Source organism: Pseudomonas sp. GW821-FHT09E12 (genome assembly GCF_059416085.1).
In genome coordinates this window covers 114,190-171,860 of sequence record NZ_JBWKOM010000007.1, presented here as the reverse complement: position 1 = coordinate 171,860, position 57,671 = coordinate 114,190, and the positions used below count along the sequence as shown (strand labels likewise).

Sequence of the window (57,671 nt, the reverse complement as noted above, 5' to 3'; positions counted from 1 at the left end):
TAAACCTGTGAGTCAATTTTGCGCAGGGCTGTTTATTCCATGCATCACTGTGGCGAGGGAGCTTGCTCCCTCGCCAAAGATTATCGCTGGACAACTTCCCTGGGTTAGAAGCGGAAGGTAAAGCCCGCGTTGATCCCGTTGTTGTTACCGCGGTTGGACAGCAAACCGCTATAGCTCAACGACACCAGCGTGTCCTGGGTCAGGGCCATTTCCGCACTGGCCTTGATCACCGCACCATCACGGGCCACCGGCACGCTGTTGACGGCAAAGGCGGTGTCACTGCCGGCAAACTTCAGCGAAGCTTCACGATCGGTATTACCGAACTGATGTTCCCAACCCAGCTCACCGCGCAACGTCACGGCCGAGGTCGAGCTGACCGGCAATTGGGTATGCGCGCGCAGGCCCAACGTCGAGAGCGTGGCATCCTGGCTTTGCTTACTGGCATGCAGGGCTGCGGCGCCGCCTTTTTCCTTGAACAAATCGCTCTGATGGTTCAGGTAGGTCAGGTTGGCGAAGGGTTCGAACAGGCTCCATTGGGTGTAACCGATTTCGCCGAACACCTGGTCAGTGCGAGCACTGTAGTCGGCCTTGTCGTAGTCCGACTGGTTGGCGTACGTCACACGCCGCGAGCTGTCGATACGGTGCCAGGTGGTGGTGGCGCCCAAGCGCAGGGCGACGGCGTCGAAGCGTTTACCGCCGTAGACCGACAGGTGATAGTTGTCGCTGTCAGCCGATGCCGAGGCGTCGCCATTGAGGTGACTCTGGGTGTAGCCGGTCGCTGCGCCCAAACGCCAGCCGTCGCCGACCTCGGTGTCAAGGCCCAGCAGCACACCGCTGGTGGACGAGGAGTAGCCACTGGCGTTGTTGTCACCGCTGACGTTATTGCGACCGCCCAGCAGTTGCACCCAGCCGCCGTTGTCGCTGGCCTGGATCTGCGCGCTGGAATCCAGTGCCTGAGCCTGTTGCAGGCGGCCGTTGACGGCTTCGCGAATGTAACGACTGTCGGCCATTTGCGCCGCCGCCACATCCGAGTGCAGTTGCCCCGAGAGTTGCTTGAACGCTTCCCGCGCCTGGGCCGCCGAATCTGACGCCAGCAGGCTTTCATACACCGGGCTGCCGGCGCCCAATGTCTCGGCCACCGTCGCCACTGCACGTTCGTTGCGCGTTTGCGCAACGCTGGCGAAGGTCGTCTGGTTGCGTGCTACCGCCAGGGTCAGTTGGTTAGGTTGGTAATTGAGCTGGGTACCGATGAACAGGTAGTTGGGCGAAATCGCCGCAAACTGGCCATTGATGCCTTGGCTGGCACTGAGGATGTTGAACTGCTGGCCCAGCAAGCTACGTGCCTCGGTGGCGGTCAACAGGTTGGGACTGTTTTCCAGGGAAACCGTCACCACACCATCGTTGAAGGTGGCGACACCGCTGCTCTGGATCTGGTCGCTGCGACCATTGGGCCCCACTTCCACGGCGTACACCGAGCCCGGGTTGAACGTCACATCGCCGGTATGCAGCGTGCCGATCGAATGACCTGGCGCCACACGGCCGCCAGTATTGACGGTCAAGGCCCCGACCGTGCCGTTGCCAGCCAGTGTGCCACCCAGGGTGGTTGTCACGCCGTTGTCCGCGTTCACGGTGCCTAAGGCGCTGCCATCCACGGTCACGGCAGAGGTCAGCGAGCCATCGACCGAAAGCTTGCCGCCGCGCACCCAAGTGCTGCCCGAGTAGGTGTTCTGGCCTTCCAGCACCAGTTCACCGTCCCCCGACTTGGCCAGGCTACCGACATAGGTCGTGCCGGTGAGCAGGTCCTTGGCACGCGCCAGCATAGCCAACTCCCGCGCGTTGCCGATTTCATATTGGAACTGATCGTCAGCCGAGGCATTGGCCGGCAGGCCGTTGAGCCAGCCTTTTTGCTGTTTGGTGGCCGCCCAGGTTGCCTGCTCGGCAGCGTCTTCTAGCCGACGGGCGCGGATCGCTTCATCGGAAATCGGGTTAGCCCAGATGTCACGAGTACCGGTGGGTAAGGCCACCGCCACCGAATCGAGGAACTGCCCCGGCCCCTGCATGGCTTTTTGCAGGTTGGGCAAGCCCCAGCCACTGACCACTCCCGGTACCTGCGGCGTACCCCGCGCAGCGTCGTGCACCGGTTGCAGTTCGCCGTAGGTGCGGCCGCCGTACAGGGTACCCACGGGCGTGTCCAGACCGTCCGGCGCTTGCAGGCTGGAGGTGGTCAGCAACACATCGCGGGCCTGACTGGCGGTCATGTAAGGGAAGCGCTGAATCACCAGCGCCAACGCCCCGGAGACGCTCGGCGCGGCGGCCGAGGTGCCGTTGGCATTTGGGATAATTTCGCCTTCCGGCCCCGTGGATGGAATCCCCGAAACGCCCATCACACACCACCACTTCGACGTGCCGCAACGGTTGTAGACCTGAGCGCTGGTCTCGTCGTAACCGGTGATCGAAAGGAATTTGGTTTCGATATCGGGTTTGAAAAACGGCAGGTTGGCGTTGGTATCCGGGTTGGCCCCGTGGCTGTCGTTACCCGCAGAAATGATCTGAATGAACGTGTTTTGCCGTGCTGCGTCGGCCATCGCGTCCATCCAGGTTTTCTTCCCGACGTGAGCCTTGTCCCAGAACGGGCGATAGGCGGCGGTCATGTCTCGCAGGTTGTCGGCCGCGCTGTCGCCGACGTTGCCGAAGTGGTTCTCCACGTCGTTGCGCGAGTTCTGCCCCCAGCTCTGGTTGACGATCGAGACATTCTTGGCGGCCAAGGCGTTGTAGCTGGCCATGAACGCGTTGTAGTCGAGGTCGTTGGAGCCCTGGAAGCGGTTGTCATCAGTGCCGCCGGTGTTGGCGACAAACAGGTTCGCGTCAAAGGCAATCCCGTGCATACCGGTGCCATTGCGACTGGCGCCCAGTACACCGGACATCTCCGTACCGTGGCCGTCGTTGATCACCGGGTCGTATTCGCCGGAAATACTGAAGCGCTCGCCCTTTTGAAATTCGCCGTCCGGGGTGTCGTGGATATAACGCGGGTGAGTGGCGTAGTACTCACCCGCGGACGTCACCGCCTGCACCCGGTCCTGGCCCTGGGCGTTCTTGCCCTGGAACTCGAAGTGCTCGGTGAGGATGCCCGAGTCCAGCACGCCGACATTGACGCCTTTGCCGGTCATGCCCAAGGCATAGGCGTAATACGCGTTGGTGCGGTCCAAACCGGAGTTGACCTGGGCTTCTGGGGTTTTCCAGGTTTGCGCGTTGGCGCTCCAGTCACGCGTCACGGCGGCCCAGGACTGGCCGGCGTTCAGTTGCCCGTTCAGGTTGCTGCTGACGCCCGGCTCTACATAGACATAGGGCTTGGCGGCGGGCAGATTGGCGATGATGGCCTTGGAGAAATCGAGAATACTGATGGTGTAGCGGCCACTGTTGCTGAAGAGCTGGCTGCGGTAGGAATCCCGCCACGAGGTATAGTCCAACGGCCGTTTGGTATCGCCGAGCATGGCGCCGATGGTCAGGTTTTCCGGTTGCAGCTCGTAGTTCTGCTTGAGTGCCGAATCGAACTTGCCGGACTGGGCCGCAAAGTCCTTGGCCGCAAGATCGACGATAGCCGAAGAGGCAAACCCCAGGTCCTTGAAGACATCGGTGTTGCGATCAAACGAGGCAACTGCTTTCCTGAACGCAGCTTCAAGCACCTGAGACGTATAGGGATTATTGGCTGCTGGCGCTTCTTGCGCAAAAGCCACGCCTGCCTGGCTCATCGACAAGGTAACAGCCCAAGTGATGGGTGTGAGCCTCCATTGTCGTGCTGTGAGTAGATGTTTTTTTATACGGCTTGAATCATGATCTGAAATACTCATTCTGCTCCCCTCGAACATGTAATTAGTTCTAAATGCGTGTCATCGGTTTTTTATTTTTTATAGGCAGAAAGTAACTTGATCATTTCGGGCTTCGAGCTCCGTATTAACATATTTATCACTGGTCAGCACTGCGACTTTTTTGTGCGGGCAACCAAGAAACGGGGCGCCACTTGGTAACTTCAATAGCGCTTTTGTCGCTGCAACAGGGTTTGGCTTGAAATAAAATTCTGTAGTTATAATTTCCTCATCAAAGTGGGTGCAGTAGGCCTTCTCAAGACAATACCGTGATACAAGTCGTTAAATATTTAGGAGTAGTCTGAAAAATGAAAAGCGAACGGATATTAGGGAGAGCACCTCAGCCGAAACCCTCTTCTTATTTGCAGTAAGGGGTGCCCTTCGAGGATCAGATTTAGGTCAACCTTGAACAGCTGCACTTTAGCCTTGCTGCCCACAGGACGGCAAAATACCGGGACTTCCAGCCAAAAGTTTTCACGCACGTAGTCCCTTCATAGGCGGTGCGATACTCACGACGTTTCCTAATGAAGCGCATGTAACTTTGATGCACATCTATATGGCACTGTCTGAAAAATTGGTTCAGCTAACCACGAACCAATCACCTACTCCCTCAAAGTCCTCCGTCAATCACTCCGTACGCTCACTGCCACAAACCCGCCACCCAGCAAGCGAACCAATTGCAATTGGCATCACGCTTGCACTCATCCCCCCATCGTAGATCGCTGACTCCCTCACCCCGGTATCCGTTTTTTGGCTAGCTGCTAAGTAGCATCCAAGATCCCGGCGTCACCAAAAACCGATGTGGCTCCGGAAAATGGTTGCCAGCAAGGGACACCTTGCCCCCCCCGAATCACGATTCCAGTACGACAAGAAATGCCAACACGTGCGGATACGGGAAATTGATCGCGGCGTTACCGATGATGTAGTGCTCGCGTGTAACCCGAGGCAGCGCGAGGTCGACCAATGGTTGAGCCAGCCCGGGGACGAGGCTAACGCGGGTCTCGGAAAACTCGGTCTATGAACATCAATCGATGAACAGTTGCGTTCATTTCGGGAACACTGAGCCAGTAATCTCGGCCTCATGAGCTGCCTATGAACATCTGACATCACCCACAAAAACCATATGCCATGAAGTCGAAGTGATTCGTCTCATTGCACTTTGCCAAAAGCACGCTATACAGAACCTGCATCCGTTTTTCTTTATTTGCCACTCACGATTTGCCACTCACGGACGAGTGCTCTTTTCCAGCATTAGGAGCAAAGAATCGGCAAGCACCAAGGAAGGTGAAATGATGCTGTTTACAACGGGTATTTCCGGCGGAGCGTTTGCCGACTTTTTTTTGCAGAATCCTGAGTTCGATCTCCGAAAACATGACTTTTTCAAAAAAACTCCTAGGTCCCAGGCACTACTCTCCAGTTTGTCTGCGGGTGACATAGAGTCCCTGAAAACCTATCAACGCTTGCAGCAGGTCACCGATGATCCGCATCTCGCTGATCGCCTGGTAAAAGCCGGGCTGGTTTCAGCGCATCATATCGCTCAACAGTCGGAGGATGAGTTTGTCGAGAAACAGGCAACTCGCCTCGACATCGACCCCGCACCGGCTCGCCTGCTCCACCGCGCCGCCGTTCAAGCAAAGTTACGCGCCCAACTGACAGCCTTTGCGTTGAAGGGATCGGCGGGGTCTGCGTTTTACCGTGCGGGAGTGATGAATACTGCCAATACTGATCTTACCGAGTTGATTGAGGCGATCCCGAGTTATCAGGATTTTTTCGGATCGCTGGACTACTGCAGTTGCGATCCTGACCAATCAATCTTCAGTCCTTCGGCCTACATGGTCGACATGCTCCGCATCGTTTATCAGTACATAGACAACACGACCTACAATGCTGGGATCCCAAGTGGTTGGCACTTGAGTGAACGGCGCCCGGATATTGAGAATATTCCTCTGACCCCGGAGATGACCCGCCAGCTTGTTCCCTATCTGCAAGTCATCAACGAAGTGCTGGAAGCATCCATTGCGGCTTCTACCGATTGGAATGACGTATTCAGGGCCTTGACCGAACAGCCCTACCCGTTTGTATTGCCTTTCATTCTGCCTCTGGTCCAGACCCGGATTTACTGTGCAGCCCTTGGCCCTTCTTTACTCAACATCTACCAAACGTTCCAGGCGCGAGCTTCAACCCCCGCGGCGTCCGAACTCCCCGGGCCGCTAGCCATAGGCCGTGAGGCCCTTGGCTTGAGTCCCACGACCACGCAGATAGTCACAACCACGCTGACTACTGCGGAGACGATTGGCCCTTACTATGGCATCGGTGACGGACGTTTACTCAAGAGGGTACTAAGCGGGACAGTTAGCGTCGCCAAAGGCGTAAACACGGTTACCGGTGATGGCACGGACTTCACCAACCAGGTGAAAGTGGGTGACTTCGTCCAGCTGGGGCCTCAACGCGCCCAGGTGCTCAGTGTCGATAGCGCGACTCGACTCACCACTGTCCAGCTCTGGAGTATTGATGCCGCCGCATCGATCATGACGGATAGCCCTTCCACCGATCTCGGCCTTTCTCTGGTTTTCACTCAGCGCACCGGTCTCGACTTTGAGCAACTGCAAGCGTTGCTGAACCAACAGCTGTCTGCGCAAGAGCGGGCTGCCGGGCTGGGCACCTCGTTGTTCATAAACAAGGGGCTCATGGCGGATAAGTGTCTTTCTGTCACGGTTGATCGTTCCGATTCGTCAATGCCTGTTTCCCGTATTGCCAATCTCGATCTGGCCGCTCTGGATAGACTCAATCGATTTATACGCCTGGCCAATGCAAGCGCACTCCCCTACGCCGATCTGGACTGGTTGATCCAGACCCTGGGACAAGGGAGTATCGACTCCGATGCGGTTTCCGCTGTTGGTAGAACCGTGGCCTTGGCACAGCGCCTGAATTGCTCTGTGGAGGAAACTCTCGGCCTGTTTCAACCGCTCAAGACGATAGGTGTCGACGATCCTGGTCGGCCCCTCGACATGTTTGACCAACTGTTCAATAGCTCATCAATACTCGGCTCTACGGCAGGTGCCCTGCCACCGTTCTCAGCCAAAGGAACTGTCTCGGTACAGGGCACCACAGTGACCGGCACCAACACGGCCTTCAAGCAACAAATCGAAGTGGGTATGCGGGTACGAGTCGCAGGAGAACTCAAAGTTGTCGCCACGGTTGCCAGTGATGTGGCGCTGACGGTGACAAGCGCATTCGCCCAGGCGACTCAACACGCGGCAATGGTGGTGATCCCGACGGCCAATACCCCTTCCGACGCACTCCCTGTTTACCACCCGATATATACGGGCAACATCCTCTATCAGGATATCGTCGCCGAGTGGGCTCCCGATGAGTCCACTGCTCCGAACTCGCAATTGGCGGAGCTGCGCAGCCGGCTTCGTGCAGGCCTGAATGTTGTCGACGATGATCTGACCGCAATTGGACAACGGGTTCTGGCATCGCTGAAGCAGTCAGGCGCCTTGCAGCAGAATGCAACACAGATCCCCCTCAGCGTGCCAAACCTGTCAGTACTCTATAGCTATGCGAAATTTGCGCGGCAGACCAAATTGACGGTCGGCGAGTATCTGATCCTGCTTGATCTGCTCGAGATCCCCGTGGTCGCCGATCTTGATGGCGCTATTGCCGTGGCGGACTGGGCAAGCTGGCTGAAAGAGTCGCACCTGAATGTCTACGCGCTGGATTATTCGCTGCGCGGCACCGTCAGCAAGCACTTCACGCCCATGTTCACCGTGGCGGCGTTGCCCGATATTCTTGCTGCGCTTTGGCAGACGGCACAGGACTGGCTGGTGCTTGGGACAGGTTTCATCAGTCAGGACATCACTGCCGAACAGTCACAGGTTTTCTTCGACCTGCTCTGCACACCACAGGCAGGCTTTCTCAGCGTGCATGGTGCCGTTCTCGAAAAGGCCGTGGACTTTACCAGTGTTGCTTTTGTCGATCCTCTTGATGTGTCGTCCTTCGTCTCCGTGCTGATTGACCCGCAGCAGTCCAAGGAGGCGTTCGACGAACTGGTCAGCCACAAAGTGCTGAGCAGCACAGGGGTGTTAACCGCAAGTTTTACCGCTGAAACCGATTTGTCATTTCTATTTGCCTCGCAGTCAGATCGTCAACCGATGATTGCCCAGGTACAGGCGAGGTTGCTGTTGGCCAAAGGCCGGATTGAGCATGTGGTCGCCGTGTTGCTGACCTATGGCGGTGCTCCCGACATCAATCACCCCAACCGTGGCGTACAGCGCTTTCAGCTGTCAGAGCAACTGGGCGTTGCGCTGGGGTCGGACACCGGCACGTTGCTGGCCCTTGGCCCGGATATCGCTGAGACGGTCGGCCTGCCTGACTATGTCGCTGCGTTCCTGCAGCCACCGGTAGGTCACCCAGGGCAGTGGGCCCCCCCCTCGATGGCGATACGTGACTTCATGGTGCTGATGGCCCGAATCGTTACGCTGAATCAGCAGTTGGGGTTCAACGCCAGTGACATAACCTTTGTGATCGACTGTCCTGCGCCCTTTGGGGTCGCCGCGTTGAATGCACTGACCTTGGACAATGTGCGGGCCATGTGGAATTACAAGCGCTTGCGCGAGGGCTGGGACGATACCAAAGAGCGCTTGTCCGAGTTTTTTTTCCTGCCTGCCGGGCAAGAGTGTCTGACCGACAAGAAAACCGAGGTCCTGTCAACCCTGAGCGGTTGGCCAGTGAGCCAGATCTGCCGATTGCGCTCGGCGCTATATGGTACCTCCGCGGACTACAACACCGTGCAGGGGCTTGTCGCAATGAAAGCCTGCTTCGACACGGCCACAGGTCTTGGGCTGGATATCGACGGAACCCTCTCGCTGGCACGGCTCAATGTCCAGCCGGCACAGGTTGATACTTCCACCTGGGCTGAGTACTCCGCGGCATCGACGGCGACGATTGGATCGCTAAAGGCGCGTTACGGTAACCAGCGTTGGGAGACCGTCTACCGTCCCATCGAGAACGCGGTGAATGAAGCCAAGCGTGATGTGCTGACGCCCTACGCGATTTATACGCTGAACCGCAAATTTGCCACCATCAGCAATGTTGACGAGCTCTATGCCTACCTGTTGATCGATACCCAAATGAGCGGATGCGCCGACATCTCCTACATCAAGCAAGCCCTTCTCTCGGTTCAGCTCTATATGCAACGCGCCCGAATGATGCTGGAGCCCGGTATTTCAAAACTGAGCATCCCGGAAACCTGGTGGAGCTGGATCGGGTCATACCCGTTGTGGGAGGCTAATCGCAAGGTTTTCCTCTACCCAGAGAACTACCTTGAGCCGCAGTTGCGCCTGGACAAAACCCCGCAGTTCCAGAACATTCAGGATAACCTCACTGCTAACGACATCACCCCGACAACGGTCAACGATGCCTATGTCGACTATTTCGAAACCTTTGAATCACTCGCCCAACTGAAGCCGGTCGGCTCTTACTATGGCATTGCACCGGATCCCTCTTCCCAGGGGGCGCTGACACCCATGCTGTACCTGTTGTCGCGCACGGCAACCGAGCCCTACACCTACTACCTGCAACGGCGGATTGATACCACTGGCTGGACCGCCTTCGATAAAATCGACTTGCTCATTCCCTCACCGATCGTTGCTCCGCTATACGCCTATGACCGACTGTTTCTGTTCTGGGTAGAACAGGACACGACTTCGGCCTCAATGGTCCAGGGAGGGAACGCGAACAACTCTGCCGACACCGGGGCAACACTGAAATACAGCTTCATCAATTTCAGCGGCAAGTGGACCAGCCCACAAACCCTTGACCACTTTGTCATCAATTTCGACCCCATGCAGGGAGGTTACAGCACACCGCAGATCAACCCGGCCGACTTCCACGTCAATCGCCCGGAATGGAGAACGGTGACGCCCATGTTGATCAAGGGTAAAAACGGTGTGCAGGACAGCATCATCGTCAACTATGGCTGGTTCTACGACCTGCCGGGCAGCGAACCCGTCCCGCCGAAGGCCCCTGATCCAACGGTCATCACCAATCCCGATGCCATGGCCTTGGCCCAGACGCTGTATAACTCCAGCAAGTACGCGGTGGCCGCCTCGAATCAAGGGGTGCGTGGTGCCACCTATGCCAACCAGTCGCGCCTGCTGCTGAGTGGACTTGATGTCTCTCCGACCTATCCGGTTCTCGGCGCCTATGACCTCGACTTCACAGCACCCAAACCTTACCTGCCACAGATTCCTCGAACGGTCGTCGCCTCCAATCAAGTGCCGTTGATGCGAATTACCGACTTCGACAACATCTTCCTGATCAATGCGGTCGGCCAGGGGGCCACCGATACCTGGGTGCCTTCAAATACCGTGGAGGTCTTGTTCAATGTCAGCGACCGGGCCGGTTTCACCAATCCGGTTATCAACCAACCACTATGGTTTCTGTGGGACAACGGAGACGAGTCGTTTCTCCTGCGCTCGACGGAGCCAGGCATCAAACGACTGGAGGAATATGTTTCAGTCCTCGCGGGCAGCGAAGTAAACCAGACAAAATTGGTCTCCGGGCACTACACCGATACCCCAACCCCCTTCAAGAGCATTGTCTGGTCTGTCGAACGGCTATCGACAGGTGCTATCGCTCGTCTGAGCCAGGCACTGTTTTCGGGGGGAGTACCCAAGCTGCTCTCGCCGTCCACCCAGGTCGAGCCCGCTACCCCGACGCTTCCATTCAGCCGGTTCTACAGTCAGGGGGGGCCCTCCCCCAGCATTAAGCCACCCCCGCTGCTTGATGGTGACGCCATTGACTACAAAGGGCCGTATGGCCTGTACTTCTGGGAAGTCTACTTCTATGGCCCCTGGATGATTGCCAGCCAATTGCAGGCCAACCAGCGTTTCGCCGAGGCCCGACAATGGTTTGAGTACATCTTCAACCCAACCATACCGGTCGGTTCAGATCCGACAGTGAAGGATCAGAACGATCGGTTCTGGCAACTGGTCGCCTTTCGCGGCCTATCGGTCGAGCACCTGAAAGATATCCTGACCGATCCATTGCAAATCCAGGCTTACAACAATCACCCTTTCGAGCCTCACGTCATCGCTCGCCTTCGTGGAACGGCCTACCCAAAAGCGATTGTCATGCGGTATGTCGGCCTGCTGCTGGACTGGGGCGATTTCGAGTACACCAAGGATACCTGGGAGTCGGTCAACCAGGCGACGTTGCTCTACATCGTCGCTCGTGAATTGCTGGGACCACGTCCAGTCGACGTCGGGAGCTGCGCGACTGAAGTACCGGCGACGTTCAAAGATATACAAACGAAGTACGGTACGGATATCCCGCAGTTTTTGATCGATATGGAAAACGTCTCGAGGCTCGCCGAAACGGCCGCCATGCCACTGGACAGCAGCGATCGTTACGTACCGTTCAATGATCTGGACTCCTATTTCTGTGTGCCTGAAAACAGTGACCTGATGAAATATTGGGACATGGTGGAACAACGCCTGTTCAAGATCCGTCATTGCATGAACATTCATGGCGTTGTGCGCCAACTGGCACTGTTCGAACCGCCAATCGACCCCATGGCGCTGGTTCGGGCCGCCGCCGCGGGGGCAGGTTCCAAGGTGGTTGATCAGTTGCAGGCAGGCGCCCCGCCCTATCGATTTACGACCATTTTCCGCATGGCCAAGGACTTCACCCAGCAGTTCAGCCAGATCGGCACCCTGCTGCTGGGCGCATTGGAGAAGAACGATGCTGAAGCACTTGCACGCCTGAGCGCTGGGCAACAGATCCAGATACTTAATCTCACTACCAAGTCGATGGACTTGCAGATTGCCGAGGCGAAAGAGCGCATCGCCGGGCTGCAGATCAGCAATCAAGCCGTTACTGCGCGGCAGGATTTCTACCAGGCATTGATCGATGAGGGACTGATCCCGGCCGAGCGACTGCAAGTGGCCATGGTTATTCTGTCAAATGTCCTGAGTACCACCAGTACGGTCATGAATGGTTTGTCATCAGGCGCGTTCCTGATACCCAATGCGGGCTCACCTTTTGCCATGACCTATGGTGGACGAGAGATAGGTAACAGTCTGAAAGCGGCGGCCTCAATCTTTGAAGTGATGGCACAGATCACCAAGGGGGTCGGTGATGTCAGCCAGATGGTCTCCGGCTTCGAACGACGCGAACAGGAATGGCAACAGGCACTGACTCAAGCCAAGTACGATGTTCAGGTGCTCGACAGTCAAATAGTCGCCTCCAACTTGCAACTGCAAACTCTGCAACAGCAGTTGGCGACTCATCGCCAAACCTTGGCTAATGCCGCGGAAGTGGATGACTTCTTGCGCAAGAAATTCACCAATGTCGAGCTGTATCAATGGATGGTTGCGCGTTTGAGCACCGTCTACGGGCAGGCTTACCGGATGGCCCTGGAGTTGGCGGTTTCAGCGCAACAGGCTTACCAGTTCGAGATCAATGCAATTGATCGGTTCATTACGTTCGACTACTGGGACGGGCTGCATAAAGGGTTGCTGGCCGGTGAACAGCTGATGATCAGCCTGAGCCAGATGGAGGCAGCTTATTATCGCAACAACACCCGCAGTTTCGAGATCGAAAAAACCATCTCCTTGCTGGCTCTGGACCCCGAAGCGTTTGTCCGCTTTCAAAATACCGGCGTGTGCGATGTTCTGCTCAGCGAGTACTTGTTTGACCTCGACTATCCAGGTCACTACGCCAGGCAGGTCAAGTCGATCTCCATCACTATTCCGGCGATCCTGGGGCCGAATCAGAACATCAAGGCCACGCTCACCCAGACCGGCAGCCAGATTCTGATCAAGCCCGATATCGACGGGATCGATTACTTGTTGGGCCTCAGCTCTCAGACCCCAGATACCAGTGTGCTCCGGGCAAACTGGAGGGCCAGCCAGAAGGTGGCTCTGTCAAGCGGTATTGATGATGCCGGTATGTTCCAGCTTGATCTCAACGATGAGCGCTACTTGCCATTCGAAGGCACAGGCGCCATAAGCGCATACCGACTGGAGATGCCCAAAGAGAATAACCGACTCGACTACGCCAGCCTGACTGATGTAGTGATCAGGCTGCGCTACACCGCGCTGGACGGTGGCACACCGTTTGCCAACGAAGTGCGCAGCAAGATCAATAACATTCCTTATCGTGCTCAGCGCGCCTTCAACCTTGGCGCTAACTTCCCCACTCAATGGTTCGGTTTTGCGCACCCACCCAGCGATGCCGTGCAACAAACCTTTTCCGTAGTCATGGCCCGTGGATGGTTCCCGGCCAATCTGGGCCTCAACCAAGTGGTAGAGATCGACGCCATGCTGCAATTGGCCGATGGCATCTCGTTGGGAGGCAATCTTGTAGCGTCCTTGGAAATAGGTTCCGGCGCCAACGTTAATAAGGTTCCTCTCACCTTCAATGCAGCCAATGGTGTTGCGATGGCCACTGGCCTTGGCATCACCGGTTGGGTCGATCAGCCCTGGTCCCTGATCGTCACCAAAAGCGGTGTGCCATCCGGCATCGCCGCCCCCGATACAGGGTGGATTGCCCCGACCAAGTTGATTTCTATCGGCCTTCTGGTGAGCTACACCGCCAATCGACCGTAGATAACACCCTGGCGTTCATTACAAGGAGAAACACCATGACGGATATGTGCAGTGCCCAACACTGTAGCGGTGTGTCGGCGCAAATCAATAACACGTGTAAAGCAAATGGATGGCCAGTTAACCATCTTGTCCTGGTCTGCGACTCAACGGGGGCATGCTGTAATTGCACCTGTTCCTGCCTGGCCTTCGATACCCCGGTACGTCAGTCGGCCACGCAGACTAAATCCATTCAGACCTTTGTGGTCGGTGATCCGGTGCTGGCGTACGACCCCAATGGTCAGTCTCAAGTGCGTGACGTTGCCTTTTCCAACGGGACGACTGTGACCAGTGTCCAACCGGAAATGGCCTATGTTTCATTCCTTGTTGGCAAAGAAGAGATCACCGTCACCGTCACAATGAATCACACCTTTCTGGGAGCGGACCGCAAACTGATCCAGGCGCAGATGCTACGGCCTGGCTATCAGGTGCTGTTGGCCAACGGCACGCCCACCGAGGTCACCAGGCTGGAAGTCAAAAGCTACACGGGCGGAGTGTGGAATATCTCGACCTCCATCGGGCAGCCTATCAATCTGGATGGGCACCTGATCGACACGGATGGCATTCTGTCTGGCGACTTTTCCGTGCAGTTGTTCTACGACGAATTGGCTGACCAAGGCTTGGCGGTTCAGCGTGGTACCGAGCCCGCCGTGACGACCCAAGCCCATGACGCAGCAGTCAATGCCCACGCTGCGAGCATCAAGGGTGTGACTCTTTCGGCGCGCCCGAAACAGGCTCTGGCTACGTTCCTGGCTTCTGCCAGCAAAAGCGCCGCCACCTCATTGCGCAGCGCAGGCGCAGGTGTTGGTGGAATTACCTTGCAGGGCGACCATGGGTTTACCCTGGAGATCCCGCCACAGGCCATAAACCAGGGTTTCCTGACCCAGATTCAAGCTGAGGAAGCGCAACACTCCCAACAGGCTTATTCGGTACGTGACCCGCAACGAGCCGGCTATTGTTTGTGGTTGTTCAAACTCTTCCAGGCCATCTACCCGAACATCCACTTCATCCTGGATGCGTCAAGTCGCGAGGCCAACGCTTTTTCGCTGCAACTCGATAAAAAAGAGTATGTCCTGGTGCAAGGTGGCCTGGTACGTGCCGAAGCATTGCAGTGGCAAGGACTGGCGTTGGTACTGGGGTATCTGGTGAGCCGTTTCTCGGATTCGCAACCGGTAGGGCCTACAGGCTTGCTGTGCAAATCAGTCGCGGACTACCTGGCACCCTCCGTTCTGCAAAGCGTATTCAACCCGCTTTATCCATCCGTTATCTTTGATGCGATCAACCAGGTAGAGGCATTCTTCGGCTATATCCCGACCAAGGCAGACCATCCTGAAACCGGTTGCCATGCTACGGATCTGGACTGCCGCATTGAAACGTACCGTCGGGCGATTTCTTTTGAACCCTCCCCTCCCTGCGCCGGCGGCCCCCAGCCGGCCACGCTCAAGCTGCTCTATGCCATTCCAGGGGCGGACATAAAGGCGCCAGTGACGCTGACCTTCAGCGACCCGCTGGATCAAGCCGAGGCACAAAAGGTCGCCAACTACTTCCTTCATCCGACGGCCAAGGTGCTCAGCGTGGTTTGCCCCCCAGGCAAACCGAATACCGTCAACCTGACTGCCGACCTGAAACCGGGGGTAACGTACACCGTGACGGTCTCTGACCTGCTCTCCGTGGATGGAAATGCCCTGAATCCTCAGTATGTCCGGGCTGCCTTCCAGTCCCCTTCCTGCTGACGCTGTCGACTCAGAACCAAAGGGGTATCCATCCGGGTGGATACCCCTGGTTAGAGACAGCTCATGTACCTCGGCATAAAGGTGTTCAACATGACAATCAGCGACAATCAAACAATGCCTCCTGACTTTCAGGCGTTTACCAGCCTCGACGATGGCTGTTTACAGACAGGTCGTTATCTCGGCCTGGATGGGCCGGTCAGTAGAGCAGTATTCATCGCCATTATCGATAACCCCACGTACGCCACCACGCTGTTTACCGCACGCACTGCCCCTGCCTTTCGTGACCATCTGCTGGCGCATCCACAACCAGCCCAACGACTCGAAAACAGTGGCGAAACCTACCCGCTCGTCAGCGATGAAAGTTCCCGATCGTCGAGCATCGAGCTGAGTAACAGTGCGCTGCTGACAAAGGCGGCACGCTCTTTCGTCGCCTGGGGACGGGGAGGATTCAAGACCACCGACAACGATCTCTTCGAGCGACGGCTTAGCGCTTGTGAGGCCTGCCCGCATCACACCGCGACACCAGACAAACTGGCCTACCGGGTGGGCGCAGCCCTGACTGGTGACAGCAATCGCAAAATCTGCGAACTCTGTGGTTGTGTCACTGGGAAAAAAGCCCGGTTACGCGATGAGCAATGTCCAGGGGCGCATCCTGATCGTCCCGGCTATAGCCGTTGGGGTGATCCCCTTACGCATGTTCAACACGCTGGAACGATAAAATGATATCTCCCGAAACCGACGCCGCTGAAGACCCTCCTGCAGTGCAAGAGCCGCGAATCAAACCATCGAACGTTGTCCTGCCAAAGGGCGGTGGTGCCATTCAAGGTCTCGGTGAAACGTTTTCAGCCAATGCGTTCACAGGGGCAGCGACGCTGGTGGTTCCAATAGCTCTGACCGCTTGCAAGGGCAGTGCTCCTGCGCTTTCACTGCAGTATCAGTCGGCAGCAGGCAATGGCATCTTCGGATTAGGCTTTAGCGTCGATATCCCGGCGATTGCCTGCCGTACTTCCACCGGGCAACCTCGTTATGACGGTACCGAGACTTATGTTCTGCCTGATGGAACGCCGCTTGTTGAAGATCGTTCGACCCCGTCCCGCGAGCAAGACGGCCACATTATCAAGTGCTATCTACCTTGCCGCGAAGGTGGTTTTGCCCTGATCGAACAATGGATCAACACGCAGACACAAAGCAGCTTCTGGAGAATCATCGACGCGGGCAACACTCAGACTCATTTCGGTCGAACGGCTGACGCACGTATCGCAGACCCTTCACAGCCTGAACACATTTTTTCCTGGTTGATCGAAGATCGAATCACCGCTCATGGCGATGCAACGCTGTACACCTATCAGGCTGAAAATACTGCCAATGTTGCCGCTGCCATTTACGAACAGGGACGCGTGCAGACAGCCAATCGATACCCTGAGCGTATTCTTTACGGGAATGACAAGCCGGTGTTTTCGTTTGATGATCTGGTCACCACCGAATGGCATTTCGAAGCCGTTTTCGATTACGGCCAATACACACTCGATCCACTGCCCCCACAGCCTTACTTTCCTGCAGAGCAAGCGCAATGGGCAGCCCGACAGGATCCATTTTCAACCTACACGGCCGGCTTTGAGATCCGGACTCACCGGTTGTGCCAACACATACTGATGTTTCATCGTTTCAAGGAGCTGGGCGACGAACCGGCGTTGGTCCGGCTGACTCGGTTCACCTACGATCAGAACCCGGTCACCTCGCGGCTGGTCATGGTCGAGGCTATGGGTTGTCAATCGACAGCGCAGGGTTACATCAGCCAAGCCTTACCACCGCTGGAGTTTGGCTACACTCAATTCGCCCCTCACAGTGGTCGCTTCGAGGCGTTGCTTCGGGACGATGAAGTGCCGGTTCCGTCAGTCGGAACCGCGCCTTGGTATCGTTTTGTCGATCTACAAGGGCAAGGACTCCCTGGCATTTTGTTTCAGTCGCAAAGTACCGTGCTGTACATGACCCCACAGGGACCTTGCAAGAGCGTTGAACCGGATGGCGGTAGCGATGAAGTCATTCTCTACACCCCTCCTGTTGCGCCCATGACCCTCCCGAGTCTGGGACTCAAGGGGAGCTCGACGCTGCTGGACATAACCGGTTGCGGTCGTCCGGCGTGGGTCGCCGCCAGTGCTGATGGTTCGCGCTATGCCCAGGCCCTGGCAGACGGCGGATGGGCACCTTTCGAGGTATTACCTGCGGTCCCTCGCGATCTGCTGTCGCCCGACAGCTTGCTGGCTGATCTGACCGGTGACGGTCTGAACGATGTCGTGTACCTGGACGATCAATCGGTGCGTGTCTACCCCTCGCTGGGTGCCCAAGGTTACGGGCCGGTGCTCGTGCGACCACGCGATAGTGACGTACCGCAGGCAACCCAGCAGTCGTCTTCGGTGGTATTGCAGATGACCGACATGTTTGGATCAGGCCGAGAGCATCTGGTGAGAATTGCCAACGGTTCGGTGGAGGTATGGCCCAATCTCGGGTTTGGACGTTTCGGCAGCAGGGTCCAGTTGGGCAACGCTCCGCAGTTCGGTTCGGACTTCTCCATCGAGCGCCTGTTCCTTGCCGATATCGACGGCTCCGGTACGATCGACTTGTTGTATGCCCGCGCCGATCACATCGACCTATACATGAACCACAGCGGCAATGCTTTTGCCGATGCTATTGCGATACCACTGCCAAACACTTGGGGGCCAGCCAGCAAGATCCAGTTCGCCGACGTTCGTGGTAACGGTAGCGGCTCGCTGGTGTTCAGCGATACCCATCTGCCGGGACCGCTAGCCTATGATTTTGGCTGTCGCACCAAACCCTACCTGCTGAATCGGGTAGATAACAACATGGGAGCGTCGACCCATATCGCCTACCAGCCTTCCACTACCTATGCACTGCGTGATCGGCGCAATGGGCGTCCCTGGGTAACCGAACTGCCCTTTCCGGTCCAAGTCGTGGACCGGATAGATGCCATAGACAGCGTCTCGCAGACGAGATTGGTATCAACCTTCAATTATCGTCATGGCTACTACGACCCTATAGAACGCCAGTTCTGTGGCTTTGGACAGGTCGACCATACCGACACGCAAAGCCGGGAAGAGTACCTCGCCAGTAGCGCCAACACCGCAGAAGTCCACACCCCGCCGTCTTTGACCCGCACCTGGTATCACACCGGGGCCTGGATGAACGATGGCAGCCTGTGTGACACGTTTGCGAGCGACTTTTTCGCGGCTGACGCCGCTGCACCCAAGGTTATGCCAGCCCGTTTCCAATGGCAGGGAGAGCCGGGTGCCGAGTCCGTCCGTCAGGCTCATCTGGCGCTCAAGGGCCTTCAGTTACGACAGGAAATCTATGGTCTGGATTCGACGGACGCGCAGAGCACGCCTTACCAGGTTGTGGAAAACAGCTATGACGTACGTCAAATCCAACTGCCAAACGGAAAGCAGCATGCGGTGTTTTTCGCTTATCCACTGCAAACGCTGAGCTTGCATTACGAACGTAATCCGGATGACCCGCGTACGACCCAGGATGTGACCTTGCAGGTCGATGACTACGGCAGTGTGCTGCGCCGCGCTAGCATCGCCTACCCGCGCCGCGCCGACATCGCCACTCGGTTGCCGGAGCAATCGCAACGTTACGTCACATGCAATGTCAACCGGTTCGTTGATTTGACGGGGATCGATGTGCGCTTACTGGGGCAGCCGGTGGAGTCATGCAACTGGTTACTGAGGTCTCCCCCGCCGGCCGCTTCAGGCCAGATCTATACGGTTGAGGAGCTTGCCCGCCTGGTCGACACAGCCCTGGCGGATCCTGAGGCCGACTTGACCTTGCTCGGCCGTTATCGCAGCTATTACTGGGACCCTGCGACACGAGCAGCACTGCCTTTGGGGCAGACGAGCGCACAGGGGCTGCTCTGTCAACAATGGACCGCACTGGCAACGCCAACTGATCTTCAAGCTGTCTATGACGGTGTCCTGAGTGCAGCCGACCTTACGCAGCTTTTGGCACAGAACGGAAAATACATCGAGAACGATGGCCTGTGGTGGAACCCGGGCCTGCTCCAGACCTTTCTGGACGCCAATAACTACTATCTGCCCAGCGACATTATCGATCCGTTTGGTGCGAGACAAGCCCTGGAATATGACCCTTATGACTTGATGCTTGTGCGCAGTGAAGATGCTTTGGGTAACGTGACCAGCGTTACCGGTATCGACTATCGAACGCTCACTCCGTGGGAAATTACCGACCCCAACCAAACGGTATCGCAGGCACTATGCGATTCGCTCGGTATGGTGTGGGCAACCTCGCTCAGGGGACTGCAAGGTAAACAACCAACAGGTTTCGAACCACTTGCCCTTGATCGCCAGGAACAGCCCTTTGACTTGGAGACGGCACTTGCTCAGCCACAAACCTACCTGCAAGGCGCTGCGACTTACACCACTTACGATCTATTCAGCTGGTGCGGGCGGATCGCACCTCAGGTACTGAACGGGCTTGGCGACACACTGTCCAGCGTGTGGGAGGCGCTCGTTGAGCAATGCTATATCAGCCGCAGTGGCGCCGTACTCAAGCGTTGGCGCGAACACCCCATCGGTATGCCATTGCAACTGCCAGGCTTGTCCTCTCAAGTCGCAGCAGGTGTTGAGGCACGGCTAGCGACGGTGCCCAGTCAAATCCCTGTCCACGCCACCACCCTGCAAGCTGAAACCTATGAGTTGACCGGCCGTGTCCAATACTCGATGCAGTACAGCGATGGCTTCAGCCGCCTTGTCCAGCGTCAGGCACTGGTCGATCCAGGGCCGAGCTGGCAAGTCAATGCCGACCACTCGGTCACCTCGACTCATGGCGCCGAGCGCTGGGTCGTTTCGGGGCGGACGATCTATGACAACAAGGGCAATCCGATCAAACAGTACGAGCCCTTCTTCAGTGCAGACCGAGGCTATGTCAGCAACGAAGAGCTTTCTAGCTTCGGGGTCAGCGCACTGATTCTGTACGATCCGCTCAACCGTAAGATCCGTGTCGACACCCCCAAGGGTTTTTTTACCAAGACCCTGTTTTGCCCGTGGTCCGAACACTTGTTCGACACCAACGATACGGTGCTCGACTCTGATTATTACCGTACCCACATCGACGACCCGACACTCGACCCTCGGGAGCGCGCAGCGCTGCAACAGGCTGCTGTTTTCTTCAACACCCCCACCGTTCGCCAGTTCAATGCTTTGGGTCAGGCAGTACGGGTTACCAAGTTGCTTACGCCCCTGGGCACGAACCAACGTCTGGAGGCTGCCGGGCTCACCTTATTCAACCACTTCGATGTCCAGGGACAGTTGCTGGACAGCGCAGACGACAGGATGCTTGCACAAGGTTTAAAAAACATCAGGGTGATCTTTACCCTTGATGGGCAGAAGGTCAAAAGTACCTGTGTCGACAGTGGCACTCGCTGGGTTATCAATAATGTATCCGGCAAGCCGATCTGGGGTAGAGATAGCCGGGGAGCAATCCAGACAAGCAGTTATGACCTCCTGGGACGCTTGCTGGAAGTTCAAGTTGCCGAAGCCCACGAGACAGTTCCTCGAACCGTACGCAAGATGCAATACGGCGAATCAGCTCCCGACGCCCAGGGACTTAACTTGCGCGGTCAGCTCTACACACTGTTCGACAGTGCCGGGGTGGAGGTCAATGCGGCCTATTCGATTCAAGGGCAGTTGTTGAGTCAGACCCGGCAATTGGCAATCGATTTCTCTCAGGAAGCCGATTGGCAGCAGCTGGACGACACGCAAAAATTCCAGACCGACTGGACCTACGATGCGCTGAACCGTGTAGAGACTCAGGCATTGCGCCGCGTGAACGATGCAACGGCAGATCGGGTGAGTTACTCCTATGCAAGAACCGGCCTGGTGTCCCAGGTCAGACTGACACCGGCAGACACCGATGTCACCCAAGTGTATGTCGACAGCATCACCTATGACGCCAAGGGGCAGCGCCAGCAGATCATCTACGCCAATGGCGTGGCAACGCGCTATACCTACGAGCCTAGGACGTTCAGGCTCCAGACGCTGGTGTCGCAGCATACCCTGGACGGTAGAACGCTCCAGGCGCTGAGTTACGTCTACGATCCTGCAGGCAACATTACCTCCATCGCCGACACGTCTCAGCAGGTGGTGTTCAACGCCAACCAGCAAGTCGACCCGCAGTCCAGCTACACCTATGACGCCGCCTACAGGCTGATCAGCGCAAGCGGTCGCGAGCACCCTGGGGTGGGTGAAGGTAGCAATGACTTTATCCCCACCCCTGCGTTGAATGACGGCCAGGCCTTGCAAAACTACACAAGGACCTACAGTTATGATCTCTCCGGAAACCTATTGCGCATACAGCATCAAGGAGCGATACCGACCACCCGGGAAGTGACGGTCTCGGCAACCAGCAATCACGGTGTAGACGCGACACTGACAATAGATCCTGCCCGGGTCGATGAATTCTTCGATGCCGCCGGCAATCAGATTCGATGGGCTGGAGTGCCGGGTGCACAGTGGTCCTGTACCGACCGCCTTGCCAACGTCACCCTGGTTGCGCGCGCAAACGCTACCGACGACACTGAGTTCTACGTTTATGATGCCAATGGCGCCCGGCTGCGCAAAGTCTCCCGCACGTTTGGCAATACCGGCACGACCGAGATGCTGGACGATACCGTCTATATCAATGGCCTGGAGATTCGTCGGCGCCTGGTCAATAACAAACTGACCAATGAGTACCGCACGATTCGCGTGATGGATGGCGAGCATTGCCTGGCGCAGCGTCTGGTCTGGACTGTGGGCTCTCCAGGCGATGGCGTTGCTTCGCCACAGTTGCGCTACCAATTACAGAACAATCTGGGCTCGGCCGTGATGGAGCTGGACTCATCCGGCAAGATCATTACTTATGAAGAGTACTTTCCCTACGGTGGGACAAGCTTCATGGCCGGCGACAATGCAACGGACGTCCAACTGAAGCGTTACCGATATGCCGGCAAGGAGCGTGACGAGGTCACGGGGTTGTACTACTACGGCGCACGTTACTACCAACCTTCCATTGGTCGCTGGCTCAGTGCCGACCCATCCGGCCCGGACGATGGCCTGAATCTGTACTGTTATGTTGGTGACAACCCGATCATTTTTTCCGACCCCAACGGGATGATGCGGATTCTAATTGCCGGCGAAGGCAAAGACTTCAGCTACTCCGTTGCCCTGGCGAAAAAACACCCAGACGCTACGATCATCGTCACACAATACGATCTCATCCCCCCACCGAAAAACATGCCCACCAACCTTCACTACTACCCCTCCCAACTGGATGTTACATCGAAGGAAAGCTGGGGAGCGCTCGCCGACTGGGCCAAGGAGAGTACCGGTAGCGACCGCTTCGATACTCTCGTATTCAACAACCCCCACGCTGGCTACGGACTTAGCAAGTTGCAAGTGATGGGCATCGATAAAGGCTTCAAAGTGCTCCCGACGGATGAAGCCTACCTATACTCAAGCGCCTTGATACCCCATGGCTCCGGGAGTAAAGACCCGCAGATAACCGATATGTCCAGTCTTACGACGCTCATGCTCAGTGAGGTTTTTTCACCGCAACATAAAGCCACCAAGAGTGTGATGGGCATGAATGAAAGTATTCTGAACGGTTTCTTTAATCTGGGTCGTAGCGTTACCGAGCCGACGGGAACACTGATAGCTTTCCTACCGTCCGGATCTCGTAATGAAGCGCTTGTGAACGATTTCAAACGACGCAAACGTGCGCCTGTTGGTGAGGGAAGTTTCAGTGCCGATAAATTCAGTGAGGATACGGCCTACCGCACCGAGGCCGGCTATCACAGCCTGGGAGTGGCCTACACGAGCAACCTGACAGCAACGAGCCACGACGATTCTTGGGGGGCAACTTTCCATCCCGGGAGACCGAACCTGGGCAACATGAAAACTCATCAGTATCGACGTAGCAACTCACCCACACCAGGGATCGTTCGAAGGACGAAGACCGATTCCATTTCTCCTGACGTTAGCTCCTCCTCCAGTTCAAGAAGTCGCAGTCCTGAACGGCATTAGAAGCAACTTGAGAGTACCGCTCAGTAACTGGGTGACAAATTGATCAGCGCTCAGCCTTCGGAGATAAACCGGTAGCCCCCAGGATCATGCCTGGCCTTGAGCTGGGCTCTAAACTCAGGCTCAGGTCCGTGCAAGGTAAGGTCGTCGACACCTTCTGGAATGAGCCGCGTCCAAGTGGCTTCGCCACTCCACGCCAATGTTGCTGAGCTTAATTGAGTTTGCTTCAAAGGTGAAAAACGGATCTCCGGCTTCCTTGGATCACTCTATGTGTAACAAATTACTTGCAACAGGGTGCGGACTTAGACGAGCAACATAGCTTTTTCATTGGAGGCGACGAATTAAACTCACAGGCCCAGGCGTCCACTCTCTCAACGGGCCATGTCCTTCGTGTTCATGACGAGTCCTTGAGTGCCGCTTCTCTTCCGGTCAGCGTGTACCGTTGCTCGTGCGAACTGGAGATGCGGCGCCGTTACCCATTCTCGTCCCGTTCATCTATGTTCAGCTCAAGCTCAGGCATCGCGCTTACAACACTACTGCGGCACATCTGCGGGCGATCCAGGCTTTCTATTCCTATGCCAAAAGCCGAAGCCTCAATTCAGATTGCTGCCTGAATGCTTGGATGACTTCGTTTGTTGAAAGATTATTTTGCAATAAGCACTCATGACAAGTATCAGCATGAAAGCATTATTAGCAATCAGAATGCTGGCCATAAGACTTCATCTAGATTTCGTTTCGCCTGCTTTTCGATTTCATGGGGGCGTCCAGCGAACTGCAATTTCGATACTTGCAAAACATTGAAATACATAAGAAAAAAAGAACAAAAAACAAAAGCATCTCTGCCCGGTCACGCTAAATTTGAAACACATACAAATTCCACACATTACATACCAACGGCTCATCGATAAATAATCGTTATATTCGGTTTCGTTGAAGTCAAACCTCGCCTTGAGCTACCGTTTCTCACTAATGGAAATCAATCACTGCAAATAACGGATTATTCAAAGTGAACACGCTGATCGATGACGCCCTTTATCGTTCAGTCAAATGCAAAGGATGTTTCGCCGCAAATTACCGGCGTTTGGCAGATTGGCTGACCCTCCCCATTGGTTCTCTCCGAAAGTTTCAAGTCCTTCCCGCACGCCGTGTGAAATGCCAACGAGCCCGTGATGTGCAGGCGCGTTCGAATGGAACCCAGGCGCTCGGCCCAGAAACCCGGCCGAGAACGTCCTCCCCTCGCTACCCCACCGGCACCAGTTCCCGCTGTCGGCGCCATGACGTGACCTCCCGCTCCCTCCGGGCGGAGCCCAATAAAAGGCGATCGACATGCTACCCACCCCCACTCCCCTGCCCTCCGAAACCTCCACGGAAGATCCCGTCGGGTCCCTGCGCGACCTGCTGGAACGCAGCCGGACACCGCCCCGGCAGGAACTGGAAGCCACGCCGAGTCCCATCAGCGAACGCCCCCGGTCCCTGCTCGGCGAAGTCATCGATACCCATCATCCCGAGCTGCCCGGCTACGTGTTCGTGCGCTGGTCGGCGGGCAGCGAACAGGTCGCACGATGGCTCGAGTGCGTCCGCACCGTGGTGCCGCAGCGGGGTGACCGCGTCCTGCTGGAGCAGCCCGCCAACTGGCCCGAAGCCCTGGTGGTCGCCACGCTGGAGCCACCCTATCCCGGCGCAATACAGCCGCCCCCGAGCGAAGCGAGCCAGACCATCACGGTGCCCTCCGGCCAGTGCGTGCGCATCGCCGATGCCCGCGGTAACCCGCTGATAGAGGTCCAGGCCTCCAGCCAGGGGCCGGTGGTTCGCCTGATCGGCGACGATGTCGACCTGCAGGTCGACGGCAAACTGCGGCTGCGGGCCGAGGCCATCGAGCTGCGTGGCGGGCGTGGCGGCGTCGATATCCGTACCGATGCCGAAACCGTGCTGCGAGGCCGCTTCATCCGGCTGAACTGACCGCGGGGGCTGATGCATGCAGCGTGAATTCGCCACGATGGAAGCCGGCTTGCAGGCGTTCATCGAACAACCCGACCAGCCCACGCTCATCCTCGACATGGCCGACTGCGACAGTGCCTTCCCGTTGGGCGTCCTGAAAAACTGGGACCGGCAATGGCCCAGCCATATCTTCCTGCTCTTTCCGTTCGACTGCTCGGACAGTGCCGCCTACCTGCAGTGCTGCATCGATTCGCTGGCCATGCAGATTCGCGCCGGCAACGAATTTCTCGTGGAGGACGAGCAAACACCGTGGCCGCCGCTGCCGCTGGCCTGCTCCGACCCTGCGGGCCAGCCGGCAGCGCGGCTGCAAGCCGCCATCGAGCACATTCGCCGCTGCGTGCCGGCGCACGCCTGTATCGTCTGGGGATTCGCGCCGGCTTCGATCGGCGACCCGAACGGCTACCTGGAACTGATCATCCGCCTGCTGGCGCTCGAGGATGTCGAGCCGTGGATGGAAGGCCAGCGCTTCATCGTCCGCGACGACCGAGCCGCGCCCTTCCTGCTGCCCCGGTTCGCCGACGCCCAGGCCCGCCACACCTGCGTCCTGAGCATCGATTTCTCCGTCGCCAGGGCAGCCGACGGTCTGGTCCGCAGCGTCAACGACCCCGCGCTGCCAGTGGTCGAGCGCATGCAGGCCCTGACCCAGCTCGCGGCCTTCGACCTGGCCCATGGCCGCCTCGATCAGGCGTCGCAGAAATACGCCCTGCTGCATACCTACCACCACCAGCAGAACGACAGCATCGGCCAGGCGCTGGCCCTCGGTGGCGCGGGTGACGTCGCGACCCGCCAGGGCAATCATGCCCTGGCCAGGCAGCGCTACCAGCAGGCGCTTGCGCAAGCCGCCGACGGTAATGACCTGAGCGTCACCCTGAATCTGCTGATGGCTGCAGGCGGTAGTTGCCTGCGCCTGGGGCGCTGCGACGAAGCGCAAGGCTATCTGGAACTGGCCGAGCGCTGCGCCGGCAAGCTGATGTTCCTCAACGCCAAGCTCGACGCGCTGGAGCAGCTCGGCGAAGCGCAACGGGGGGCCGGCAAGCTCACCGAAGCGGCGCGCACCTGGGTGACGGCCAAGGACCTGGCCCTGCAGTTCGGCTGCTTCGAACCCTGCCGCTCGATCCTCGACCGCCTGATCGCCCTTTGTGCCGACGCCGGTTTGCGTGAACAGGTACGCGGCTTCACGGCAGAAAAAGCCGCCCTGGACGATGGCACGCCTAAAACCGCTCCGGTCGAGTCGGTCCAATGAATTGGAACACCACCGCCAAGCTCCCCGAAGCGGGCGAACAACCGGCCGCGGAACCGTTGATCGCCCCCACCGGCGATACCAGCGTCGATGCCCTGGCCGAGGTGGTCAATAACACCGCCCAACCGTTCCAGGAAGCGCCGCCGCCCGAACAGGGCGAAGTCGGTGTGGTCAGCCACTGGGTCAACGCCGCCCTGGCCGTGGTCGGCGCCCCCTTCGAGCTGCTCAACACCGGCCTGACGCTGCTGGTTTCGCCGCTCGACCACCTCACGCCGGGCATGCCCGCCGCAGTGCTCGGCGTGCCGCACCGGGGTGTGCCGCACGCCCATCCGCACCCGCCCAGCCTCAACGCGCCACTGCCCAGCCTCGGCACCACCCTGGGCTCGTGCTGCGTCAACGTGCTGATCGGCGGCATCCCCGCCGCGCGGGCCGGCGACCTGGGCATCGCGCCCACCTGTGGCAGCTTCTTCCCCGGCTACGACATCTGGACCGGCTCCAGCAACACCTACATCGGCGGCTCGCGGGCCGCCCGCATGAGCCTGGACATCACCCGCCACTGCAACCCGGCCTCCGCCTTCGGCAAGTTCGGCATGGCCATGACCGCCGCCGGTGCGGCAGCGGGCGGCCTCTCGGCGGCGGCGCAGGCCGAGGGAGGCGAAGACGGCGAAGCGGCCATGACCGCCGCCCAGGCTGCCGCCGACGCCGCCACCATGGCCCTCGGCGCCTTGCTCGGCAAAGACCCCGGCGTCCCGCCGAGCACCGGCACCCTGGCGATGGGCAACCCCACCGTGCTGATCGGCGGCTTTCCCCTGCCCGACGCCATGGACGTGGCGGGCGGCCTGGCCAAGGCAGCGAAGAAGCTCCCCGAACTCGCCGCCCCCAAGAGCAAGAAAGCCAACCCCGATTGCGACCGCCCCGGCCACCCGGTAGACCCGGTTACCGGCGCCAGCGCGGACGAACTGGTCGATTATCAGGACCAGGGCCCCGGCCGCTTCACCTGGGAGCGCTACTACTACAGCCATTGGAGCGAGGAAGACGGCCCGCTGGGCTTCGGCTTCCGCCACAGCCTCCAGCACGAACTGCTCCTGCTGCGCACCCGCGCCCTGTACATCGACCCGCGCCGCCGGGAGTACGAATTCCCGCGCCAGGCGGACGGCCGTTACACCGGCACCTTCGGCGGCTATACGCTGAGCCAGTCCAGCCCGACCCGCTTCATCCTCCGCCACGAGCGCCACGGCATCCTCGGCTTCGAACGCAGCGGCCCGGCGGACATCCAGGCCCGTCTGGCCGGGATCGTCATCGACAACATCCGCCGCACCCCGCGCTACCACCCCGACGGCCGGCTCGAATGCCTCTGCGACATCGACGAAGCCGGCGAGCCCCTGCAAACCTGGTGGTTCCACTACGACACCCAGGGGCACATCACCGAGGTGCAGCGAGCCCGGCCCGACCACACCCTGAGCGTGGCGCGCTACGCATACGATGGCGCCGGCTGCCTCGCCACCTGGTACGACGCCCTCGGCCACAGCGGCTCCCACGGTTACGACGCCCAGCGCCGCATGACGCGGGTGACCGACCGCAACGGCTACTCCTTTTCCTACGCCTACGACGCCCAGGGCCGCTGCGTGCACAGCGAAGGCCAGGACCAGTTGTGGCGGGTGGACCTCGCCTACGAACCCGGTCTCACCCGCGTCACCGAGGCCGACGGTGGCGAATGGCTGTTCCTCTACAACGAGGCCGGCACCGTCGTGTGCGTCATCGACCCCTACGAAGGCGAACGGAATATCCTCACCCACGCCGACGGCCACATCGTCGAAGAAGAGGATTCTGGCGGCCGCGTGATGCGCTGGCTCTACGACCCGGATGGTCGCAACAGCGGGCGCATGGACCGCTGGGGCAACGTCTGGCCGACCAAGGACGACGCCCCCAACCTGCCCAACCCACTGGAACACAAGGTGCCGAGCACGCCGCTCGGCCTACAGTGGGGCGAAGCCATCGAGCACCTGCCCGCCGCCCCCCTCGACCTGCCGGCCGGATTGGCCGAGTTGGCCGCCGACGTGCTCGCCCTGCCCGAACCGCTGCCGCCGCAAACTCGCCATGACGTGCTGGGCCGGATAGTGGAGCGCCTCGATGCCTACGGCCGCCGCGAACACTTCGAACACGACCCGGCCGGCAACCTGGTGCGCTTCACCGACAAGGACGGCCGCGAGCACCACTACACCACCACCTCCTGGAACCTGCGCGGCAGCGAGACCGACCCGCTCGGCCACAGCGTGCGCTACGGCTACACCCGGCGCGAAAAGGTCCGCCAAGTCATCGACGCCAACGGCAACGAAAGCACCTACGACTACGACTACAAGGACCGCATCACCCGCGTCGTCCGCCACGGCGTCACCCGCGAAACCTACGCCTACGACACCGGCGACCGCCTGATCGAGAAGCGCGACGCCCACGGCGAGTTGCTGCTGCGCTTCGAAGTGGGCGACAACGGCCTGCACAGCACGCGCCTGCTGGCCTCTGGCGAAGAGCATCGCTACCAGTACGACGAACGCGGCCACTTCACCGAAGCCTCCACCGACACCCACGAGGTGTGCATGAGCCACGACTGGGCGGACCGGCGCACCAGCGACCTGCGCGACGGCCAGGGCGTGCGCCACCAGTACCGGGGCCGGCACCTGGCACGGACCACCTACTTCGACCGTTTCACCGTGGATTACGCCATGCAGCCTGACGGCTCTCTGCTGATCCACACCCCGGACGGCGGCACCCACCACCTGCAACGCGGCGCCGACGGCCACCTGCTGCTGGCCCTGGGCAACGGCAGCCGCGAACTGCGCCGCTTCGACCTCGACGGTCGCTGCATCGGCCGCCTGCACTGGCCCTCCGGCCAGCCCAAAGCGGCCTGCTGGCAGCGCTACCGCTACAGCTGCGAAGGCGAACTGCGGCGGGTGGAGAGCAATACCGACGGCACCCGGGAATACCGCTACGACGCCGCCCACCGCCTCGTCTGGGAAATCCGCGACGGCTCGCCGACACGCCACTACGCTTACGACCCCGGCGGCAACCTGCTGGCCACTCCGGCCGTACCGTGGATGCGCTACCGCGAAGGCAACCGCCTGGAAACCTCCAGCGCAGGCACCTATCGCTACGACCACCGCAACCATCTCTGCGAAGTAGTGGACGTCCATGGCCACAGTACCCGCTACCACTACAACAGCATGGACCTGCTGGCGAAGGTCAGCTGGAGCGACCGCCCGGACGCCTGGACAGCGGAATACGACGGCCTCTGCCGGCGCATCGCCAAGACCCTGGGTCAGGCCCGCACCGAATACCACTGGGACGGCGACCGCCTCGCGGCCGAAACCGCGCCCGACGGCCGGCTACGGCTCTACGTCTACGCCAACGAAGACGCCTTCCTGCCCTTCCTGTTCCTCGACTACGACACCCCCGACGCCCCGCCCGAATCGGGGCGCGCGTACTTCGTCTTCTGCAACCAGGTCGGCCTGCCGGAACGCATCGAGGATGCCCGGGGGCGGGAAGCCTGGCGGGCGGAAGACATCGACCCATACGGCCTGATCCGCGTCGCCGAGGGCAATACGGTCGAATACGACCTGCGTTGGCCGGGGCATTGGTTCGAGCGGGAGACGGGGCTGCATTGCAATCGGTTTCGGTCCTACGCCCCCAAACATGGCCGCTACCTGCAATCCGATCCATTAGGACAGGCGGGCGGGGTAAATCTTTATGCCTATTCCACCCGCCCGCTATGGGAAGTTGATCTATTCGGGCTACATCACAACAAAAAGGGTGTTTCATCCGACAAAGAGGGGAAACAGTCACCCAAGGGTTCTGAAGGTGAGGATACGCCAGATCCTAGCAAGAACCTTCATGAAGAACTGAAAGAAGAGCTTGAGAAAATCAATAAGGAAGCCAATGAGCATATTAAAAACTTAAAATCAAGCAAGCTAGCTGATGATGATTTAAATAAGTTTATTGAATTTGTAAAAGATGCAGCCAACAAAACAAAACGTGATTATGCGCAAAAAATCCTTAGTTTAGAACTACGAAAAATGGACGATGAGGCTCTCAAAGTCTATGTTAAAACAAGAGCAGAAGAAATTCGACAAGAGCTGGAGGGAGCAGGCATAAAATATATAACGATATCTATCGGCATTATTGAGCGCAATAAAGACCCTAATACTAGAGCGGTTGTTTTGACAACCAGCGGAGATGAGCAGATACTTCCTGAAGCTGTAACTTTGAAGGATGGCGAAGAGTTTCGAGAAGCGTACCCACTGATAAGGCGCACAAAACCAGAAGAGAATGAAAACTATAACCCTAAAGCTAAAGATGACCCTATAAACAATCCCAAAATGATAACGCGCCCGGAAATTCGGGATATAAATAGCTCGGAGTGGAAGAACTACACGAAGTCGAAGAAAGGCGAACATGGCGCCAATACAGACGGCACACGGCACCATGCAGAGCAGCGTATGGAGAATGGAGCGAATGAAAAAAACGAGACCGTTCTGGCGCAACAACCGACGAAGCCTGTTTGTGCTGGGTGTCAAATTAGATTGACAGAACCTCAACTGAAAAAGATCCAAAATTTGGATTGGGAGTAAGAATCGAGAATTCACTTCGATATTAATGATTCAACTAAAAACACCCGTTAGGAGAATAAGATGAGCTTGATAGATTCTTTAGTTGTACGCCTTCATGGTGCAAGGCCAGACACCTGCATGGCATTGGTTTGCGAGTGCGGGGATAGAGTGCAACCTGTTTATAAGATTTGGGACGGGGCATATTTAGAAGAGTTTCGTCGCTCAATCGACATTGGTTGGGCTTATGCATGCGGCGAGAGTGTGAATAACGAGGAAATAGTGAAATGCAAAGCCATAGCGACGCGTGTTTTCGAATTTTATTGTCAAGAGGAGAACAGTATTTTGGCGACAATCTCTTCGGTTTTTCTTCGTGTTTTAGAATCCTTGACCCCAGACACAGATAGCTTGTGTCTTGCAGTAGCAAGAGGTCTTCTTTCCACCTGTGATGTGGCTCAATCGGTGGCGGCGCTGACTGATCAGGAGATGCTTAAGACGGTCAGAATTAGCGAAGCTCTCACGGAGGAAACAGCATGGCAGAGCGCGGCTCTAGCGCTCGTCGATGGATGGACGGGGGCTGTGAGGCGAGATATGTTCGAATCGTTGGACAGCAAGCCACCCAAGTGGTTTAGAGATTGGAAACAGTGAGCCGTCATCGAAAGATCGGGGTCAAAGATCGCCAAAAATCGGGGTCACTAGATTCGGGGCAGGTCTTGCCTTTTGCCCATTCCCCTCTTACCGCGAGGCTTTGCTGGCAGTCGTGGCTCAGGGCATGCAGCGCTTCGACGCCCAAGTGTTGGCCTACTGCCTGATGGGCAATCACTATCACTTCGTGCTTCATACCCGGCAGGCGAATCTTTCGAAAGCGCTCCATAAACCATATCTTCAAATGATCCGAAGGCCAGCCGTGGATTTCCGAAAATCCATCGACGGCCTGGCCGCCCTGGTCGAGTTGGATATCAAGGTGGTGGTGTTCCACCCGGTACTATTCGTCTTTCTCAACAAGTCGCGTAACCGGGTGAAGATCTTATAAAAGCGGGAGCTCATCAAGCATCACGAGTTGATCGAAATTATTAAGGCACGGGCGCAACTGGCAATAGCTTAAGTGTCATACCAGTCCTTGAAATAAGTTTTATATCTTGCTGTCGATGCACCGGGATTCAGGATATGGCTGGCAACCCTGGCATCGATGGGGCTCGCTGCGAAATTCGTGTAAGGCTGGATATCCTTTCCTTGGGGCTAATAGGATATACACGCGCATACCCCTGCTGCATGTCGAACTTAACCACCCTCAACGAGGCGTCGGAGTAAGTAGAAGCGGCGCATCAGCACATCTTTATGGCGGGTACGTTGGCATACAAACAGATTGATACACGAAACAGATGGCTCCGATCAGAACAGGATGCGTGTCAAAATATCCGAATCGGTTATTTTCTCTGCACTTTTGGGGTCTGTAGCACTTGAGCTGGATTCAGCGGGAGCGACTGGAGAATCAGCCGAGATCACCTTCCCTGCCCCACCCTTGTCCAGATCTTTACCGAAGGCGGCCAGCGATACAGAAGCAGTTAGCGTACCCTCCCCCTGACCTTTTTCAGTTCTTCATGAACATACATCTGTGAACATGAGGTTCCCTACAACCGCCAAAACCCCTAGCAATGATTGGAAGTTTCGGTCACTCATGAACAGTAAACATCGCCCACTTGTTAAATCATATATGTACAGATGCCGCCCGCAACACCACCGAAGCCCCCCCTCGCTGATTTCAATACTCAACCTGACAACCCTTTGACCACTGTCATTGTCGAATCCGATGCATCCCGCCGATACTCAGCCCCGTCATTCAGCGACGCGCCAGCGCCTACACTCGATGGCAACCGGCCAGGACCCGCATTCTGGATCATTGCCGCCGATCATCATGGATACTTGAGAAGGACACTCAAATGGTACGTGCCGTCACTATTCTCACCGAGAGTTTCTCTGACTGGGAACCCGCACTCATCAACTCCACGGGGCGAGCCTACTATGGCTTCGACACTCGTTTCGCAGCCCCCGGTGGCCAGCAAGTGACCTCATCCGGAGGAATGACCATCATCCCGAACCTGGCCATCGAAGCCATCGAGCTGGACGATGTCGACTTGCTGATCGTGACGGGAGGCCCTGTGTGGAAAACAGACAAGGCACCAGCAATCGAGGCGCTGGTGCGTGCGGCTCACGCCAGGAAAATCGTCGTTGCCGGCATCTGTGACGGCACCCGCGTCCTGGCCCAGGCCGGAGTGCTGGATCATGTGCAGCATACGTCCAACTCCGCCGAGAACCTGAAGCAGGTGCATTACCGCGGAGCGGATTATTACCAGGATGTGCCTTATGCCGTTGCCGACCAGGGTGTGGTCACCGCTCCTGGTAGCGCGCCTGTCAGCTTCATGGCGCAAATTCTCAGTACCTTGGGTTTGAACGACAAGAAGCTCGATGCCTACCTGGCCATGCATGCGGCTGAACACATTCACTGCTGAGCCCCCGCTTTCCTCTATTTCTCCCCTCCCCTGACGCCGCGGCCTATTACTTGGCCGTGGCGCACCTCCGGCTTTGCTGATGGCAGGTCCGCATGTTTTCCACGGCTGAACCGCAGCCTGGAGCGGTCCGATAATTTTTTTAAAAATCGGAAAAAACTTACTTGCGCTTACGACATTACCTACTAAGGTTTTCCCCTATGGCGAGCATGGCCATCCCCTGGCCAAATCAGGGATTACCTGATGCCGTATCAAAGGATGCTTTATTTAGATCGCCCAAAAGGCGACATTTTTCCTACCCAAGCTAAGGAATGGCTTAATGTTTTTGTTTGCCGATATTGTTGTCAGGAACCTGCCAGCCCCCCTTGAAACCCCCGCTTTCAGCACCTCGGCCCATGAGCGAAATGCTGCAAGCAATGATTCCTACCCCCTCGGAACCCTGCCCGACATTCCGTCAGGCTCCCTCCTTTGCGTGCGCCTTAGAAACTGATCGGCCCGCTCGAAGCAAGTAAAAAGCCGACGCATTTTTACGATATGACCGACTAAGGCCGTCGTACAAAAAACGCTGCGCGCCTTATGGCCTTCCCGCAGGACGGGAGAGCTGCGGGTGCCCGGAAATGCGTTCTCCAATGGATCGAAATCGCCGCCGGATGATGCCTGCGCGCCGAGGATCGGACATGTCAAAAACAACAGCTCAAGGCCCGGCCACGGAATCGATCGAACGGCTGGGGATGATGCAGGCGCTTGCCGACGCCAGGCTCAGCGTCGAGGCCAGGGCCATGGTCGCCCAGGGCTTCTACACCGGGGTCGTCCAGGAAGTTTCCACGGTCATACCGCTCAAGGACGGGGTCGACCTGGATCTCGGACTCTTGCGCCAGCTGGTGATCGCTGGATGGGGCGAGGAGCTGGGCCAGTATCTTGAAGTGCTCGATGTTCGTGGCAGCAGCGCTGCCGAGGCCTTGCGCAAGGCCCAGCTGGCTGTCAGATCCGGCACTGCGCTATTTGCCGCCGGCAGCCTGGCCACTGGCACTGGATGGCACTGTCTCCTCTCGATCCATCATGGGTTGGCCGACGAACATAGCCTCGAGGTTCTGGCGCGGCGGCTGCAAGCAGCGCAATCCGCTGACGTCGGTTCAGCCCTGGCGCACATGCGTCGAGGGCGTGAGTGCTATGACGATTATGTCCAGGCGCAAGCCCTGCACGGGCACGATGAGGACGGGCCGCGCGCACCCGTTGCGCAACCGATGACGCCTGTGCGCCTGCGGCAAACCGGACGCCTGGCCTTCAATGCCCAAGGGCAGCGAGTGAGTCTGCAACGCAGCCTGGACATCGCCACGATCAATGTCGGCAAGCCGCCCTTGGCAACACTCCTGGCCTGCCTGCGGCGGGCCGACGTCATCGCTGAGGGCGACACCCTGTGTTCCTCCCATGACTGGCGCCCGGCTCACCAGCTGGATGCCATCGGCATGATGACGGGCCTTGTGCCGCTCTCCTTCGCAGCCCCTGGAGAACAACTGCTGCCCGGGAAAACCAGCCTTGAGGCACGTGCTCGTCGCTGTCCCATGGCGCGCCAGGCGCTGGCCTGCTGCCGGGCGTCCGAGCTGTTCATCAACGGCGCGGGCAGGCGCGGGATCCCGGCCTCGCAGGTGATGAGCGCGACGTTTCCGGTGGGAATCGAAATACGCCGCACAGGCGCTTCGCAACTGCTCCTGGAGATCGAGGGGCCGTTTTGCGACGCCAGTGCCGCCACCCACCTGCTCAATGAACTCGCTGATGTACTTATGGATAGGAGTGAATGGAATGACTGAAAATATCCAGTTCGATGAACAAGCCCTGGCCGATGAAGTGGCTCGCGTCGCTGCCACGTTTGCCGAGGTGCTCAAGCTGTCGCATGTCGGCCATGCAGACAATTTCTTCAATCTCGGCGGCGACTCCTTCGACGCTATTCGGGTGATGTCGCGCTTGTCCTGCAACCTGCCCATCGTGACGCTTTTCGAGCACCCGACGGCCGTTGACCTGGCCCGGCGCATCCTCTGCGAAGCCACTCGACAAGCCGTGCGCCTGGTCTGTTTTGGCGATGCGCAAGCCGCCGCGGGTTCGACCGCGGTGGTTGCAGTGCCTTTCGGTGGCGGAGACGCCACGGCCTACCGCGGCCTGTTTCAAGGCACGCAGGATGTGCAGGTTTTCGGCGTGGATTTCGGTGACTTCAAGGTCGAGGACGCTTTGGACTTCCATGCCCTGCTCGACACCCTTGCCACCGAGATCGAAGAGATCGGCGCCGCCCGCCTGGTGATCTACGGCCACTGCGCCGGCGCGGCCACCGCGGCGTGCATTGCCTCGAGCATGGCCGACAGGCACGAGAGCCTGTCACTGGTGGTTGCAGCCTCGCGCCCGGTGCTGGATGCCGATGCCGCAATTCGCGCCGCCGAAACCACGGCGGACCAGACCTGGACCGACTACCTGCGTTCCCTGGGCGCCTTCACCGGACTGCTCGACAGCCAGGTCGAGAGCATGCTGGCCCGCGGCCGCAGAGACCATCTGATCGCCTGCGAGGCCTATCGCTACCTGGCGCAGCACCCGGCGCACGGCGTACCGGCATTGCTCCTGCTCGGCGATGAAGATCCGGCTACCGCCGAGCCCGAAACGGTACTGGAGCAATGGCGCACGTTCATCGACGTTACCCAGGCCGCAACCCTGGCCGGTGGCGGGCATTACTTCGTGCGTACCCATGCGCACGAGGTCGAGGAAACCGTGCTGGCGTTCGCAGCACACAACACCAAAGGAAGGGATAGCAAGTCATGACAGTCAATCATCAACCACTTCTCACCCAGGCCGATCTGCTCAAGCGCGGCTTGGCCGATCTTCAGGCACACGACGCCGAACTGGCGCAGATCCTGGACGCCGAGGTCGCTCGCCAGCAACGCACCCTCTCGCTGGTCGCCTCTTGCTGCGCGGTCAAGCCCCGCACCCTGGCGGCTTCGTCCTCCGCACTGGTCAATGTCACCGCCGAAGGCGTTCCCGGACGCCGCTATCACGCTGGCTGCGAAAATGTGGACCTGGTCGAGTCCCTGGCGATCCACCGCGCCCGGGAGCTGTTCGGTGCGCAATATGCCGGTGTCCAGTCGCACTCGGCCTCCAGCGCCAACTACCAGGTGCTCGCCGCCCTGCTCGAACCTGGCGACACGCTACTGGGCATGGCCCTGGATAACGGTGGCCACCTGACCCATGGCAGCCCCGTGACGTTCTCGGGCACCTACTACAAGGCCATCGGCTATGGCACCACCAAGGAAGGCCTGATCGACTACGACGAAGTCCTCAGGCTGGCCCTCAAGCATCGGCCGCGACTGATCATCTGCGGCGCCACGGCCTACTCCAGGGTCGTGGACTTCGAGCGCTTCCGGCAGATCGCCGATGAAGCCGGCGCCATCCTGATGGCCGACATCTCGCATATCGCCGGCCTGGTGGCGACCGGGCGCCATCCGAGCCCGATCGACGCCGCGCACGTCACCACCACCTGCACCCACAAACAGCTTGCCGGCCCCCGCGGCGGCCTGATTCTCTCGGGCCGTGACGCCAATGAAAAAGTCCCCGGCCGCGATGCGACCTTCGCCCGGGTGCTCGAACTGGCAGTGTTCCCGAGGATGCAAGGCGCGCCGGCCGTCAACATGATGGCCGCCAAGGCCGCGGCGCTGGGTTACGCCATGACCCCCGAATTCGATGCCGAGATGCAACGCATCCGCGACGCGGCCGATGTGATGGCCAGCGAATTCCAGGCCCGGGACTATGAGGTGGTGGGCGGTCGCAGCGAAAACCACACCATTCTGATTCGCTTGCGCGCAGCGATGACCGGCGCTATCGCCGAGACCGCGCTGGAGCACTGCGGAATCATCGTCAACAAGAACCGGGTGCCCGGCGAAACACGTTCGTCCTTCGTCACCAGTGGCCTGCGCATCGGTACCGGCGCCCTCGCCCAGCGCCATGTCGACCCGCAGGGATGCCGGCAGATCGTCGACCTGCTCTGCCGGATCCTGGACCAGGTGACTCCGCTCGGCGAGAGCGAGTTCACCCTGGACCCGGCGCTGCGCAAGCAGTTCTGCGCGGAGGCCGAGGCGCTGTGCGTGAAGTATCCGATCGCTGACTACCTGGCAGGCTGAAGCAGTCTCCGGCACCGCTGGAGGCATGGCACGACGGTCCGGCGATCGTCGTGCCCGGCCAATACGCAAACTCTAAGAAGAGAGAAGCACCATGACGGACAAGATCAAATATGTCGCCATCAACGGCTCGGAACGCTTGGATGGCAACAATGCCAAGGCGCTGGAGTGGGCGGCCGAGTACCTGGAAAAGCAGGATGTGATTCTCGAGGTCTTTTCACTGGCCAGCGCCAAGATCGACCCCTGCGGGGCCTGCGGCGATTGCAATTTTCGCGACGAGCCCTGCGCGCAGAAGGATGACGCCGCGCGCGCCGTGCAACTCATGGAAGCCAGCGATGGCGTGATCTTCGCCTGCGCCGTCCATGGCTTTGGCGCCACGCCCTTGATGTCGGCATTCCTGGAGCGGGTCGGGACCGGGTTCCTGCGCCACGATCGCACTCTCACCAACAAGGTTGCCGGGGTCATGGTCACCGGCCGGCGCATGGGCCATGTGGAGGTCTACAACCAGATGCTCCAGTGCGCCTTGCTCAACCGCATGATCATGGTCGGCTACGGCTTCCCGGCCATGCTCGTGGGCGACAAGAAAGGCGAGGTACTGGGCGACAAGGAAGGTATGGAGATGCTGCGCCGGATGCTCGATCGCATGGTTTCCATGACCCGCCTGATGCGCGACTACGAACGAGTCACCGGGCAGGCGGCACTGCCGGTCTCGGTACCCGGGGAGCGCCATCGCGAGGGCAAGGACGGCACGTTCTTCGTCCCGGCCAAGTCCGACATGTACCAGCTCGAGGCCGCTCGCGGCTGCAACTTCGATGTCGTCGGCGACTGAACTGCGCAGCCCAACAGCTATCGAGAACCTTATGAGCATTAGAACTGCCTGCAATGGCCTCACCGACACCCACCTGCGGGAATGGATAGTGTCGGAACACTTCGAGCGCCTGGCGGATGCCACCGTGGCACAGATTGCACAGGCCTATGTCGGGGTCTATTCGGCCCGGCCTACCAGTTGGCTGGCGGTCATGGCGCGCAATCGCAACCTCGATCGCAAGACCGTACTGGCCATGGAAAACGCCAGCGACCTGCTGCGGATCCCGGGCATGCGGCGCTCCAAGTTCCTGCTTCCCGGCGAGCTGGCGGCCAAGGTCTTCGCCGCCACCCGCCTGCCCCTGGCCAACCACGAATGGCGCTTACGGGACGTAGGGCTTGGCCTGGACGATTACCGGCGACTGCTGCCGACGCTGGTCGCCTTCAGCAGTGGCGTCTCGGTGCGCCTGCAGGACATCGGCAGCGCCCTCGACCTGCCGGCGCCCCAGGCGCGTGCGTTGACCTCGGTTGCCGCCTATGACGGCGCCTTGGTCCGTATACCGGCGGCCAATCAATGGTCCAACCGCTGGCTGTACTCGGCTGCACCCGATGGCCTGCTACCCGGTGACGGCGTGCCACTGGACCGCGACCTGCTACTGCGCGATATCGCCGGGCGCTACGTCGAACACTACGGACCGGTCACGGTCGACGACCTGGCCTGGTGGCTCGGGGTTTCCAAGGAAACCGCGCGCACGCTGCTTCAAGCCTGCGCAGCCCGCCAGGTCGGAAACCATATGTGGCACAGCCCGGCCGGGCTGGCGCGCCTTGAGCAGTTCCTCGACCGCGCCAAGGCCCCCGCAACGGCGCAGATCCGTTTCCTGCCGGCCTGGGATCCCCTGGTCATGGGCTATGCGCCTGGCTCGAGGCAGCGCGACTGCCTTGAGCTGGAACGGGTCGGCGGCTACGACGCGGCCGGTAACGGGCGGCCGGTGGTGCTCATCGGCGGCCGGGCTGTCGCCACCTGGAATACCGCGGCCAAGGGCAGCAAACGCTTCATCGCAGTCGATGCCTCGACACTCGCCGACCAGGAGCGTGAAGCCGTGCTTCAGGCTGCCTCGGTGCTGGCGGAGCAGATCGAGGCCATTCACCAGATCGAGAACAAAACCACAGCGTGACAACAGGGAAGGCATGAACAAGATGAGGGACGACATGACATCAGTACCCGCCGAGCCACAATCGCTGCCAGGCACCGAGCGCAGCCTGTGGGACGCGTTCGCGTGCCCGGCGGCCGGGCAATCGGCCGACAGCGCACGGGAGCAGGAGGAGATTGCCCTGCCCCCTGGCCTGACGGCCAGCATCAATGACCTGATTACGGTCGCCGCGGTCCTGGGCTCCCTGCTCAGCCCGGAAGGCCGGGTGACCCTGGGCATCCATGACGGCGGCAAGCCGTCGCAGCTCGGCGTCGATTGCACGGCGTTGAACCTTGCGCAAGACGCTCGGGGCTATATCGCGCAGTTGCGCGATAGTGCCGAAGCGCCCCCTGGCGACACGCCATTGCGTGCCGATATCGAGATCAGCGATGGCAACAACCTGCCCGCGGCGCAATCGCCGGTCTGGCTACTGGTGCAGGACGGCCGTTGCCAACTGTCGGTACGCAGCGATCGCATGACCCGGGCCGTACGTCTGGAACTGCTTGAACTGGTGGCCTTCGCTTGCGCCCGGGTACTGGATCCCAAGGCCCTTCCGGCTTCTTCTATCCAGCCCGCCTGCCCTGCCCCGGCCGAAACCGGCCAGCGCCCGTTCCTGGTGGAGCGCATCTACCGGCATGTACAGAGCAAGCCATCGGCCGTGGCGATCGTGGATGACAACAGCGACCGCACCCTGACCTACGCCGAACTCTGGGATGCCTCCGAGGCCTTGGTCCAGCACATACGCGAACGCGTCACTTCCCGGCGCTCGAGCCCGCGCCTGGCGCTGTTCCTGGAGCGCGGCTGGCAACACCTGGCCTCGATCATCGCCGTGCAACGCATGGGCGGCACCTGCGTGCTGATCGACCCGGCGCATCCCGATGAGCGCATCCGGGCCTTTATCGAAGAGTGCAGTCCCCATGCGGTGTTGACCGCAGGCAGCACCACCGAGCGAGCGCGAGACTGGGCGAGCTGCCCGCTGCTGGATATCGACAAGGTGCAGATACGCCCTGCCCACGTCGACTGGGAACACGGCAAGTGGGTCGAAACCACCAACGAGGCGTGCTTTATCGCCGGCACTTCCGGCAGTACCGGACGGCCCAAGGCCGTATGCCTGTCCTATCGGGGAATGGCCGCGACCCTGGACGCCATTATCGATCAGGCCGGGCTGGGCGAGCATAGCCGCGGCTCATGGCTGTCGTCGCCCGGCTACGGGATGGTCGAGGTCGACCCGCTGCCGGTCCTGTGCGCCGGCGGCACGGTGTGCATCCCTGCCCCGCAGGTACTGCAGGACGTCAACCTGCTGGCCCGCTGGCTGCTCGAAGGCGACATGAACCATACGCTGGCCATGACGTCCATCGCCGAAGCGCTGTGGGCCACCGGGACCCGGACCGGCCTGCGCACCATGCTGATCGCCGGTGAGCGCTGCAAGCAATGGCCGCCGGCCGATCTCGGCTACCGGGTGATCAATGTCTATGGCTCCGCGGAGGCCGCGGTGGTGTCCATCGAGGACCTGTGCGCACCGCGCCGCACCTTGCTGCCCTCGGTCGGACGGGCGATACCCGGCGCCCGGATGTACGTGGTCGACCGCCATGGCCAGCCGCTTGCGGCCCGTTGTGTCGGAGAGCTGATCATCACCGGCGAAACGCTGTCGGTGGGCTACGTGAACCCCGAGGACACCAAGAAGGCGTTTCGTGGCAACACCCTGGACGCCACGTCGCCATTGCAATACAGCACCGGCGATCGGGCGCGCATGGCCGCCGATGGCACCGTGGAAATCTTCGGGCGGACCGATTCGGTGGTAAAGATCCGCGGACATCGGGTCGACCTGACTGAACTGGAGATCACCGCGCTGCAGGTACCGGGCGTGGTGAAGGCGGCGGCCACCTGCTTGAGCAACGACCTGGGCGCGACCCTGGCATTGTTCCTGGAGCTGGCTCCGGACGCCGCAGAGGTGATGGCCAAGGTCCGCAAGCATTTGGCCTCGCGCCTGCACCCGGCCGCTCAGCCCGGCCAGATCGTGACCGGCACCCTGCCCCTGGGGCGCAACGGCAAGGTGGACTACAACGCGCTGCAGGTCGGCCCCATCGAGCGCGATGCGGACCAGACCGTCTTTGCCCCGGTGACCCGGGCAGACCACGCGGTACGTGATTGCTGGCTGGCCTGGACGCTGTGTGAAGAGGCGACGCTGGAGTCGAGTTTCTTCGACGCCGGCGGCGATTCCCTGCGCGCCTTGCGCATGGTCGGCGAGCTGGCCTGCAAGCACGGCATCCATGTGCAAATGGGCGCGTTCCTCGAGGAGCCGGTACTGGCGAACCTGGTGCGCCTGGCCAATGCCTCGCGCAATACCCAGTTGCCGACGTTCGAGCACTTGCCGGCGCAGCAGCAACGGCTGCCGTTCGAACTCAACGAAAGCCAGCAGGCACTGTGGATCGGTCGTGGCTCGTTCTACGACTACGGCGGCGTCGGCTGCCAGGGCTATTTCGAATGGGAAGTGCAGGCCCTGGATCGCGAGCGCTTCACCCGTGCCGTGGGGCTGCTGGTCGAGCGCCATCCGATGCTGCGCATGACCATCGATGCCAGCGGACGCCAGAGCATCGGCGATGTCGACGGTACCCAGGCGGTGGAGTACGTCGATCTCAGCGACCTGGATGCGGCGCAGATCGACCGGGAGATCGACCAGGTCCGCGAACGCATGGCCAACGAAGAAATCGGCACCACGCAATGGCCACTGTTCCAGTTCCGCATCAGCCGCATCAGCGCCGGCACCAGCCGTGTGCATCTGTGCATCGACATGCTGATCGCCGATGCCTGGTCGATCTTCCAGGTGATCATCCCCGACCTGATCGATCTCTACCTGGAAGATGACCCACAGCTGCCCGTGCTCCAGACCAGCTTCCATGACTACGTCGCCTATCGGCAAAAGGTGCTCAAGAGCGCCCAGTACCAGGCCGACCGCGAATACTGGCTGGACAAGATCAACCATCTGCCGGCGGCGCCGCGCTTGCCGCAGCTGGAGCCCGGGGAGTTCAGCGGCCCGTCGCGCTTCGAGCGATACGAGGGCAGCCTCGCCGTCACGGCCTGGGAGCGACTCCAGGCCCAGGCCCAGGCGCGCAATATCTCGCCATCCGGGGCGGTCGCGCTGGCCTTGTGCGAAGTGCTGCGCTGCTGGAGCGAAGAAGACCGCTTCACCCTGAACTTCCCGGTCTCGGACCGGATGCCCGTCAGTGCCGATATCGACCAGGTCGTCGGCGACTTTACCAATACCCTGCTGGTGCCTTACGAAACAGCGGCCGCCGATACCCTCGAGGCTCGCGGCCAGAAGTTGCAAGGCGCCATCTGGCAGGCACTGGACCATCGGCTGTTCAACGGTGTCGAGGTGCTGCGCGAGCTGGCCCGGGCCCGTCGCAGTGGCGGTGCGCCGCTGATGCCGATCGTCCTCACCAGCCTGCTCGGGCACCCGGGCCGCCATGACGCGGCGCGTCTTGGGCAAGAGGTCTACGGCGTCTCGCAAACGCCGCAAGTCACCCTGGATGTGCAACTGCGCGAGTCCGAGGGCACCTTGTACTTCAAATGGGACTACCTGTCCGGGGTCATTCGCCCTGACGTGGTGGAAGCGATGTTCGGCGCATTCCGCACTCTGCTGCAGCAACTGGCCGACGACAGCGAGGTCTGGCAACGCACCTGGCTCGACCTGCGACCTGCCGCGCAGATCGAAGTACGCCAGGCGGTAAACGCGACCCAGGCGCCGGTACCGGAGGTTCACCTGCGTGACCTGCTGCTGGCACGGATCGCCGAACGCGCCGGGGAAACCGCCGTCCTCGATCCACGGGGCAGCTACAGCTGGGGCGAAATCGGCCGGGCCGCGGCACGGATCGGCCAGATGATCCAGCAAGCCCGCAACCCCGGCGAACGCTTTGTCGGGATCGTGCTGCCCAAGGGCAGCGGCCACTATGCGGCGGTCTACGGCTGCCTGCTGGCCGGTGTCGGCTATGTGCCGGTGGATATCGACCTGCCGCCCGAGCGCATCCGCTCGGTGCTGTCCCAGGCCGGGGTGCGCACGGTTATCGCCGGTGCCGATACCCGGTTGCCGGAGCAGGCACAGCGGCTCGTGCTGACGGACGAGGACCTGCGTGCCTGGGCCGGGCAGCACACGGACCTGGTCCTGGCCCCCCTGCCCGCGGACTACTCGCCCTACGTGATCTTCACCTCCGGCTCCACCGGCAACCCCAAGGGGGTCGAGATTCCACAGGCCGCGGTGGTCAACCACGTCTATGACGTCGTCGAGCGCTTCGGCCTGGATGCCTCCACCCGCCACCTGGCCACTGCCGCCCTGCACTTCGACATGTCGGTCTTCGATATCTTCGGCCCCCTGCTGCACGGCGGCTCGGTGGTGGTTCCTGCCCAGGCCGCGGGCCCGGACCCCGATACCTGGCTGCGCCTGCAGCGGCGCCACGGCGTGACCTTCTGGGCCTGCGTGCCGGCCATCATGGACTTGCTGTGCAGTGTCGCGGAAAACGCGCGCAGCTTCTGCGCGGTGGAATCGCTGGCCAATATCGTCATGGCCGGCGACTGGATCCCTCTGCCATTGCTGCCGCGAGCCAGGGCGCTGTACCCGAAGGCACGGCTGTACTCCTGCGGAGGCCCCACCGAGACCACCAACTGGTCGGTGCTGCACGAGATCGACGAGCAAGAAGGCCAAATGGTGCGTTCGGTGATCTATGGCGCGCCGATGCGCAACTCGGCCTATCACATCGTGGCAGGCGACTGGACCGATTGCCCGGATTGGGTGCCCGGGGAAATGCTGGTGCAAAGCGATGTGTCCCTGGCCTGTGGCTACATCGGCCAGCCGGAGCTGACCGGCAAGGCCTTTGTCCAGCACCCGCGCAGCGGCCAGCGGATGTACCGCACCGGCGACCTCGGGCGCTACCTGCCCAACGGCGAAATCGAGATCCTGGGACGTCTCGACAACCAGATCAAGCTCAATGGCCTGCGCATCGAGCTGGGCGAGATCGAGAGCGTGGCCGAGTCCTGCCCCGGTGTCTCGCGGGCCTGTGCCGTAGCCCTGCCCGGTCCCGACGGGCATCCCAAGCAGATCGCCCTGGTCTATGTCGGCGAGCCCGGACTGGCTCCTGCAATCACCCAGGCCCTGACCCTGCGCCTGCCTGCCTACATGGTGCCGAAAACTGTCCAGCCGTTGCCCCAATTACCCCTGTCGAAGAACGGCAAGGTGGATGTACTGGCCCTGCGTGAAACCCTGAGGAATGACATGAAAGACTCCACCAGCAAGACTCCGCAAACCATCCTGCGCACCGTTATCCGGGTCATCGCCAGCCATCTTGAGGAGCCGGTGGTATTGCCCGAGGACAACTTCTTCGACCTGGGCGGCGACTCGCTGTCGGCGATGAAGATCAAGATCGAACTCGAGTCCCAGCTGTCCATCAGCGTACCCCTGGAGAATCTCATGCTCACCGAGACCATCAGTGAGTTCGCCAACAGCCTGGACGCGGGGAACCAGCCATGATCAAGGACAACCTGCACCGGCAATGGCTGGAGGATGTGGACGCCTACCTGGATGGACGCACCACGCCACAGGAACTGGAGGCCAAGGGGCAACTGCGGGCCCGGGAAGTCTTGCAGTATGTCCAGGAACGCTCGACGTTCTATGCCAGGCACCTGCGTTCGCAACTGGGTGGCCCCAGCGCGTTGCCGGCGCTGGACGGCATACCGTTCACCACCAAGGAAGACCTGCGCGCCGTGGGCCGCTCGGTCTGCAGCCTGCCTTTCGAGCAGATCGCGGTGTACTACGAGACGACCGGGACCACGGGGGCGCCCACCCCCTGCCCTCGGGCGGCGATCGACGTGGACACCAGCGGTGCCTATGTACAGAAGGCCGTCGCCGACCTGTACCAGTCGACATTCGGCACCACCGATGCCCTTACCGCGATCATGGGGCCGTCGGAGCTGTATGCGTTCGGCGATACCTATGGCGAGGTCTGCCGCAACCTGGGCATTCCCTATGTGCGGCTGTGGCCGGAAAGCCCTCGGGTCGGCCTGGTCAAGGCCGCCCAGCTGATCAACGACCTTGGCGTGCGCTCGCTGATCTGCTCCCCCGCCGTGGCCCTGGCCCTGGCCCGGCTCTATGTCAGCCAGGGGATCGACCCGCGCGAGACCGCGGTGGGCCAGATCATGGTGCTGGGCGAACTGTGCACGCCGCAGATGCTGAGCAATATCGCCCGGGTCTGGAATGCCCATTGCACCCATGGCCTGTATGGCTCCCAGGAAGCCCATGCGGTGGCCACCGGCTGCGCCAACGGCAACCTGCACTTCTCCGAGACCAACTATCTGGCGGAGATTCTTCCGGTTCCCGGAATGGAAGGCGATATCGGCGAACTGTGCCTGACGATGCTGGTACCCGGGGCCAAGCCGCTGATCCGCTACCGCACCGGCGACCTGGCGCGACTGCACGCTGCCGAGGAATGCGGGTGCGGCAATCGTTCTCGTTGCCTGCGGGTCTTTGGCCGGGTGAGCGATGTGATGACCCTGGCCGGTCGCCAGGTACTGCCGGCACTGATCGAGTCGGCGGTGCTGGCTGCGGCCGAGTGGGTCTCTGGCTACGAGGTCAGGATCTGCACCGCCAGCGACGGCAGCGACCATGTCGAAGTGTCGATGGTGGCGGGTATCGGCGAGCGTTCGCTGGCCCAGGTACAGGAGCAGATGGCCGGCCATTTCGGCACCTCGGTCCAGTTGCAGTTGGAGCAGAACCTGGACCCGAGGACCGAGACCGGCGCCTACATTTCCTGGAAGCACGCCCGTATCCGCGATCAACGGGAGAGCGCCCTGTGAGCGCGTTACCAGCCACCGCCTGCTCGGACGACGGCGTGAACAGGGCGGCGCGCCAGCGTACCCGGCCGATCGAAAGCGTGCCGTTTCACCCCGAGAGCATCGGCACCGACTACGGGATCAAGATGATCCGTAACTCATTGGCCCTGGCCAACGTCAACCCCATGGGCTGATCGCTCTGGAAAAAAGCCTCGGGTGCCGGCCGGATGCCGGTCGACACCCATTAATCTAAGGATTGGATAAACATGACTCACACACCTGCGAATGCAACGCTCAATGAAAAACGATGGCAGGCACTGGCTGTCATCTCGATCATCCAGCTGATACTGCTACTGGATGCCACCGTGGTGAACGTGGCCCTGCCACGGATCAAGCACGAGCTGGGACTCACGGACGGGTCCCTGACCTGGGTAGTCAATGCCTACCTCATCACCGCCGGATCGCTGTTGCTGCTGGGCGGGCGGATCGGCGACGCCTTTGGGGTGCGGCGCACCTTCCAGGTCGGCGTAGTGATTTTTGGCGCATTTTCCTTGCTGGCGACCTTCGCCGAAGATGCCACCGTGCTGATCGTCAGCCGTGCCGGGCAAGGGGTCGGCGAAGCCCTGGCTTCGGCCACCGGGCTGGCCATGGTGTCGTTGCTGTTTCCCGCAGGCCCCGAGCGCGGCAAGGCGTTTGGCATCTGGGCGGCACTGGGCGGCCTGGGCTCGATCATCGGCGTACTGCTGTCCGGCGTACTGACTCATTATCTGTCGTGGCGCTGGGTGTTCGGGATCAACGTGCCGATCGTCATGCTGCTGAGCGTGGCGACCATGGTCATGATTCCCAAGTTCACCCACCGCACTTCCACCCCTCTGGACCTGGGCAACGCACTGATCCTGGTGGTGGCCGTCGCCGCGACCGTCATGGCCGTGATGGGCTCCGGCATCGAGCACCTGCCCGGACAACGCGTGGCGCTCCTGGTGCTGGGCTTGCTGGGTATCGCCCTGGTGCTGCGTCGTTGCAAGCGCTCGGAAAACGGCATTATTCCCGCACGCCTGATGGCTCGCTCTCCCCGCCTGGCCGGCTACGCCATCGTGGCCATCCTGGCGGCGACCTCCGGCGCCTTGTTCTACCTGGGCGTATTGCTGCTGCAAGACTACCTCGGCCTGAGCCCGATGCAGACTGGCCTGGCCTGGCTGCCCTTCTGCCTGGGTTTCTTCCCCGGCATCTTCCTTTCGCAGTTCGTCATGCAGCGCTGGAGCCCGCAGGCCGCAGCGGTCGTCGGCCTGGCAACCTCGGCGCTGGGTTTCGCCTTGTTTGCCTTCGGCGTACCCCTGCATAGCTACTGGCTGGGAATGCTCCCGGCCATGCTGGTCACCTCCATCGGCTTCGGTTGTGTCGCACCGGTCGCTCAGTCGTTGGCCACCAGTGACTTGAGCGAGGCGGATGCCGGTGCCGGCTCGGGTATCACCACCACCATCCAGCAGTTGTTCCAGGTGTTCGGGGTCACCCTGCTGGCTGCCGTGGGCCTGGCCGTCTCCGACAGCACCGCAGTGCCGACCATCACCGCCAATGGTTTCGTCAGCGCTTTCGCACTGTCGGCGCTGGCGATGATCGGGGGTGCCTTGCTGATCTGGGCCGGACGCAATGCCCTGGCTCTCGAGCCGGCCCCATCGAGCCCCCAGCCGTAGGTTATCGTCATGCATCAGAACTACCTGATCCCTCCCTTCAAGGGACCCCTGGCGACGCTTTCCAGCGTCGCGGGGCTGCGGGAAAAATGGACCGGGGCGATGCTTGACCAGACGGGGCGCGCCTATTCTGGCGCGCTGCGTCTGGACTTCAGCGCGCAGTGTTGCCATGCGCAAGTATTCGACGCCGTGGCCCAGACCCTGGCTCGGCATCCGATCCTCGCGGCCCGATTCGAGATCGAAGGAGAACAATTGGTCGGCCGGGCCCCCAGCGAACAGGCATTGCGCCAGGCGTTGCGTGAGCAACTGGGCAAGGTGCAGGCCGCCGTCACCGACCAGGACTTCCTGGCCTATCGGGCCAGGCAAGCCGCCGAACCCGGGCTGCGCATCGCCTCGGCGGTAGACGAGGCTGGCCTGCATATCTGGATCGGCTTCTGGATCTATACCTGCGATGGCGCGTCGATTGACCTGCTGCTGGAGGATATCGCCCAGCATTACTCGGGCCTGCCCCCGGTGTCCTGCAGCGCCTGGAACGACTATTGCCGGCAGCAGCACCTGCCGCCGCCGGCAAGCGCGGCACAACGGCTTGAGATCTACCCGGGGACGGGGCCCTACGGGCTCGACGCACTGCGCGCCAAAGGCGCTGGCGGCATGGGGCGCATGCAGAGCCTGACGTTCACCTCCAGCGTGCCGCGCAGCAGGGTTCTGGACTATGCCAGGGCCCAGCGCGTGACGCCGTTCGTGCTGCTGTTGGCCATCTACCAACGGGCAATCAGTGTCGTCAGCGGTGTTGCCACCGTGGTGACCGGCGTCCCCTTCGCCAATCGCCCGGGCGCCGCGGCCCAGAAGTTGGTGGGGCCGTTGTCCAATACCATCCCGGTCAGTACCCGGCATGAGCCCGGCGAGCCATTGGCCGCGGTGATCAAGCGTGTGCAGCGGGCGGTGATCAATGCCGCGGCTCGCCAGGACATGGAGCCGGCAGCCTTGTATCCCGAGGGCATGTCTACCCGCACCGCCAGCTTCGAACTGCCGTTTCCCCAGCTGTTCAACGCCTGGAACTCACGCAGCGCAGGCAGCCGCATCGCCCTGGGCGACAACCAGTGGATGAGCCTGCGGCTATTGCCCAACGATACCTGCCGCGTGGCTTTCGAAATCACCCTGGATGAGCACACCGAGCATATTTCGGGGCGGATCGACATGGACGCCGCAGCCTATGGCGACCATGCAGGACAGGTCATCGAACAGATGATCAGCGATCTGCAAAGCATTCCCGGCGACTGATCCGCAAAGCGTGTAGACCACCGCCAAGAGCGCAGTTCGCCCAGTCCTGCGCTCTTGGCGGATGGCCTGGCTGCAACGAGCCGGGCATCGCTCCTGCCGATAACGCGTGGGGGTGTTCAATCCTCACTGACCGGCTTGAGTTTCAACGAGACAACATGAAGGTTTCGTACTCCAGGTCATCCAGCGCCGTCGATAACCGCGCGAGCCCCAGCAGTACACAGAGCAGCAGCGAGAAGGTGAAGCCATAGCCGAAAAAGCTCGGCCCCAGGTACAGGCTCAGCAGGGTCAAGGCGCCGTTGAGTGCCACGAACAAGAGGCACAGTTCCAGCACGATCATCCGTTTATCGAGGTAGAAAAACACGTTAAGGATCGCCATGAACACCACCTGGATGCTCACCCCGATCAAGTCGATATAGAACAGCGGCAGGTAGTAGCTGGACATCCCCAGCCACTCCAGTATGCGCGGGCCAAAGAGAAACAGCAGAACCACCGTCAGCCCCTGGACCTTGCAGATTTCCAGCAGGCCCTGGCGGATCGAGAAGGTCATCTCGGCTTTCAACGAACCGATATGCTGCAGGGTCTCGCCGTCGCGCACCGCCCGGAACAGGCGCTCGTACCATTCGGCGAAGTCGGTTTCGATCCTTACCAGGAACACCGCCATGCCAGGAATGATCGCCAGGTAGGCGAGGAAGATCGGCAAGTCATAAAGAATCGAGGCGCGCATCGGCCCGATCACCTGGCTCGAGGTCTGCGGGTTGAACCAGAAGATGAACTTGTCGATCCAGATTCCCAGGTTGTAGCAAAGCCCGGTCAACAGCAGGCTGACAAACACCTGGCGCCGGTCCAGAAAGTCGAAGGCCACCAGTTTCTCGGCCCGGTATTCGCGCAGGATGTCGTAGAGAAACAGGAACAATAGGCTGCTGTGCCCCAGCAGCAACGCCAGCAGCAGCCCTTCCATGCCCAGGTGCCTGAGGAAGAATGCGCTGCCGACCATCAGCCCATAGCCCACCAGCATCACCAGCAGGATGCGGTTATAAGCCTTCATCCCCGAGAGGAATATGATCACCAGCCACAGGTTGCAGAGCACCACGAAGTTGGCCAGGGTCAGCAGGCGGTAGATCAGCCCCTGGTCGAACAAGGTGATCAACAGGAGGATGCCCAGCACCCCGGCCCCCAGGGTCACCAGCAGCAGCATGCCCACCAGGTTCGGCAGGATTTGCTCGTACTTGCGCTCGAACAGGCGGTCGGAGACAAAACGGGTGAAGAAGAGTTGTAAGCCGCCGGTGAGGATCAGCGACGTGGCCATCAGGTAGGTCACGGTGATCAGGAACTGGCGGATCACCACCTCCGGGACCACCAGCCCAAGGCTGATGACCCCCACCAGCATCACGCTGAGAATCGACAGGACCCAGGGCCCGGAGCTGATCAGGCCGGCATAGACATAGGCATGCAGCGTCGCCGTGTAGGAGTCGCGCGAGAGAATCTTGCGCAGTTCGAAACCGATACCGGCCATTTACACGGCCTCCTTTTGCAGGGTGCCCATGGCGCTGTGATAAAGCCTGCGATAGCGCTCGATCATCAAGGTTTCGCTGTAGTAGCGGTGAACCCGCGACAAGCCGGCGGCCTGGGCGGACTTCCAGCGCTCGGGGCTGCGCAGCAGGTCGATGATTGCCTGGGACGTGGCCTGGGGATCGGCGATCGCCACCACCTCCCCGGCCAGCCCGAGATCGCGGTCGGACGCTTCGCCGCCCTCGATCAGCTCACGGCAGGAGCCCACGTCGCTGCTCACCACTGGAGTGCCGGCGGCCCAGGCTTCGAGAATCACCAGGGGCTGGGCCTCGCTGATGGACGTCAGCACCATCAGGCCCAGTTGCGGCAGGATGTCCTGGATCTTCTGGAACCCGAGGAACAGCACCTTTTGCTCCAGCCCGAGGCTGGCCACCAGGCTGCGACACTCGGCGACGTACTCGGGATCTTCCTCTTGCGGCCCGACGATCCAGCCTTCGACCTGCGGCATCACACTGACCACTCCCCGCATGGCCCGCAGGAAGGTCTTCACGTCCTTGATCGGCACCACCCGGCCGATCAGTCCGACCACGGGGGCGATGCCTTCGGCCCGGGACTCAAGGGCCTGGGTCCAGAGCTGCAGGTCGATGCCATTGGGAATCACCTGGGTGCGCTCGGCCGGTGCGCCGTCCTTGATCTGTCGCTGGCGGTTGCCGTCGTACAAGGCAATGATCTGGTCGGCGCTGTCGTAGACCAGATGACCGATGCGCTCGAAAAAACGCACCCAGAGCATACGGATGTAACCGGTGCCGGTGTCCATGCTGTCGTTAAGCGCCTGGTTACTGGTTTCGGCGATCCAGCTGGCCTGGGCCAGGTCGATCTTGCGCTCCTTGGTGTAGATCCCGTGCTCGCTGAGCAGCAACTGGCACCCCCACAGTTGCTTGAGGATGCAGCCCGCCAGCCCGGCATAACCGGTTGAAATCGAGTGCAGCACCCGCGCCCGCGGCATGCGTCGGGCGGCATCTGCCAGCATCAGCAACGGCGACTGCATGGTGCGCAGGGTCCAGAAATAATTGACGAAGGAAGGATCGGCGCAATGCTGCTCGTACCCTTCGGTCAGCGCCTCCCAGCTGGGGCGACTGTAGAGCACGTCATCCAGGGTGATCCGCGCCTGGGCCAGGGAATCGAGCACGCCAATGCCCAGCTCGGCGGCCGGTTTTTCCGGGTTGTGCAGGTAACGGTAAAGGTTGCTCAATTCTTCCAGGGACGCGGTGTGGGCGACTCGCCTGTGCTTCGGATTGCGCCAGGCTTCCTCCAGATACACCTCTTCGATGTGCACGACGTTGGCTGGAATCTCATAGCGGCGCTGACCGTAGGCTGCACGCTGGCCACCGATGAACAACACCGAAAAGGTCAGTTGCGGCAGCCCGAGGATCATCTGGTGAATCCAGCTGGACACACCGCCGCGCACATAAGGCCAGGTGCCCTCGAGCAACAGGCAGACATCGGCGATGGGCGTTGGGTTGACGGTTTTCTTCATGTCCAGGTCCTTATCAGCCCGGCAAAGGGCGGACGTTGTTGCATCTGCGGCGGCAAGCGGCTCAACAGCGCGGGAATCTCCGCATAGTTTCCGCTTTCAAAGGCGATTTCGGCACGGAATGGCAAGACCTTGGCCGGGTCCATGCCCGCTTCCTGGGCCTGGTGCAAATGCAGCCGCGCCTTGTCGATATCGCCGCGCTCAAGGGCGATACGCCCGGCCAGCAACAGCAACTCGCCGCCCTCTCCCGCCTCCAGCGCCAGCCTGGCATGTTCGCCGGCTTGCTCCAGCACGTGCAGCTGGACGCTGCCCTGGGCCAGGCCCAGGTAGGCCAGTTCCCAGTACCAGCGCGCCAGGGTGGCATGCAGGGCGCCGGCCTTCCTGGGCGCGGCACCGGGCAACTGTTCGAGGGAAAACTGGATCCGCTGGTTGATATCGGTTTCCTGCTTGTCGAGCATCGAGTACGCCAGGAGACGGACATCGTCGCTCGGATCGCCCAGGGCCAGCTTCAGAATCGGCACCGCTTCCTTGCCCGGCATCCTGCGGGTGGCGAGCAACGCCGCCAGGCGCTGGTCGGGGTCCGGCGCGTGGCGCAACACATCCTGCAAGCCACTGTTACCGAAGGTCGGCGAATGCAAATGGGACTGCGCGCGAAACGGCAGGCCGGGAATGCCGACGGCCTGCCACATCTGCGTATCGCGCTTGCGGGGCAGATACAGCGCCGGAAAGATCGCCGCAATCACCCCCACCGAGCCCAGCAACGGGACAAAGAACGCCAGGCTGAAAATGAACAGCGGACTCCACGGCAACGGCGTGCGATAGCGCGCCGGCAGCAGCCGCCAGACCGCCGCCGTCAGCAGGCCGCAGGCGATCCCGTGGGTCATTGCATACAGCAGCGCGATCTGCGGGTCGGGCAACTGCGCCGTCAGGCTGGCCCAGCTCCCCGCCTCGAAAAACAACGCTGCGCTAAACAGCCACTTGCTGATCATTCAGGCCACACTCGTTGTACAGGAAGTTACGCAGCCCATCCCGTTGCCGGGCCGACTCCAGGTCGTAAGGCAGCACGGTGACCCCCAGGCTGGCCAGTTCCACGCTCATGCCGAAATGCTCGTGAATCAGCTTGCCCAGGCGCGCCAGATAGCCTTGGGCGCCCTCAGCACTGGTCAGTGGCAACAGCACCAGCAACAGAGCGTGCCCGCGGTTGTTGGCAAGGCCCAGGTGCAGGTCCAGTCCGCGCTGGCTGCGTTCGAAAAGCCGCGTCAGTTCATCGTTGGCCTGGTTCGATTCAAATGCATAGAGGCAACCGGACAGGCCGTGCTGCTCGACATCCACCAGCGAACGCTTGAGCTGGCGTGTGAAGTGTTGGGCATCGTCGCTTTCCAGTTGCAGCACCTGCAAGTCAGAGTGCAGCAGGTCGGCGATATGCCCGGCCAGCAGCGCCAGCAGGCTGAGGGTGCGCTCCTGGAAGGCGAAGAACGGCATCTGCCGTACCGCGAGGATCGCCAGCACCTGTCCCTGGGTGTCCACCAAGGGAATACAGGCCTGCAGGGACGACACCGAAGCCTGCCCGCCGCTATCGAGCAGCTCTTCACGCACACTCACCAGTTCCTCGCGCTCCAGGCACAGGCGCACCAGCAGGTCGTTGGGGTCCAGGGGCCCCATGGTCCCGGTGGCGGCCAGCAGGCTCAGGTTCGGCGACGCATGGCCGGCCTGTTCCACGCGATACAGCGCGGCGACCCGCAACGAGCCGTACTGACCAAGCAGGCTCAGCACGGGCTCGGCCAGCAGGCTCAGCGGGTCATCGCCATTGGGCAGCACGCGCAGGCGATCGCGCAGGCCCAGCAACGAACTGCGCAGGCTCTGGTCGCTGCCGGCCAGGCGCTGCTCCAGGCGATCGTGGGACACCCGCAGAATCTGGTGCGCCCGGGTGAAATCGTCGAGCCGGTACTGGCGATACTCGTTGGCCATCTGCAAGCGCAGCAATCGCCGTTCCCACAGGTCTCGCACCTCGCCCACGAGCATGCCGCAGACCAGCACGCCGACAATGTAGGAGGGAGCGATCTGTGCGTAACCGGGCAGCCCCGACTGGCGCAGGATGAAGAACGCCGCTACCAGCAGGCTGGCGCTGATCAGGCCGCGGACAAACCCGTAGCGCACGCCCAGCAACAGTGGCGCCAGCACCGACCAGGGAAACTCGCCCTGCACCTGCAGCGGGTCTTGTGGCGCAAGCCACAGCCCCACGCCGATGACCAGGGCCGTCACCAGGAAAGTTTCAAGCCATGACGCCGGACCGCTGGCGCGGGGCGCCAGCGCGTAGTCCATGTGTGGAGATCTCATGACAGTCACTCGATCCTGAGGCCACCGACAAGCTTGTCGAGCACCTTCTGCGCCGCGCCGGCCAGGCTTTCGCGGGACCAGCCGGCACGGGCGCCGCTATTGCTCCAGAGCACCTTGCCGGTGCCCGCCTCGACCACCCGCAGGCTGATGCCCACCGCCGGCTCGCCATCCAGGCCGTTCTTGTACTGCCACTCTTCAATACTGCCGGACACCACATAGTCGAGATTCTGCTCGCGAGCCCAATCCATGGCTCCGGCCAGGCGCTCGTTATCGTCGAGCAGGGCTTGTTCGCCCTGCCCCGCCGCGCCGTTGTAGACCTGGGGTTGCAGGCCCCGGCTGCTCAGTACGCTAAGCAGAATCTGCTCACTGCGCTCGCCGGCCTGGGGCGTCTGGGAATAGTTGACCAGCGGCAACACGCCCCAGCGGGCGGATTTCGACAGCTCGGGGCTGTCCTGACCGGTAAAACTGCTGCAGCCGGCCATCAGCAAGGCGACCATCGCCAGACTCACGCAACGAATGGATTGCATAAGGTTCACTCCTCTTTGAATTCCATGATCAGCGTCCAAAACGGACGCTGTAGCTGACACCTGCCGTGCCCCCGGACTTGCCCGTTCCGCCTTGTGGGGCCGACTGGTAGCCGAAGGTCACCGCCAATTCGTCATCCCCTATCACCTCGGTGCCGACACCGGTACTGACGGCGTAGTTGATGGTGTTGTCGGTCCACTGCCAGCCTGAGCTGACGTCTACCAGCCAGGTGTACTGCCCACGCGTGCGGTTCAGTGCCCCCGGGAAGCCACGCCGCCACGAACTGCCGAAGAACAGCTGGCCGTAGCGCTTTTGCAGCAGGGTCTGGCTGGTGATCTGGTTCGGATCCTCGAGGCCGGCCCCCGCCAGGTCGATGCCCCCGCCCAGGGTATTGGCCAGGTTGGGCAGCGAACGGTGGTCCAGGCTGTTTTGCTGGTAGTCGATGCCGCTGCGCAATGCCCAGTTCGGTCCTTCGAACTGCAAGGTGTGGTCGAACTCGATTTTCAATGCCTGGCCACTGCCCAGGTCATCGCCGCTGCGGGTCGAGAACCAGCGCTGGGCCAGGCTCCAGGACAACTGGTCACGGGCCGAATAGCGATGCCGCCCGCCGACCCAGACATCGTCCTGCTGGCCGAAGGCACGCATCAGCCCGCTGTCCTCGTTCTTACGGTGCCAGTCGGCGCCGACGTCCAGTTCGTTGCCGCTGTCCACCTGCCAGGTGCGGCTGGCGCCCAGGCCGTTGCGGTCATCGTCCTTGCGCAGGCTGCTGTCGAAGATCAGCGTGTAGTTGCCGTCCTCCAACTGCCGCTGCAAGGTCAATCCGGTATTGGTCTCGTTGCCCAGGCGTGATTCATCGAGGGTGTCGCCGCTGTATCGGCCCTGCTCCACCACGAGCTTGGCGTACCAGTCGTCATTCAGGTAACGCGCAGCGCTCAGGCGCGGGCCGTTGAACACCAGTCCGCCGTAATCCTGGCGTTCCCAGGCGATTTGTACGCCCTGGGGCGTGCGCTCGGTCATCTCGATGGCCTGGCGCCGCAATTGCTCACGGATCGCGGGAGACTGGTCCTCGCCCAGCGCCGACAGGTCGACGGCCAGCGCTTCGCCGCCACGACCCAGGCTGTTCAGGGCCTCGACCCGCTGCGCCGGGTCGAGGCCATCGCTGGCCACCAGGCGTTCCAGGGCTTGGCGATTGTTGCCGCGCAGGGCTTGCTGGATCTGTTCGTAGCGACTGACCTTAAGGCCACGGGCGCGGGCCCAGGCCAGCCAGTCATCCTTCTGCGCCGACTGATTGATGTCCTCCAGGCACACCAGCATTTGCTCGAACCACAGCTGCAGCATCGGCCTGGAGCCGTCCAGCCACTGCATCGCCTTGTTCTGCGCCTTGCGCGACGAGTAGCTGCTGGCCACCAGACGCAGCCAGGTCGCATAGCCCTGGGGCGTGGCGCGGATCTGCTCGGGCGTCACCTGACGATTGAGCTTGAGCCGCAGGCGCTGGGCCGAGTCGGCATAACCGGCGCCTTCCAGCGCATCGGCGTAGGCCGCCTGGACCATCCAGTCCCGGGGATTGGCTTGCAGGTACAGGCGGTACCAGGCCAGGGCCTCGGTATTGCGCCCCAGCAACTGGCTGGCGGCGGCAAACGGCAGCCAAAGCGTGCTGTCACTGCGCGCCAGGGAACGCCATTGCTGCAGCAGCGGCTTGATCTCGCCCGTGCGCCCCAGGTCGACATACAGCCACATCAGGCGTTCGCGGAAGGTGTTGTCCTCCGGGAAGCGGCTCAAGCCCAGGCGATACAGGCGCAGGGCCTCGTCGTGATGACCCTGGTGGACCTGCAGCGCCCCGCGCGCTGCCAGGACCTGGGAATAGTCGGCGGCTTCCGGGTACTGGTCAGCCTCCTTGAGCAGATCGATCACCAATGGCCAGTCCTGAAGCTCCTGGGCCAGTTGCAGGGCCGCGACCAGGCGCCGCGGATTGTGCCCCTGGCGCCAGCTGTCGACGGTCAACTGCAAGGCCTTGCGCGGATCGCGGGTGCGATAGAGGGCGATCAGCTGACTCTCGTCACCGGTATTGAGCGAGCCCTTGATGGCCAGCATCTTCTCCAGTGCGAGCTGCAGTTCATCGTCCGACTCCAGGTCCCAGGCCAGCGCGGCACG

Annotated in this window: 27 protein-coding genes and 1 pseudogene (1 of these 28 running past the window's edge); 21 read left to right on the top strand and 7 right to left on the bottom strand. The window is 60.7% G+C overall.

From position 1 onward, the window contains the following. Window positions 1–104 precede the first annotated feature (104 nt). A complete protein-coding gene (locus tag AC07PQ_RS21275; protein ID WP_493186290.1) occupies window positions 105–3,749 on the bottom strand; it encodes an autotransporter domain-containing protein in 3,645 nt (1,214 codons plus the stop codon). 1,403 nt (window positions 3,750–5,152) lie between these two features. On the opposite strand from AC07PQ_RS21275, the gene AC07PQ_RS21270 reads away from it, so the two are divergent. The 21 genes and pseudogenes from AC07PQ_RS21270 (at window position 5,153) to AC07PQ_RS21170 (ending at window position 49,615) form a co-directional block, all read left to right on the top strand. Further along, window positions 5,153–13,477, top strand: coding sequence for a Tc toxin subunit A-related protein (locus AC07PQ_RS21270; RefSeq protein ID WP_493186291.1), 8,325 nt, complete (start codon window positions 5,153–5,155; stop codon window positions 13,475–13,477). Between the two features lie 35 nt (window positions 13,478–13,512). Continuing rightward, a complete protein-coding gene (locus tag AC07PQ_RS21265; RefSeq protein WP_007925594.1) occupies window positions 13,513–15,246 on the top strand; it encodes an Ig-like domain-containing domain in 1,734 nt (577 codons plus the stop codon). Between the two features lie 63 nt (window positions 15,247–15,309). Further along, window positions 15,310–15,969: a hypothetical protein gene (locus AC07PQ_RS21260; protein ID WP_007925593.1), complete on the top strand. Its 660-nt coding sequence runs from the start codon at window positions 15,310–15,312 to the stop codon at window positions 15,967–15,969. Beyond that, window positions 15,966–18,857, top strand: a pseudogene (locus AC07PQ_RS21255) (SpvB/TcaC N-terminal domain-containing protein); the annotation flags it as partial. The gene AC07PQ_RS21260 and the pseudogene AC07PQ_RS21255, both read left to right, overlap by 4 nt. Window positions 18,858–19,418: 561 nt before the next feature. Continuing rightward, window positions 19,419–23,342 (top strand): RHS repeat-associated core domain-containing protein, encoded by a 3,924-nt coding sequence (locus AC07PQ_RS21250; RefSeq protein ID WP_495072393.1) that lies wholly within the window; start codon window positions 19,419–19,421, stop codon window positions 23,340–23,342. Window positions 23,343–24,665: 1,323 nt separating this feature from the next. Next, window positions 24,666–25,298, top strand: coding sequence for a hypothetical protein (locus tag AC07PQ_RS21245; protein WP_493186292.1), 633 nt, complete (start codon window positions 24,666–24,668; stop codon window positions 25,296–25,298). 16 nt (window positions 25,299–25,314) lie between these two features. Further along, window positions 25,315–26,580, top strand: coding sequence for a tetratricopeptide repeat protein (locus AC07PQ_RS21240; protein ID WP_493186293.1), 1,266 nt, complete (start codon window positions 25,315–25,317; stop codon window positions 26,578–26,580). Continuing rightward, the gene (locus tag AC07PQ_RS21235) at window positions 26,577–31,199 is read left to right on the top strand and encodes an RHS repeat-associated core domain-containing protein (protein ID WP_493186294.1); all 4,623 of its coding nucleotides are present in this window, start codon (window positions 26,577–26,579) and stop codon (window positions 31,197–31,199) included. Before AC07PQ_RS21240 ends, AC07PQ_RS21235 begins: the two co-directional genes overlap by 4 nt. A gap of 60 nt (window positions 31,200–31,259) precedes the next feature. Continuing rightward, the gene (locus AC07PQ_RS21230; protein WP_493186295.1) at window positions 31,260–31,823 is read left to right on the top strand and encodes a hypothetical protein; all 564 of its coding nucleotides are present in this window, start codon (window positions 31,260–31,262) and stop codon (window positions 31,821–31,823) included. Between the two features lie 124 nt (window positions 31,824–31,947). Next, entirely contained in the window at window positions 31,948–32,208 is a 261-nt protein-coding gene (gene tnpB / locus AC07PQ_RS21225) for an IS66 family insertion sequence element accessory protein TnpB (RefSeq protein WP_493186296.1), read from the top strand. A gap of 907 nt (window positions 32,209–33,115) precedes the next feature. Further along, complete coding sequence (locus AC07PQ_RS21220) at window positions 33,116–33,685, top strand: type 1 glutamine amidotransferase family protein (protein WP_493186297.1); 570 nt, start codon at window positions 33,116–33,118, stop codon at window positions 33,683–33,685. Window positions 33,686–34,359: 674 nt separating this feature from the next. After that, the gene (locus AC07PQ_RS21215; protein WP_493186298.1) at window positions 34,360–35,490 is read left to right on the top strand and encodes a hypothetical protein; all 1,131 of its coding nucleotides are present in this window, start codon (window positions 34,360–34,362) and stop codon (window positions 35,488–35,490) included. Next, the gene (locus AC07PQ_RS21210) at window positions 35,483–36,484 is read left to right on the top strand and encodes an alpha/beta fold hydrolase (RefSeq protein WP_493186299.1); all 1,002 of its coding nucleotides are present in this window, start codon (window positions 35,483–35,485) and stop codon (window positions 36,482–36,484) included. The genes AC07PQ_RS21215 and AC07PQ_RS21210 overlap by 8 nt, the downstream gene beginning before the upstream one ends. Beyond that, window positions 36,481–37,836 carry a serine hydroxymethyltransferase gene (gene glyA, locus AC07PQ_RS21205; RefSeq protein WP_007925572.1) on the top strand — a complete coding sequence of 452 codons (1,356 nt, stop codon included), beginning with the start codon at window positions 36,481–36,483 and terminating at the stop codon, window positions 37,834–37,836. The genes AC07PQ_RS21210 and glyA overlap by 4 nt, the downstream gene beginning before the upstream one ends. A 91-nt stretch (window positions 37,837–37,927) precedes the next feature. Next, on the top strand, window positions 37,928–38,662 hold the full coding sequence (locus AC07PQ_RS21200) for a flavodoxin family protein (protein ID WP_007925567.1): 735 nt from the start codon (window positions 37,928–37,930) through the stop codon (window positions 38,660–38,662). Window positions 38,663–38,693: 31 nt separating this feature from the next. Beyond that, window positions 38,694–39,812 carry a DNA glycosylase AlkZ-like family protein gene (locus AC07PQ_RS21195; RefSeq protein ID WP_493186300.1) on the top strand — a complete coding sequence of 373 codons (1,119 nt, stop codon included), beginning with the start codon at window positions 38,694–38,696 and terminating at the stop codon, window positions 39,810–39,812. Between the two features lie 34 nt (window positions 39,813–39,846). Continuing rightward, on the top strand, window positions 39,847–45,348 hold the full coding sequence (locus AC07PQ_RS21190; protein WP_493186301.1) for an amino acid adenylation domain-containing protein: 5,502 nt from the start codon (window positions 39,847–39,849) through the stop codon (window positions 45,346–45,348). Beyond that, the gene (locus AC07PQ_RS21185) at window positions 45,345–46,670 is read left to right on the top strand and encodes a phenylacetate--CoA ligase family protein (protein WP_101337996.1); all 1,326 of its coding nucleotides are present in this window, start codon (window positions 45,345–45,347) and stop codon (window positions 46,668–46,670) included. Before AC07PQ_RS21190 ends, AC07PQ_RS21185 begins: the two co-directional genes overlap by 4 nt. After that, window positions 46,667–46,840: a glutamine amidotransferase-related protein gene (locus AC07PQ_RS21180; protein ID WP_178082608.1), complete on the top strand. Its 174-nt coding sequence runs from the start codon at window positions 46,667–46,669 to the stop codon at window positions 46,838–46,840. Before AC07PQ_RS21185 ends, AC07PQ_RS21180 begins: the two co-directional genes overlap by 4 nt. A 72-nt stretch (window positions 46,841–46,912) precedes the next feature. Continuing rightward, window positions 46,913–48,337 (top strand): MFS transporter, encoded by a 1,425-nt coding sequence (locus AC07PQ_RS21175; protein ID WP_007925555.1) that lies wholly within the window; start codon window positions 46,913–46,915, stop codon window positions 48,335–48,337. Window positions 48,338–48,346: 9 nt separating this feature from the next. Beyond that, window positions 48,347–49,615, top strand: coding sequence for a condensation domain-containing protein (locus tag AC07PQ_RS21170; RefSeq protein WP_493186302.1), 1,269 nt, complete (start codon window positions 48,347–48,349; stop codon window positions 49,613–49,615). A gap of 142 nt (window positions 49,616–49,757) precedes the next feature. On the opposite strand, the gene pelG is transcribed toward AC07PQ_RS21170, so the two are convergent. The 6 genes in view from pelG to AC07PQ_RS21140 are tightly spaced (at most 28 nt apart) and all read right to left on the bottom strand, a layout consistent with a single transcriptional unit that may run on beyond the window. After that, on the bottom strand, window positions 49,758–51,128 hold the full coding sequence (gene pelG, locus AC07PQ_RS21165) for an exopolysaccharide Pel transporter PelG (protein WP_007925551.1): 1,371 nt from the start codon (window positions 51,126–51,128) through the stop codon (window positions 49,758–49,760). Next, window positions 51,129–52,661 (bottom strand): GT4 family glycosyltransferase PelF, encoded by a 1,533-nt coding sequence (pelF, locus tag AC07PQ_RS21160; RefSeq protein WP_493186303.1) that lies wholly within the window; start codon window positions 52,659–52,661, stop codon window positions 51,129–51,131. It abuts the gene before it with no gap. Then, window positions 52,658–53,647: a HEAT repeat domain-containing protein gene (locus tag AC07PQ_RS21155; protein WP_493186304.1), complete on the bottom strand. Its 990-nt coding sequence runs from the start codon at window positions 53,645–53,647 to the stop codon at window positions 52,658–52,660. The genes pelF and AC07PQ_RS21155 overlap by 4 nt, the downstream gene beginning before the upstream one ends. Next, complete coding sequence (locus AC07PQ_RS21150; protein WP_493186305.1) at window positions 53,625–54,995, bottom strand: PelD GGDEF domain-containing protein; 1,371 nt, start codon at window positions 54,993–54,995, stop codon at window positions 53,625–53,627. Before AC07PQ_RS21150 ends, AC07PQ_RS21155 begins: the two co-directional genes overlap by 23 nt. A 5-nt stretch (window positions 54,996–55,000) precedes the next feature. Continuing rightward, window positions 55,001–55,522: a hypothetical protein gene (locus tag AC07PQ_RS21145; RefSeq protein WP_007925542.1), complete on the bottom strand. Its 522-nt coding sequence runs from the start codon at window positions 55,520–55,522 to the stop codon at window positions 55,001–55,003. Between the two features lie 28 nt (window positions 55,523–55,550). Beyond that, on the bottom strand, window positions 55,551–57,671 hold the 3' portion of the coding sequence (locus AC07PQ_RS21140; protein ID WP_493186306.1) for a tetratricopeptide repeat protein. The gene runs 1,470 nt beyond the window's last position; 2,121 of the gene's 3,591 nt are visible here — the last part of the coding sequence; its start codon lies beyond the right edge, outside the window — the gene reads right to left on this strand; the stop codon is at window positions 55,551–55,553.

Coding starts and splice junctions, on each gene's coding strand:
- AC07PQ_RS21275 (WP_493186290.1), bottom strand. CDS start 3,749: ATGAGCCAGGCAGGCGTGGCTTTTGCGCAAGAAGCGCCAGCAGCCAAT.
- AC07PQ_RS21270 (WP_493186291.1), top strand. CDS start 5,153: ATGATGCTGTTTACAACGGGTATTTCCGGCGGAGCGTTTGCCGACTTT.
- AC07PQ_RS21265 (WP_007925594.1), top strand. CDS start 13,513: ATGACGGATATGTGCAGTGCCCAACACTGTAGCGGTGTGTCGGCGCAA.
- AC07PQ_RS21260 (WP_007925593.1), top strand. CDS start 15,310: ATGTACCTCGGCATAAAGGTGTTCAACATGACAATCAGCGACAATCAA.
- AC07PQ_RS21250 (WP_495072393.1), top strand. CDS start 19,419: ATGCTTGTGCGCAGTGAAGATGCTTTGGGTAACGTGACCAGCGTTACC.
- AC07PQ_RS21245 (WP_493186292.1), top strand. CDS start 24,666: ATGCTACCCACCCCCACTCCCCTGCCCTCCGAAACCTCCACGGAAGAT.
- AC07PQ_RS21240 (WP_493186293.1), top strand. CDS start 25,315: ATGCAGCGTGAATTCGCCACGATGGAAGCCGGCTTGCAGGCGTTCATC.
- AC07PQ_RS21235 (WP_493186294.1), top strand. CDS start 26,577: ATGAATTGGAACACCACCGCCAAGCTCCCCGAAGCGGGCGAACAACCG.
- AC07PQ_RS21230 (WP_493186295.1), top strand. CDS start 31,260: ATGAGCTTGATAGATTCTTTAGTTGTACGCCTTCATGGTGCAAGGCCA.
- tnpB (WP_493186296.1), top strand. CDS start 31,948: ATGCAGCGCTTCGACGCCCAAGTGTTGGCCTACTGCCTGATGGGCAAT.
- AC07PQ_RS21220 (WP_493186297.1), top strand. CDS start 33,116: ATGGTACGTGCCGTCACTATTCTCACCGAGAGTTTCTCTGACTGGGAA.
- AC07PQ_RS21215 (WP_493186298.1), top strand. CDS start 34,360: ATGTCAAAAACAACAGCTCAAGGCCCGGCCACGGAATCGATCGAACGG.
- AC07PQ_RS21210 (WP_493186299.1), top strand. CDS start 35,483: ATGACTGAAAATATCCAGTTCGATGAACAAGCCCTGGCCGATGAAGTG.
- glyA (WP_007925572.1), top strand. CDS start 36,481: ATGACAGTCAATCATCAACCACTTCTCACCCAGGCCGATCTGCTCAAG.
- AC07PQ_RS21200 (WP_007925567.1), top strand. CDS start 37,928: ATGACGGACAAGATCAAATATGTCGCCATCAACGGCTCGGAACGCTTG.
- AC07PQ_RS21195 (WP_493186300.1), top strand. CDS start 38,694: ATGAGCATTAGAACTGCCTGCAATGGCCTCACCGACACCCACCTGCGG.
- AC07PQ_RS21190 (WP_493186301.1), top strand. CDS start 39,847: ATGACATCAGTACCCGCCGAGCCACAATCGCTGCCAGGCACCGAGCGC.
- AC07PQ_RS21185 (WP_101337996.1), top strand. CDS start 45,345: ATGATCAAGGACAACCTGCACCGGCAATGGCTGGAGGATGTGGACGCC.
- AC07PQ_RS21175 (WP_007925555.1), top strand. CDS start 46,913: ATGACTCACACACCTGCGAATGCAACGCTCAATGAAAAACGATGGCAG.
- AC07PQ_RS21170 (WP_493186302.1), top strand. CDS start 48,347: ATGCATCAGAACTACCTGATCCCTCCCTTCAAGGGACCCCTGGCGACG.
- pelG (WP_007925551.1), bottom strand. CDS start 51,128: ATGGCCGGTATCGGTTTCGAACTGCGCAAGATTCTCTCGCGCGACTCC.
- pelF (WP_493186303.1), bottom strand. CDS start 52,661: ATGAAGAAAACCGTCAACCCAACGCCCATCGCCGATGTCTGCCTGTTG.
- AC07PQ_RS21155 (WP_493186304.1), bottom strand. CDS start 53,647: ATGATCAGCAAGTGGCTGTTTAGCGCAGCGTTGTTTTTCGAGGCGGGG.
- AC07PQ_RS21150 (WP_493186305.1), bottom strand. CDS start 54,995: ATGAGATCTCCACACATGGACTACGCGCTGGCGCCCCGCGCCAGCGGT.
- AC07PQ_RS21145 (WP_007925542.1), bottom strand. CDS start 55,522: ATGCAATCCATTCGTTGCGTGAGTCTGGCGATGGTCGCCTTGCTGATG.